Here is a 56342-nt window from a genome sequence, read left to right as displayed (position 1 = left end):
CTGTGCGAGCCGTGCTTCTTTCGCGTCGTGACCGGCCGCGGGCTTCGCGGTGGAATTGGCGACGTGCCGCGTGTAGCCCGGCGGTGGCGTGGGAACAATGGGGGCTGTGGGTGGGTTGGCCAACATATCCGCCGACATATCCGCCGAGGTATCGACCGGCGTATCGGCCAGCGTGGCGGTGAGATTCGGGTCAGGCGTACTCGCGTGGATCTGCCCGGACCACACGGCCGGGTTGGTGTCTTCGAAGCCGCCGTTCGCGCCGGCCGCTTCGAGCGCGACGTCTGGCGCGGCGGGCTGCCTGGCTGACGGCATGGCGAAGGGCGCGGCGGCCTCCTCCGGCGCGTGCGCGACGGCCACCGTCGGCACCCGGGCCGATGCCGATGAGCCGAGCGCCCGGCGCGCGCCCGCAATGGCATCCGCGTACGTCTGCTGATCCTGGTTGAACCAGACGCCGTAGGCGACGGTGCCCATCACACCGAAGGTCAGCGCGCCGGCCGCCGCGAGGCACAGGGCAAGGCGGCCGAAGCGCGGGGGCGGCACGCCCGATTCGTCAGGGCCGTCGGGTTCGAAGGAGGACCGGCCGTCCGTTGTGGAATGACGCAAGTCGATATCGTCGGGATCGGTAGCCATCGCAATACGCTCCGGGTATGCCACTTCTTGCAGACAAACTGGCGCGCTGACGAGCCGGCGCGTACACCGAACTCGCAGGCTGCCGCTGCACGCAATGCTCAATGAATGTAATCCTGTCGCGAACGGCCGACAACATAGCAGCGTTGCGTTTCCGCCTCGCTTCGGTGGTGCTCCAAACGACGCCGCCAGATGCCGTGTGGGTTGGCAAAAAAGCGTGCAAAGCCGGTAAAAACTCCAACCCGGCACAGAGCCCGACAGCCAGCAGTGCGCCTGCCGTGGGCCGCTACGCCCGATGCGACGCGGATTCTGCGAAACGCGCCAACGCGGTCGCCGTTTCGCATGCAACAACCGGGCCTGGCGGCGAACGCGCGCGCGACGCCGAAACCGCCGCTTGAAACCCGCGTTGGACTGCGCGCGCCGCGCGCCTCGAGCAGCATTCCGCGAACCTGCTGCCGTGCGAATTCCCGAAGCCGTCCGCTCCGGATGGTAAGGTCACGTGCGCGCATGTCGCGAACGCCGCGCCGTGCCAGGCCCAACAATGCCCGGCCCAACGTCATCGGTCAGCATAAAAATCATGTCGAACAGGTATCTGCACCAGCCACTTACGCCGTTGCGCCGCGCGCTCGCGCGCTTTTCTCTGTCGGAAACCGCCAAGTACGCGAAGCTGACGCTCGGCCTGTGGATCGGTTTCGGCATCCCATACCTGCTCGGCTTTCCCGACGCGGCCGTGCCGCTCGCCGGTTCGACGATGCTGACGCTGGCGCTCGGTAGCTCGATTTCGGCGGCTCGTAGCTACTTCTACAAGCGGGTGTTTTCGAACGTGGTGGCGATGCCGATCGGCACGCTGCTGATCTGGCTGACCGCGCCGCACCTGTGGATGGGCGCGGCGCTGCTGCCGGTCGTGATCTTCGGCATCGTCGCGCTGCGGCCGTCGCTGTTCCAGATGACCAGCATCACGGTGCCGATCACGCTCGTGCTCTATACCGGCGAACATCTTCCGCTGCTCGAACAGCGCCTGATTGGCGTGGTACTCGGCATGTTGCTCGGCTTCGTCATCCAGCAGATCGCGTTTCCGCCCGATCACGGCTACTGGGCGAACACGCTCGTCAACGACGGCAACGAACAGGCCACCGATGTCGTCGCGCAACTGGCCGCGGGACAGCTCGACAAAGCGCAGATCAAGCCGGCGGCCTCCAGGCTGCGCACGCTGAGCACGAACCTGAAGCAGGCGCACCTGCTGCTGAAGACCGACCTCGAGCAGGCGTGGGTGTCGCCACATCTGAAGCGCAACGCGGCACGGCTGCCAGTGTTCGCGAGCTATCAGGAGACCTTCGATTCGCTGGTCAATTTTCTTGAAACGATGGACACGTTTCACGATCAGTTCGCCGCGCTCGACGCCGCGTGGCGCGAAATGTTTCTCGCGCGGCTCGCGCGGCTCGTCAACGCGCACCGGCAACTGGCCGAGGCGGCGGACCTGCGCGTCGAGCGTCCGCCGCTCGACGCGCCGCCGCTGCATATGGAGGACCTGCGTCAGCTGACCGAGGACCTGCCCGCGTCGGACGTGTTTACGAGCGTGTACCTCGGGCATCTGACCGGCTATGGGATTCTGCTGTGCCGGTTGAGCGAGCTGCATACCGCGTGAGCGGCGTTCCGTACAGTCAGAACTACCAGGACCGCAACACGATGCACGATGGACAACTGAGGCAAATTGTTTTGCCGAGTACGAATTTGATTTGGAGCAATGCAACTTCGTACGAGCGATGACCCAAGACCCCCGTGCTTATGCCATGTGCAAACAGACGGCATTTCAAAATTACCAGAGCTGCAGAGGTTTCTGAGATGATAAAGCGCCAGCGTGCCACCGTGATTTTCTATAACGAGGATGCCTGTGAAATCCAGGTATGTACCGTGTCGCACGAGGAAGTCGAGGGGGCAATAGATCGGCAGATAGCGCGCGGAATGGCAATGACTGTGCCTCTGGGTTCGGACGATTGCCGCGCGCCGATCACGGACGAAACCTTGCGTCAAATCGGAGGCATGGCTGTTCTCAACCAGGCGTCTGTCCATCCCGAATTGCGCGATCGTCTGCAGATTTCGCTGCACCACCCCGTCGACTGGGGACAGGCCAAGCCGCCTACTGAATAACAGTGCTCGCGATCCAGGGTTGAGTTCGGAGCAAAATCCGAACTGCCCTTGCTGAGCAAGGGCTTGGCGGCAATTGGATCATTGCACGGTAATGGTCGCCTTCATGTTCGGATGGATGCCGCAAAAGATCTTGTACACGCCCGGTTTATCGAATTTGAACTGATAGGTGTCGTCCTGATCGAGCGCGGCCGAGCGGAACAGGCCCGCGTCGTTGACCACGCTGTGCGGCTCGCCGTCGAGATTCTTCCATGTGACCGTCGTGCCCGCCTTGATGGTCAGTTCCATCGGCGAGAACATGAAGTTCTTGATGACGATCGCGTTAGGCGTCGACGCGACGGTCTGTTTCTGCACCGGCATCGGCATCGTCGTTTGCGCAAAACCGGGCCCCGCCGACACCGCCAGAATCGCGACACTGCCGAGCAGAATCGCGAGCGCGCGGCCCATCATCCTGGTTAGCATCATTGATCTCCTCGAGCGTAAAAGTAGCGCGCGTCGTCAGGCGAGCGTCGTGTCGTCGAGCGTCGCCTTCAGCGGATGACGCGCGATGCTGACGCTCGTCACGCCGAGCATCTTCGGCAGCTGGTCGCTCGCGACCTTCAGCGGCCCAGGGCCATCGCCCTGGCCGGCGCTCGGCTGCGGATAGGCGGTCGAGCGCGCGGTATGGAACGTCACGTTGCCCTCGACCTTCGTCACGATCTGATGAATGTGGCCGTTCAACACCGTCACGGAACCGAAGCGCTTCAGATAGCTCATCGCCTGTCCCGCGTCGCCGGTGCCCCAGCCCCACGGCTCGTAGATGGTCCACATCGGCATGTGCGCGAACACCACGACCGGGGTGCTCGACGAGCGGCCTTTCAGATCGTTTTCGAGCCATTCGAGCTGCTCGTCGCCGAGACCGCCGAGGCCGTTCGGCTTGAAATGCATCACGTTGACGAGCCCGACGAAATGCACGCCCTGGTGATCGAAGCTGTAATAGCCGCGGTTATCCGAAGCCTTGCCGAAGCGGCTGAAGTACTCCGTGCCGGGGCCGTCGGTGACGTCATGCTCGCCGGGGACCGTGTGCAGCTCGGTGATCTTCAGTCCCGACATCAGCTGCGCGGCCAGATCGAATTCCGCGGGCTTCGACAGATGCGTGATGTCGCCGGTGTGAATCGCGAGCGGCGGACGCGCCGGCATCGCGTTGACGTAATCGATCGTCTGTTTCAGCGTGCCCGCGACGTCGGGATTCGCCTCCTTGTTGAAGCCGATATGCGTATCGCTGATCTGCAGGAAAAGCGGCGTGCCAGCCGTTGGCGTCGCGGTGTTCGCGTTGGCCGCGAGCGCGAGTTCGACCGGCGTCAGCACGCCGCCCGACAGCATGAACACGGTGCCGAGGCCACCGAACGCAAGACACTTCAGCGCGCCGCGACGCGCCGGATCGAATGAATGATGTGACGACATGATGACCTCACGATAAGGATTCGCCGAACCGAACCCGGTTCGTGAGGCATGACTGGCGTGTGGCGGGATTTATTCCCGTGTCGTGCGGCGTTTGTGGGAGGCGGCACCTGTATGCGAATAGCAAGCGGCAAGTAATCGCCGTGATGGATTGCGCACTGGATTGCGCATCAAGTCAGCCGCCGACCGCCGCGATGATCCGCGCGCGCATCGCGTCGTCGGGTAGCGGTCCCGATCCCGCGCGCACGTTGTCCGCCATGTATTGCGGCCGCCCGGTGCCCGGAATCACGACCGTCACCGCCGGCTGCGCGAGCACGAATTTCAACAGAATCTGCGCCCAGCTCGCGCAGCCGATTTCGCCGGCCCATGCGGGCAACGGCATTTTCATCACGCGCGCCAGCAAACCGCCGCCGCCGAACGGCTGATTGATCACGACGCCGATGCCGAGATCGGCCGCGAGCGGCAGGATGCGCTGCTCGGCCGCGCGATCGTCGGCGGCGTAGTTGATCTGCACGAAGTCGGGCTTCTCGCTGCGCATCACCGCCGCGACTTCGTCGAACGCGCTCGATGTGTAATGCGTGATGCCGAGATAGCGAATCCGGCCGCGCGCTTTCCAGTCGCGCAAGGTCGCGAGCTGCGTGCGCCAGTCGAGCAGATTGTGGATCTGCATCAGATCGACATGCGGCTGCTGAAAACGCCGCAGCGATTCCTCCATCTGCGCGATGCCGGCCTCGCGTCCCTCGGTCCAGACCTTGGTGGCGACGAACGCCTTGCGATGCGCGTCGAGCTGCGTGAGCAGCGCGCCCGCGACCGCTTCCGACGAACCGTACATCGGCGAGGAATCGATCACCGAGCCGCCCGCTTCGAACAGGATGCGCAGCACCTCGGCGAGTTGGGCGCGGGCGGCGGCATCGTCGCCGACGTCGAAGGTGCGCCACGTGCCGCAGCCGATCACCGGCAGCGCTTCGCCGGTGGACGGGATCGCGCGGCGGCTCATGCGGGGTAAGGCGGTGCCGGATTGCGCGTGCGCCTCGGTTTGCGCGGACGTGACGCGCGACAGCGCAAGCGCTGCCGGCAGCCCGAGCGCCGTTCGCAGAAAACGGCGGCGGTAATCGTGGTTCGACGAATGTGCCATAGCGTGTATGGTGCCCTCGTGCATGAAAGTTCGACCGTCATCGCAACTGCTATAACACACCGCGCCGCGCGAGTTCGATCGACAAGCTCGCCGCGTCGACGCACCGGAAGCCCTAAAAACCGGCCGCGAGCGCGCCGTCCACGCTAGCCTGGCTGTCGTCGATGAATAGCGTTGTCCGTTGCGGCCGCGCCGAGGCGTTCGACGCGCGCCGAATGCATAAAAAAGGTGGCATGAGCCGCCTTCGCTGTTAGTGATCGACGCTGCCTAGCGCGCTTTCTGCCGCAACGGCCTGAAGAACTTTCGAATCTCGGCCGCGAGCAACGTGGGCTTTTCCATCGCCGCGAAGTGCCCGCCGGCTGGCATTTCGCTCCACTGCGCGACGTTGAAGGTTCGTTCGAGCCAGCTTCGCGGCGGATGATTGATCTCCTTCGGAAACAGCGCGAAGCCGACTGGTGTGTCAATGCGCTCGCCGTCGGAGAAACGCATCGGCTGCAGGCGGTTTTCCCAATACATCTGCATCGCCGGGCCGATGCACTGCGTGAACCAGTACAGGGAGATATTGGTCAGCAGATCGTCTTTCGAGAACACGCTTTCCACCTCGCCGCCGCAATCGCTCCACGCCCGAAACTTCTCGCCGATCCATGCGGCGAGTCCCACCGGCGAATCGTTCAGCGACGCGGCGACCGTCAGCGGTTTGGTGCCGTGCTGATGCGCGTAACCGCCTTCGAGTGCGGCCCAGTCGTTCTTCTCGCGCAGATAGTCCTGCTCGGCCGGCGTCAGCTCCCGCTGCACCGCGCCGATCGCCGGCTCATAGGAACTCGGCAGGAAGTTCAGATGGATGCCGTCGACCACCCGCGGATGATGCGCGGCCAACGCGATCGACACGCCCGCGCCAAGATCGCCGCCCTGCGCGCCGAAGCGCTCGTAGCCGAGCCCGCGCATCAGTAACACCCACAGGTCCGCGACCTGGAACGCGGACATGCCGGTCTGCGCGGGCGCAGGCGAAAACGCGAAGCCCGGCAGCGACGGCGCGACGACGTCGAAGGCGTCGGCGGGATCGGCGCCGAACGCGACCGGATCGCACAACTGATCGAGCAGCGCGTGAAACTCGAAGAAGGAACCGGGCCAGCCGTGCGTGATCACCAGCGGATAAGCCTGAAAGCCGGGCGCGACACTGGCGGCGCGCCGACGCGCGAAGTGCACGGTCTGGCCGTTCACGTCGGCGAGAAATTGCGGCAGCTGGTTCAACCTGCGTTCGGCCGCGCGCCAGTCGAATTGCCCGGCCCAATAGGTCGCGAGTTCGCGCAGCCAGGCCGGGTCGGCGCCCTGCTGCCAGGCGGGCGCGGGCGTCGTGGGCGCCCAGCGGGTGGCGTGGATGCGGCGGCGCAGATCGTCGATGTCCTGATCGGCGATCGCAATCTCAAACGGGTCGATCTGCATGGGGGTCGTCCTGGGTCGTTGGCGGCTCATCGTCATCGTACGCGCGTCCGACGAAAGCCCGATAATGGGCGTCCCTTCCCTACGATTCATTCACCGAGCCACAGGAGATTGACGCGATGTCCGCTTACGAATCCAAGCTGCCGCGAGTGCTGCTGACGAACGACGACGGTATCGACGCGCCCGGCCTCGCCGTGCTCGAAGCCGTGGCCGCCGAGCTCGCGCACGAAGTCTGGGTGGTCGCGCCCGAGCACGACCAGAGCGGTACCTCGCATTCCATCAGCCTGCATTCGCCGCTGCGCGTGAGCCGCCAGGGCGAACGCCGTTTCGGCGTGACCGGCACGCCCGGCGATTGCGTCGTGATGGGCGTGCGTCATCTGATGCGCGAGGCGCCGCCGTCGCTGGTGCTGTCCGGCGTCAATCGCGGCGGCAACCTCGGCATCGAAACGATGTTCTCGGGCACGGTCGGCGCGGCGATGACGGGTCTGCTGCTCGGGCTGCCGTCGTTCGCGCTGAGCCAGGCGTTCAGCGATCGCGAGCGCGTGCGCTGGGACACCGCGCGCACGCTCGCACCCGGCGTGATCCGTCAATTGCTCGCGATCGACCATGCGGCACCAACCTGCCTGAACATCAACTTCCCCGACGTCGATGCCGCCGACGCAGGTCCGCTGACGCCGACGCGCCAGGGCGTCGGGCTCGTCAGGGACATCGAGGTGCTGCCGGAAGTCGATCCGCGCGGCATCGCGTATCACTGGCTGCGCTTCGATCGTGGCCCGCGCGAGAACCATGCCGACAGCGAAACGGCAACCGTCGCGGCGGGGCGCGTATCGGTCACGCTGCTTGCGTTCGATCGCACCGACGAAGCCACCTTCGCGCGGCTCGCCGCGTCGTTGATCTAACGGTTGCCGGGGACGCGGCGCGAGGCCCGCTTCAGTGCGCCCCAGGTCCCGATGGCTCGGGTCTGCCGAACGCGGGCATCGTACCGTTCTCACGCGCGCGCACGAGTTCGGCCTCTACTTCGGCGCGGGTTTTGGGGCCGTTGCTGGCGACCGCTTGAGTTGCGGACGGGCTGGTCAGCCCCGCGCGCGGCATCGACCATGGCGACTCGACGCCTTGCGTTGCATATTGCGGCAACGGCCGCGCCTCTGGCACGACGCTGGCCGCTTTCTTCCCAGACCGCTCAGCAGTAGAACTTTTCCGGTGGCTGCCGCCCCGCGCATGACTACCCGATGTCGTCGCAACACTTTGCGCTGAGCGAGGTTTCGTCGTGGTACCCGACGCAACGCGGCTATGGTGTGCGTGCCCGGTCTTTGCCGTGGGTGGCGCCTGGGTCCGGTTCGAAGTCACCGCAGGCTGCGGCGGCAAACTCGTCTGCTGCGGCTGCGGCTGCGGGTGCGGGAACTGCTGTTGCTGTTGCTGTTGCTGCGCCTTGTTCGACTCCCGCGCGAACTGTAGCGCCGCGATGGCCAGAGCGTCGCCCGCCTGCGCTCCAATCGACGCGGCCGGCTGAGCCCGCAAGGCGGCCACGTCGTCGCGCAGCGCATGGCGGCGCGTTGCCGGCGCGACCGTCACCGCGCCGGGCCGGCCTTCGCTCTGCCCCGCCGCCCCCGTCGCGCTGACACCCCGTTCGCCGTCGGCGACGAGACTCACGTCCCGACCGGACGACCAGTCGTTGTCCAGCTGCGACACATAGGCCCCAATCGTCACCGCGCCGAAGACGAGGCCCATCAACACGATCATTCTCGGTTCGCTATACAAGGCACGCTCCCCATTCCAACCGATCGACCGACCCATTAGTCAAAGTGTGGGCGATCCGAATGACAGTGTTTTCCTTTTTAGACCCAACAACTGACGAATCGGCGGATCTGGTCGGGGATGTGTCCGAAACCGACGGGTATTCTTCCGTTCAAACGCGCGCTTTAATCGCAGTCCCAAGCGGTTCTTCCGGCGCCGCCTTCGACCCTGTTTTCAGCGACGCAAGCGCAGCTCAGACGAGCGGCCCTTCCTCGGGCTTGCGGCGCATCGCGACGGCGATCGAACTGCCGACGATCAACGCGATACCGAGCATCGATATTCCGCCGATCGTCTCGCCCCACACCAGGTAGCCGAACAGCGCGGCCCACACGATGCTCGTGTAGTTGTACGGCGCGAGCGCGCCGGCATCGGCATCGCGGAACGCCATCGTCATCAGCAACTGGCCCGCCGTCGCAAGCGCACCGAGCAGCGCCATGATCGCGAGCGCATCGAACGACGGTGTGCGCCACGCGAAGACCAGCGACGCGCCCATGACGGCCGTGCCGACCAGCGTGAAGTACAGCACGGTCGTGCCCGAATCGTCGCTGGCTTTGATGCGCTTGATCTGGATGATCGACAGCGCGCCGCACAACGCACTCGCGATCAGCAGCGCAGGCCCGAGCCAGCTCGCATGCGAGCCGTCAGGGCGCACCACGAGCAGCATGCCGGCGAAACCGACCGCCGCGGCCAGCGCGTCGCGCGGCTTGAGCGTTTCGTGCAACAGCAGCGGCGCCAGCACGACGACGAGCAAGGTCTCCGAATAGACGATCGCGACCGCCTCGCTAAGCGGCATATACGGCAGCCCCGCAAAGAACAGACCCGATGCGCCGAGCAGCGTCAGCGCGCGCAGGGTCTGCCCGCGCACGTCCAGTTGCCGCAAGCGCGTGGCGAGCGGCTTGCCGCGCAGGCACATCGCGACGGCCGGGAACAGACCGAACAGCATGCGGAAGAACGTGACCTCGTTGGCCGGATAGGCGAGCGCAAGCGATTTCGCGAGGGCGTCGACGAGCGCGAAGCAGAACATCGACACGAGGATCAGCGCGACACTGCGCAACGGTACGGCGCTCGGGCGGACGGCGGCGACGGGCGGCATGGACGGTTCGGTGAGCGTGGGTGATGGAAAACAGGATTATGCCCGCGCTCAAGCTGCCGGTGCTGCAGGTCGCGTACTACAACGATCCGACCTTCAGCATGCATCTGCTGTGGTCGAACCCGGCTGCGAAAAGCCCTGGTGTGTTGAAGATCGTGCCGTCGGATTCGCTGGTGACGTCGAGCTGATAGGAATGGTCGTGGCGGGCGGCGCGGTGGGGTTGAAACCGCGCCGCCGCGCCGGCTTTTAGCAAGCCGAGTGTTAATCCTTCAAACTAAAAACCCGTTTTAATGCCGCTTTAACCCGCACAAATTTCCCGATTATCCGCAAGCGGCAAGAAGTTACCGGTCTTGCCATCGAGCGCAAGCATTTCACCGCTTTCGATATTGAAGATCCAGCCGTGCAGCCGCAGCGTCTTGTTCACGAGTCCGACCGCCACCGACGGATGCGTGCGGATGTTGCTGAGCTGCGCGATCACGTTGTCCTTGACCAGCGCCTCGAGACGCTCCGCATCCGAGCCGTAGTGGCGCGACGCGTTGATCGCCTTCGCCGCATCCGCGTGACGCAGCCAGCTCGCGACCGCCGGCATGTGCTCCAGATTCGTGCAGCACGAGATCGCCGTCATCGCGCCGCAGTTCGAATGGCCGCAGATCACGATGTCGGTCACGCCGAGCACGGCAATCGCATATTCGACGGTCGCCGACACGCCGCCCGGCTCCGGACCGTACGACGGCACGATGTTGCCCGCATTGCGGATCACGAACAGCGACCCCGGTTCGGTCTGCGTCAGCAGTTCCGGCACCACGCGGCTGTCCGAACACGTCACGAAGAGCGTGCTGGGATTCTGCGCGGTCGACAAACGCTTGAAGAGCGCGCTTTGCTGTGGAAAGACCTCGCGTTGAAAGCGGATCAGACCTTCGATGATTTCCTGCACGATATTCTCCAGAGAATCGAAGAGACGGATTTAAAGTTGCCGCGACTATACCGCAGCCTTTCAATCGTCGCGCGAATCACCGTGCTAATCGTCGCACGCTCGTGCGGCGAATTGCCAGCGAAATAATGGGCGTGCTCGCACGCGCCATAAAAAAAGACCCGGCTGCCGGCAGCCGGGTCCAACTCTCTCGCTCACACGCGTTAAGCGGTGTGTGCGTCGATACTGTAGCCCGCGCCGACATCGCGGATATAGTCGCCGCGATGGAAGAGTCCTTTCCACCGCGGCACGAATCGCTTGACCCAATACAAGCAAGCGGGTCGCTCAATCGAAGTCGCGCGTCTCGAGCTCCACGGACCGTCCCCCGTTGCGTTCGAGCACCCGCCGCGTAGCATTTTCAATGCGGGCGCGGTTCGCCTCGAACGCTCCCACCAGATCGTGAGCAGACGGGGCGCCGTTGCCGAGGCTGCCATTGCCGAAATGGTCATTGAGCGCGTCGAGCGAAACGCTGCACCATACGTCCTTCCCGTCCACATTGGCCTCGTAGGCGACGCGCGCAGCAGCCACCACTTCCCGGCGTCCGGTGAATTCGATCCTCATGATTGTCCTCCGTGTGTCAAAGGGAAATCCGAATACGCAACGGTCGTGCCCAATCCGGCCGGCTCGCCGGCTGCCCGGGCGCGAGCGCGCATTCTCCGCAAGGTGCATACTCCTGACCGGCCGCCACGCGCGGCCGCGCCGATGCGTCGCAGCAAGGCCTCCTCCGGGCCGTCGACGCATTCAACATATCGATACTACGCCCTTCATGTCCCGCAATACTCAATCTTCACGCCCGCTCGTGATCGCCGCCGTGATGGCCTCGATGGCGATGGTCGCGATCGAAGCGACCATCGTGTCGACCGCGATGCCGCAGATCGTCTCGCAACTCGGCGACCTGCATTTATACAGTTGGGTGTTCTCGTCGTTCCTGCTGACGCAGACCGCGATGACCGTGGTGTTCGGCAAGCTCGCTGACCTCTATGGGCGCAAGCCCGTGATCCTCGCGGGCATCGCGATCTTCCTCGTCGGCTCGGTGCTCGCCGGCTTCGCGTGGTCGATGCCGGCGATGATCGTGTTCCGCCTGATCCAGGGGATCGGCGCGGGCGCGATCCAGCCGGTCACGCTGACCGTCGTCGCCGATCTGTACCCGGCGCGCGAACGCGGCAAGGTACAGGGTTATCTCGCGAGCGTGTGGGCGATTTCGGCGGTCGTGGGTCCGATGGTCGGCGGCTTCATCATTCACAACCTGTCGTGGGCGTGGATCTTCTGGATGAACGTGCCGATCGGGCTCGCGTCGGCGGCGGGCTTCATCGCGTTCCTGCGCGAATCGGAACGGCACGCGCGGCCGTCCATCGACTTCGCCGGCGCCGCGCTGTTCATGGCCGCGATCGCAGCGCTGATGATGGCGCTGACCTACGCCGGCGACGACGCGTTGGCGCCAGCCTCGTTCGCAGGCGGCGTCTTCGTGCTGTGCATGCTGCTGTTCGTGCTGCAGGAGCGTCGCGCGGCCGAACCGATGATCTCGTTCGCGCTATGGAGCCGCCGCCCGATCGCCGCATGCAACAGCGCGACGGTGCTGGCCGGCATGATCCTGATGGGCGCGACCACGTTCCTGCCTATGTACGTGCAGGGCGTGCTGCATCGTTCGCCCGTGGTGGCCGGCCTCGCGCTGACGATGATGATGGTCGGCTGGCCCGCCGGCGCGACGTTCGCGGCGAAGTCGTTTCACCGGCTCGGTCTGCGGCGCATCCTGATCTGCGGCAGCGCGTTCGTGCCGCTCGGCGCGGTGCTGCTGCTGTTGCTGTCGCCGGGCGCGTCGCCGCTCGTCGCCGGGTTCGCGTCGCTGATCATGGGCTTTGGCATGGGGACGTCGAGCGTCAGTTCGCTCGTGCTGATCCAGGAGATCGTCAGGATGGACGAACGCGGCAGCGCGACCGCGTCGAACCTGTTTTCGCGCAATCTCGGCAGCACGCTCGGCGCGACGCTATTCGGCGCGGTGCTGAACTTCGGGCTCAGTCATTCGCAGGGCGTCGCGACGGTCACGTCGGATCAGCTGAAGGCGCTGCTGCAGAACCGCGCCGCCGATCTCGGCGACAGCGATCTGGTCCGGCTCGTGCTGCACCAGTCGCTGCATCTGACCTTCGTGTCGATGTTCGTGATCGCGCTATTCGTGGTCGTGCTGCTCGCGCTGGTGCCAACGATCCGATTCGGCGACGACCAGCCGGCACCACTCAAGGCCTTGTCGCCGCTCGAGGACTGAGTCGCGCGGCATCGCGAACCACGTGCGTTCGCGAGCACCAGAGGTGAAGCCCCGTCGCGCGTGCGCGGCTCCAGCGCGTTGTTACCCGGATTTATGATCGACAATCCACGCGGCTTCCTGACGCCAGAAAGGCTTTCACGGCCCCGTCAACTGCCCTTCGCATACAGCGTCGAATCGGCGAACCCTTCGGCGGCCAGCACCTGGCCGACCAGAATCAGCGCGGTGCGCTCGATCGCGCCGCCCTGCACCTTCGCGACGATATCGTCGAGCGTGCCGGTGATCTTTTCCTCGTCGGGCCAGCTCGCGCGATAGATCACCGCGACCGGACACGCGCCGCCGTAATGCGGCCGCAACTCATCGACGATGCGCGCGAGATGCCGCACGCCGAGGTGAATCGCCAGCGTCGCGCGATGCCGCGCGAGATCGCCCAGTTGCTCGCCTTCGGGCATCGACGTTTTGCTCGCGTAGCGCGTGAGGATCAGCGTCTGCGACACGCCGGGCAGCGTCAACTCGCAGCCGAGCGCCGCCGCGCATGCGGCCGTCGCGGTCACGCCGGGCACGATTTCGTAAGGAATGGCCAGCTCGCGCAAACGGCGGATCTGCTCGCCGATCGCACCGTACAGCGACGGATCGCCCGAATGCACGCGCGCGACATGCTGGCCCTTCGCGTGCGCCGCCGCGAGCAGCGCGACGATCTGGTCGAGATCGAGCTCCGCGGTGTTGATCACCTGTTGCGCGCTATGACCTTCGAGCACCGCGGCCGGCACCAGCGACCCCGCATACAGGATCACCGGACAACTGCGCACGAGACGCTGCCCTTTGACCGTGATCAGTTCCGGGTCGCCCGGACCCGCGCCGATAAAAAACACTGTCATTCAGTACTCCAATTATTTGCTCACTTACCCGAATCCGCATTCGCCTGCTCGGGCAACGCATCGAGAAAATCGGCAACGCTGGCGAACTCGCGATCGACCTCGGGCAACACCGGCCGTCGCAGCATGATCACCGGCAAGCCGCGTTCGCGCGCGACCTCGAGCTTCGCCTCGGTCGCGCCGCCGCCGCTGTTCTTGCTGACGACAACGTCGAACGCCTGCAGCGCGAACAGCGCGCGTTCGCCGTCGAGCGTGAATGGTCCGCGCGCCGCGAGGACGCGCGAGCGCGCCGTGTCCGGATGCGAATCGAGCACGCGCACGGTCCAGAATTGATGCGGCGCAATCTCGTCGAGATGCGCGAGCGGTTCGCGCCCGAGCGTGAAAAGCGGCCGCCTGAACGGCGCGAGCGTGTCGATCAGTTCGTTCCAGTCATCGACCATGCGCCAGTCGTCGCCGGCTTGCGGCTGCCACGCTGGACGCCGCAGCGCCCAGCACGGCACCTTCGCCACGCGGCACGCGTCTACGGCATTCGCGCTGATCCGCGCCGCGTATGGATGCGTCGCGTCGATCACGAGGCCGATCGCTTCGCTCGCGAGGTAACGCGCCAGACCCGCGCTGCCGCCGAAACCGCCGACGCGCACCGCGCACTTCAAGTCGTCGGGGACCTTGCCGAGTCCCGCGAGACTGTACACATGCGCGGGGCCGAGTTGGCGCGCAATCTTCAGCGCGTCGCCGGTGCCGCCGAGCAGCAGGATGCGCGTCATCGCGCGACTCCGACGATGTTGCCCTGCCGGTCGATCGCGAAGATTTCGACGTTGACCTGCGGCGGCACGATATCGCGAGCAACGGCCAACGCGTGCTGACAGACGATATCGCCGAGCGGCACCTGCCTCGCGTGAGCGAGCGCGAGCGCCTGCTGGCTCGTGTTGGCCGCGCGCATCGCCGCTTGCAGCGCGGCGTCGGCGCCATGCGCGGCAGCCCAGCCGGCGAGTTGTTCGAGATCGATACTGGAGTTGCGGCTATGCAGATCGAGATGGCCGGCCGCGAGCTTGCTGAGCTTGCCGAAGCCGCCGCAAATGCTCAGTCGCTCGACCGGCGCGCGCTTCACATGCTTGAGCACCGCGCCGACAAAATCGCCCATTTCGATCAGCGCGATGTCGGGCAGGCCGTAGTGCGCGCGCATCGCGTCCTCGCTCGCGTTGCCGGTGCAGGCGGCCACATGCGTATAGCCGTTCGCGCGCGCGACGTCGATGCCCTGATGGATCGACGCGATATACGCCGAGCACGAAAACGGCCGCACGATGCCGGTGGTGCCGAGGATCGACAGTCCACCGACAATCCCGAGTCGCGGGTTCATCGTTTTCAGCGCGAGCGCTTCGCCGCCTTCGACGCCGACCGTCACTTCGAAGCCGCCGCCATACGCATGGCGCGCGGCGAGTTCGACGAGGTGCTGCGTGATCATCTGGCGCGGGACCGGATTGATCGCCGGTTCGCCGACCGGCAGCGTGAGCCCCGCGCGCGTGACCGTGCCGACGCCCGGCCCCGCGCGAAAGATCACACCGGGCCCGGGCACGAGGCGCACGCGCGCGAACACGAGCGCGCCGTGGGTCACGTCGGGATCGTCGCCGGCGTCCTTGATCGTGCCGGCTTCGGCGATCCGCTCGCCGTCCGTCGCGGCAAGCCGGCAGAACGTGAGCCGCATCGGCACATGCTGGCCCTTCGGCAACACGATCTCCGCGACCTCGCTAACCTCGCCCGCCAGCAGTAGACGAGCGGCCGCGAGCGACGTCGCGGTCGCGCAACTGCCGGTCGTATAGCCGCTGCGCAGCGGCGCCGGCTGCTCGGGAGTCTCGTCGCGCATCACGAATCGGCCGATGGTTTGGCGGGTTTGGTCACGTCGAGCAGTGTGATCGGCAACGCCTGGCGCCACGTATCGAAGCCGCCGAGCGGTTGCGCGTGAGCGAGCCCGATGCGCGTCAGCGTACCGCCATGCCGCTCGCGCCATGCGGCGAGCACCGCCTCGCCTTGCAGCGTCACCGCGTTCGCGACGAGCCGGCCGCCCTCGCGCAGTTGTGTCCAACAGGTGTCGAGGACGTCAGGCTCCGTCACCCCACCGCCGATGAACACCGCGTGCGGCGCCGGCAGTCCCCGCAACGCGTCGGGCGCGCGGCCGGCCACGAGTTGCAGCCCGGGCACGCCCAAAGCATCGCGATTCTGTTCGATGAAGCCCTGCCGCGCTTCGTTCGCTTCGATCGCGATCGCGCGACACGTGGGATGCGCGCGCATCCATTCGATTCCGATCGAACCGCTGCCCGCGCCGACGTCCCACAGCAACTCGCCGGGCGCGGGCGCGAGGCGCGCGAGCGTGATGACGCGCACGTCGCGCTTGGTCAACTGGCCGTCGTGGATAAAGGCGTCGTCGGGCAAACCGCAGGTCAGCGGCAGACGCGGCGCATGCGCCGACGCGCGGCACTCGAGCGCGATCAGATTGAGCGCGGCCATCTCGCCGGCCGGCCATTGATCCGCGCGGCCATCGACACGCCGTTCGCGTGCGCCGCCCAGATGTTCGAGCACGGTCATGGCAGTCGTGCCGAAACCGCGCGCATCGAGCGAGGCCGCCAGTGCCGCGGGCGTGCGCCCGTCCGCGCTCAGCACGAACAGGCGCGCGCCGTCACGCAGATGCGCATTCAGCGCGGCAAGCGGTCGGCCGACCAGCGAGACGGTCGCGACATCCTGCAACGGCCAGCCGAGCCGTGCGGCCGCGAGCGACAACGACGACGGCGCCGGCAGCACGCTCAGCTCGCCGGCCGGCAACTGCCGCGCGAGCGTCGCGCCGACGCCGAACAGCATCGGGTCGCCGCTCGCGAGCACGCACACCGCGTGCGGACGCTCGGCGAGCAACGGCGCGAGATCGAACGGACGCGGCCACGCGGCGCGGCGCGCGGCGAGCCGCGCGGGCAGCATCGCCAGATGGCGCTCGCCGCCGTACACGACCGACGCGCCCAGCAACGCACGCCGCGCGGGCCGCCCCAAACCGGCGAAGCCGTCGTCGCCAATGCCCACTACGGTCAGCCATGCCGGCATGCATCCATCCTCATCAGTTGCGTCGATTCTTTAGCGATTGCACCGGCTCACGCATGCGGCTTTGCGCAGGCTCGGAGCGCGGGTTGCGAAAGTCCGCATGATACCGCCGCCATGCGGCCCGCGGCTTCGCGACGGAGCGCCATGCCGCCGGGATCACCGGCATCGCGCGATGGCCGGCAAACAGGCGCTGCGGCCACAGCGTAAAGATATAATGGCCGCTTTCATTGCCCACGGTCGGCCCGAAGCGCTTTTCGGCCGCACCGTTCACGCCGGCCCTCGTCGGGCAGCATGCAGCGAGGCCGCAGCCATGCCGTCGCGCGACGCTAAACCCGGTGCCCCTTTGAATCGAGCTTCGCCTCCCACCGTTTCGTCCCACGCGGTCACGACACCGCGGTCCTCGGCATGTCCGGGGTTGCTGCGCATCGTCCCCGCGCGCGACGGCGGCATCTGCCGCATCAAACTGCCGGGCGGCGTGCTGAGCGCGGCGCAGGCACGCGCGATCGCCGATGCCAGCACGCGGCACGCGAACGGCGTCGCCGAGCTGACCAATCGCGCGAATCTGCAACTGCGCGGCGTGCGTAACGGACACGAAGCGGCGTTGAGCGCGGCGCTGATCGGCGCGGGGCTTGGACCGGCCGGCGCGCTCAGTTCCGCCGACGACGTCCGCAACGTGATGATCAGCCCCGCCGCCGGCCGCGATCCGCACGCGCTGATCGACACGACGCCGCTGTGCGCAGAACTGCTGACGCTGCTGCAAGGCGATGCGCGCTTGGTAGCGTTGTCGCCGAAATTCGCGCTGCTGCTCGACGGCGGCGAACAGCTTGCGCGGGTCGATCATCCGCATGACGTGTGGCTCGCGGCGTCGGCTGACGAAGAAGGCGTGCGCTTCGTGTTCGGCCTCGCGGGGTGCCCGGCTCCGGCAGGCGAGAACTCGAACCCGCGCGACCATCGCGATTCCAACGGCACGGGCGCGCTCGCGGCGGTGCCGGCGTCGCGCGTGCCCGCGCTCCTGCGCGCGTTGCTGCACACGTTCCTCGACCTCGCCGCAGCCGACGCGACCCGCATGCGCGACCTGCTCGCTACGCATTGCGCCGAAGCGCTGCTGCGGCACGCGCAGCGCTACGTCGATTTCCCGCTCGCGCGCGACGCATCGCTGAGCCATTGGCAACGACACATCGCCGCCGACCCATCGCTGCGGCTCGGCGCGCACGCCCAGCGCGGCGAAGGCACGTCGCATGTCGGCGGCCAACCACCGCTCGGCCGGATCGATGCGGCCACGCTGCGCGCCCTGGCTGCGCTCGCGCAAAAACACGGCAACGGCAGGTTGCACGCGACGCCATGGCAAAGCGTGCTGCTGCCCGACATCGCGACGACGGCGGTGCCCGCCGTGCTCGCGAAGCTGATCGAACACGGTCTCGCGTGCGATCCCGCGCAGGCCATCACGCACGTGATCGCCTGCGCCGGTTCGGCCGGCTGCGCGAAGGGCCTCGCCGACACCAAGACCGACGCGCTGCAACTCGCCGAGCGCTTACCCGCCGGCGTCGACGTGCATCTGACGGGCTGTCCGCGCTCCTGCGCGGCCGCCCATCGCGCGCCCTACACGCTGCTCGCCGCCGCGCCCGGCCTCTACGACCTTTATCGACGCGACGGCCGCCCCGGCTTTGGCCAATGCGTTGCACCCCAACTGACGATCGACGAGGCCGCCGCGCTGCTCGCGCGCCTCGCCCGGAGTACTCCACATGCTTGATTACATTCGCGACGGTCAGGAGATCTATCGCCAATCGTTCGCGACGATCCGCGCGGAGGCCGACCTCGCGCGCATCCCCGCCGACCTCGAAAAGCTCGCGGTGCGCGTGATCCACGCGTGCGGCATGGTCGACGTGATCGACGACCTCGCGTTCTGCGACGGCGCCGGCAGCGCGGGCCGCCGCGCGCTCGCGCAAGGCGCGCCGATCCTGTGCGATGCGGGCATGGTCGCGCAAGGCATCACGCGCGCGCGGCTGGCCGCGAACAACGAAGTGATCTGCACGCTCACGCACCCGGACGTGCCCGCGCTCGCGCGCGAAATCGGCAACACGCGCTCGGCCGCCGCGCTCGAATTGTGGCGCCCGCATCTGGCGGGCAGCGTCGTCGTGATCGGCAATGCGCCGACCGCGCTGTTTCATCTGCTCGACATGCTCGATGCCGGCGCGCAGAAGCCGGCGCTGATTCTCGGCTTTCCGGTCGGCTTCGTCGGCGCGGCGGAATCGAAAGCGGCACTCGCGCAAAACAGCCGCGGCGTCCCCTATGTGGTCGTGCACGGACGGCGCGGCGGCAGCGCGATGGCCGCTGCCGCGGTCAACGCGCTTGCGACGGAGGTCGAATAAATGGCGAGCCAGCTAACGAGTCGCGGACGGCTGTACGGCATCGGCGTCGGTCCCGGTGACCCGGAATTGCTGACGTTGAAGGCGCTGCGGCTGCTCAAAGCGGCGCCGGTGGTCGCGTATTTCGTCGCGAAGGGCAAGAAGGGCAACGCGTTCGGCATCATCGAGGCATATCTGCACGACGCGCAGCAGCATCTGCCGCTCGTCTATCCGGTCACCACCGAAGCACTCGAACCGCCGCTGTCGTACGAAGCGATCATCGCGGACTTCTATGACACCGCCGCCGAAATCGTCGCGGGCCATCTCGACGCGGGCCGCGACGTCGCGGTGGTCTGCGAAGGCGATCCGTTCTTCTATGGCTCGTACATGTATCTGCACGACCGGCTCGCGGCGCGCTACGACAGTGAGGTAGTGCCCGGCGTGTGCTCGATGCTCGGCGGCGCGGCGGTGCTCGGCGCGCCGCTCGTGTATCGCAATCAGAGCTTGTCGGTGCTGTCGGGCGTGCTGCCCGAAGATGAATTGCGCCGCCGTCTGGCCGACGCCGACGCGGCGGTCATCATGAAACTCGGCCGCAATTTCGACAAGGTACGGCGCGTGCTCGACGAACTCGGACTCGCGCAGCGCGCGCTGTACGTCGAACGCGCGACGATGCGAAATCAGCGCATCGTGCCGCTCGCGGAAGTCGATCCGATGGCGTCGCCGTATTTCTCACTGCTGGTCGTGCCGGGGCAAAAATGGCAAGGATGAACGCGCCCGCCATCGTGATTCTCGGTACGGGCGCGCTTGCGACCGCGCGGCGGATTCAGGCGTCGTATGTCGAGCGTGGCGCGCATGCCGCGGCCGGCGTTGCCACGGACTGCCAGGTCCATGCGCTGCAGGGGCGCGTCGACGCCGACGTCTCGTACAGCGAACTCGGCGCGCATCTGCGCGAGCTGTATGCGCGCGGCACGCCGATCGTCGCGCTGTGCGCGGCCGGCATCGTGATTCGCTGCCTCGCGCCGCTGCTGTCGAACAAAGGCGCCGAGCCGCCGGTGCTCGCGGTCGCCGAGGACGGCAGCGCGGTCGTGCCGCTGCTCGGCGGCCTCGCGGGCGTCAACGTGATGGCGCGCGACATCGCCGCGGCGTTGGCCGTACAGCCCGCGATCACGACGAGCGGCGAGCTGCGCTTCGGCACCTGCGTGCTCAATCCGCCCGATGGCTATGCGCTCGCCGACCTGGGTCAGGGCAAGCGCTTCGTGTCGGATCTGCTCGCGGGCGAAAGCACGCGCATCGAAGGCGACGCGCCGTGGCTCGACGACGCGCAACTGCCGCGCTCGGCGTCGGCGCGTCTCGCGATTCGCGTGACGCCGCGCGCGTGGGATGGGCGTGAAGACGAGCTCGTGATTCATCCGCGCAGTGTGGTGGCGGCTGTCGCCAGCGACGATGCCGATGCCGCCGACGCGATCGTCGCACGCGTGCGCGCGGCACTGAACGCGCAGGGTCTCGCGATGCTTTCGCTTGCGGCCTTGCTCGCGCCATCGACGAGCATGGCCGACCCGGCGCTTGCGCAAGCGGCAAGGCTTCTCGAGGTGCCGCTGCGCTTCGCCGATGCCAGCGCCGAACCGGGCGAATCAAGTGCCGCAAGGTTGCTGCATACCGCGCTACGCGTCCCCCACGAAACGCTGCACGACGACGCACACCCCGGGGTCGCGCTCGCCCTCTCCCCGCTCGCCATCGACCCCGCGACGCTCGGCCGTGCCCGCGGCCGTCTGACCGTGATCGGCCTCGGTCCCGGCCGGGCCGAGCTGATGGTCCCGGCCGCGCGCACCGCGTTGAACGAAGCGACCGACATCCTTGGCTACGACACCTACGTGAAAATGGCCGGCCCGCTGCGCGCCGGTCAGCGCGTGCACGGCACCGACAATCGCGAGGAAATGCAGCGCGCGCGGCACGCGTTCGGGCTCGCGAGCGAAGGCCGCTCGGTCGTGATGGTGTCCTCGGGCGACCCCGGCGTGTTCGCGATGGCGGCCGCCGTGCTCGAAGCGCTCGAAGCTTCCCGGAACGACGCGTGGGCGGCCGTCGAACTATCGATCGTGCCGGGCGTGTCGGCCGCGCTCGCGACCGCCGCGCAGGCCGGCGCGCCGCTCGGCCACGACTTCTGCATGCTGTCGCTGTCCGACAACCTGAAGCCGTGGACGATCATCGAAACCCGCCTGCGCCATGCGGCGCAAGCCGATCTCGTGATGGCGTTCTACAACCCGATTTCGCGCGCGCGTCCCTGGCAACTCGACAAGGCACTCGACATCGTGCGGGAGTATCGCGTGCCATCGACCCAGGTGGTGCTGGGTCGCGATATCGGCCGGCCCGGCGGCACGCTGCGCACGCTGACGCTCGGCGAGCTTCGCTCGGCCGATGTGGATATGCGCACGATGGTGATCGTCGGGTCGTCGCTGACGAGAAGATTCGCTTGCGGTCATCACGGCGCGCAGTGGGTGTACACGCCGCGGTGGTACGAGTAAGCGGACCGGACCGGGTGGTACCGGCCCGCCCCGCTCACGCCACCTTCAGATCCTGCACCGCCCGCTGCCTGACGCCCAGGTCGTCCCACAACTCCGGATGGCACGTGAACACCAGAATCTGATGCCGCGTCGCCGCGTCGATCAACGCGCGTTTGAGCGCGTCGCGGCGCGCGGCATCGGTGTGTACCGCGGCATCGTCGAGCATCAGCAGAGTCGGCCGGCCTGAGGCCTGCAAGAGATCCGCGTACGCGAGCCGCGTCAGGATGCCGAGCTGTTCGCGCGTGCCGAAGCTGAGCGCATCGAGCAGTTCCGCGCGGCCGTCGCGATCGAGCATCGCCGGAATCAGATCGTCGCCGAGCGCGAGGCTCGACTGCGGAAAAAGCCGCTTCAGGTAGTGACCGACCCGCTCGGTCAACGGCGCACGCAGTTGGGCGAGCGCGGCATCGCGTTCGTCGACCAGCACTTCGTCGAGCAGACTCAGCGCGCTCGCGCGCAGGCGCAGTTCGTCCTTGCGACGCGTGGCCTGCTCGACCTGGGCTTCGAGCGCGGCAAGCCGTTCGCCGAGGCCCGATGCGCCCATCGTTTCGAGCTGGCTACGCAGCTCCGCGATCCGCAGTTGACGTTCGTGCTGCTCGTTGCGCGCGAGGTCCGCCGATGCGCGATAGCGCTTCGCCTCCGCCACGGGGTCGTCCAGACGCGCCGCATCGAGTTCGCGCTCGCGCTCGCCGCGCTGGTTCTTCAGCGCATCGACCTTGATGCGTTGCTCGACGATATGCGCCTGCCATTGCGCGCGGTTGCGCCGAAACGCCTCGTCGTGCAGCTGCGCTTCTTTGCGCTGCAACTGCGCCGTGAGCGAATCGGCCTTCGCAACGCCGCTGGATTGCGCACCCGCCGCCTGCGCGAGCACCTTGCGCGCGATCTCCAACGCGTCGCGCGCGATGTCGGCGTTGCGGCGCGCGTCGTCGAGCGGTGGCGCCGCGGACACGTCGGGCAGACTGGCAAGCCGCTCGCTCGACGCCTGCAAGCGCGCCGCCGTCGATGCCAGCGCCGCGCGCAACGCATCGATGCCTTGCGGCGCATGGACCTCGAGAATCCTCGCCTGGCTCTTTTGTTGCGCGACCAGCGTTTTCCATTGCTCGTGACGCGCCTGCGCATCGCCCACCGACGCGACGCCGAGCGAGCGCAGCAACTGCGCGTGCTTCGCCTCGAGCGACGCCAGCTCCGACAACCGCGCCGACAGATCGGACACGCCCGGAATCACGCGCAATTCGCCGAGCTTGCCGAGGCCGATGCGCTTTTCATCGTCGACATGCAGCACGCCCGTGCCGCTGATCGTCTGATCGCCGACGCTCAACTCGCCATTCAAGCTGTACTCGATGCGCGTCATCGCCGCTTCGGTCCGCGCGCGCAACACGGTCAGTTCGCCGTCGAGCGCGACGAGGCGCTTGAACTGCGCGTCGTCGAGTTCGAGCGCCGCCGCCTCGCGCGCGGCCTGCAACACCGCCGCGTTCGCCTTGTCCGCCTCGCCGATCGACGCTTCGAGCCGCTGGCCCTCCGCCCGATAGAAATCGACCTGGCTGCGCAGATCGGCGGCGGTCACGGCCGCGTTCGCGAGTTCGAGCGCGCGGTTCGCCTCGGCCGATGCCTGCTCGAATTGCGCCACACGGCTTTGCGCCTGTACATGCGCGGTTTGCGCGGCCGCGACCTCGACGCGCACCGCGTCGAGCTGCTCGCGTTCGCGCGCGATGGCCGCCTCCAGTTCGAGCGCGCCCTGCTCCTGCTGCACCGACAACGCGAGTTCGGCCTCGCCGATCTTCAGCGACTGCGCGAGCCCTTCGAGACCGCGTTCGAGTCGTTCGACCGCCGCGGCACGTTGCTGCGCGAGCGCGGCCTTCTGCTCGTGAAGTTCCCACGGACGCCTGCGCTCGGCGTCGTCGAAGGCCTGCTGTTGGGCGGCGAGGCGCGCGATGTTGTCGTCGAACTGCTGGCGCTGCTGTTGCAGCTCGTCGCGGCTCGCGATCAGCGAGGCGAGCTTCTGCTCCGCCTCGGCGAGCGGCCCGGTCGACTTCTGCGTGCGCGCGGTCAGCAGTTGCCGCAGTTCGCGCTGCACGGCCGCGATCAGCGCGTCCTCGCCGCCCGCTTCGCGGCCGCCCGACAGTTGCGTGAGCGCGTCGCGCAGATACTGCGCCGCGTGCCCGGTCGAATCGCGCATCTCCTGCGTGCCGCCTTGCTGCACCCACAACAGACCCGGCACGCCGGCGTTCTCGGCTTTCATCGGACCGCGCGCCGCGCGCGAGAAGCCGAGCAGCGCGGCGAGCTTGTCTTCGGCTTCGTCCTCGCTATACACGGCCTGGCCGATCCTCAGCTCGCAACGCTGACGCGACACGAACTGCTTCGACAGACGGCACGCCACACCATCGAGCTCGAAGCTGACCTCGACCGACGGCTGCCCGCTCGCGAGCCCCCACGGCAACAGGTCTTTCAGATGCGACGCCTTGTAGCGTTCGAGGAACACCGTGCGCACCGCCTCGGCAATCGTGCTTTTGCCGGCCTCGTTCGGGCCGATGAACAGATTGAGACCGGGCTGCAGATCGTCGATCACGATCTGCCCGCCGAACTGCCTGAATTCCTGAATCGCGATACGTTGCAGCTTCATGCGGGGGCTCCTTCACGCGGCGCTTCAGGTTGCTGCCGCTCGCGCGTCTGCGCGGGTGGTGCGGCCTGCGAATCGCGTTGCCGCTGGTCGCGCTGAAAACGCGCCAGCAGCAGCAACGCCTCGGCCGCGCGCCGCGCCTCTTGCGGATCGGCCTGCGCGTCTTCCTGCAGGCCGCGCAGCCGCGCCACCACCTTCGCGAGATAGCCGCTTTGCGCGCCGAGTTCGGCGAGATCGTCGGCGGTCGGCAGCACGTGCAGACTGCCCAGATCGGCACGCAACGCGCGCATGCGCGCGCGCGCCTGTTCGACCGCGACATGCAGCGCCTCGGCATCGGCGAGCGCCGCGGCGCCGCCGACCTCGATGCGCAGCACGTCATTCGCGCCGAGTTCGGCGAGGCGGGTTTTCAATGCATCGACATCGGTCGGCACCGAAATCGTCTCGTCCCAGCGATGCCACCGGTATTGCCCGACCCGCACCGCGTCGACCTGCGGCACCGCGCCGGGATCGCTGACGGTAACGTCGAGCACGAAGCCCGGCTCGTTCGCGCGGAAACGGTCCTGCTCGTGCGTGCCCGCGTACCACGTGCGTTCATCGACGCGCAGATGGCCGTGCCAGTCGCCGAGCGCCAGATAGTCGAGCCGCGCACTGGCGGCGCGCGTCGGCGCGATCGGATTCGACGAATCGATGCCGTCTTGCAGAATGCCGCCGACGCTGCCATGCGCGAGCCCCACGCGGTGATAGCCGGGCGGAGTATCGGTGGAATCGAAGAACGCGGTGGTGTCGTCGTAGGTGATGCGCTGCGTGAGCGGCGCGCACAGCAGCGCGCAACGGCACGCGTCGAGCAGCACGACGCCGGCTTCGAGCACGAGGCGCACGTTCGGCGGCACGCAATCGAGCCGCTGCGCGCGGGTCCACACGCTTTCGACGAGCGCCGCGTCGTGATTGCCCGGCAGCATGATCCACGCTCCGGAAAACGCTTGCAGCGCGGCGAACAAACGTCGGATCACGGTATCCGACACCGTCTGCAAATCGAACACGTCGCCCGCGACGAGCACCGCGTCGACGTTGCGCGCGGCCGCTTCTTCGGCGATGCGGCGCACCGTGTCGAAGCGCGCCTGGGCGAGATGCGTGGCCTCGTCCGGTTCGAACTGACCGAATTGCGTGCCGATCTGCCAGTCCGCGGTGTGCAGAAACCTGATCACTGTGCCTCCATTGCGATTGCGTTGCGTCCTCTTGCGTTGATTTCGCCGAGGAGCCCAATCGCGAATGTTACCTTGCCGAAGCGACGGCGCGTATTGCGCGCGCGCGTATCCAGGCTGGACGCGCGCGCGGGCCGTACCGCATCATTGCAACCGAACCGGCGGAGCCCGCCGACTTTACAGCCCCGCCCGACACGATCAACCGCGCCCGATGGACAAGACCACCGAACTGAAGAAGGCCAAGCGCACGCCTTTACTGCTGCTGCTCGCGGCCGCCTGCGTTTTCGTCGTCGCCGCATTCCTGCCGCGCGGCCTGTGGGTCGACGGCATCAAGGCCGTCGCCGAGGCCGCGATGGTCGGCGCGCTCGCCGACTGGTTCGCGGTCGCGGCGCTGTTTCGCCGCGTGCCGATTCCGCTCGTGTCCGCGCACACCGCGATCATCCCGCGCAACAAGCACAAGATCGCCGACAACCTCGCGCACTTCGTGCAGGACAAGTTTCTCGACGTGCCGTCGCTGGTCGGTCTGATCCGCCGGCATGATCCGGCGCAAACCATCACCGCGTGGCTCAGCGAATCGGCCAACTCCGCGCGCCTCGGCGACTACGTGGTGCGGCTCACCGGCGGCATCCTCGACGTGGCCGACGACGCGCGCATTCAGAACTTCATCAGGGACGGGTTGCGCGACGTGCTCGCGAAGGTCGATCTGTCGCAATCGCTCGGTGCGATTCTCGACACGCTGACGCGCGACGGCCGCCATCAGGAACTGCTCGACACCGCGATCGATCAGGTGATCGCGGTGCTGCGCGAGGCGCCGGCGCGCGAATTCATTGCCGCGCGCATCGTCGATTGGGTGAAAAGCGAGTATCCGACGATGGAGAAGTTTCTGCCGTCGGTATGGCTCGGCGACAAGGGGGCGGAGGCGATCGCGAGCGCCGCGAACCGTATGCTCGAACAGATCGCGGAGAACCCCACGCACGAGCTGCGCGACAAGTTCGACCACGCGGTGCAGAAGCTGATCGTGCGGCTGAAGACCGATCCCGTGTTCCTGCAGCAAGGCGAAGCACTGAAGCGCTATCTGGTCGAAGGCGAGGCTTTCGGCAGCTACGTGAAGGACATGTGGGGCGAGTTGCGCGCGTGGCTCAAGCGCGATCTGCAAAGCGCCGATTCGGCACTGCATGCGCGTGTCGCCGCGATGGGCGCGTGGGTCGGCCGCGAACTCGCGCGCGATCCAGCGCTGCGGCAATCGCTGAACGATCACCTCGAGGAAGCGGCGCGCGCGATGGCGCCGGACTTCGCGCGGTTCCTCACGCGCCATATCAGCGATACGGTGAAGAACTGGCCCGCGCACGAGATGTCGCACCAGGTCGAGATGAATATCGGCAAGGACCTGCAGTACATCCGCATCAATGGGACGATCGTCGGCGGATTTATCGGCTTGTTGCTGTACGTGAGTTCGCTGTTGCTGGAGATGCTGCGGGTGCATGTCGGCTGACGACTCGAGCGCATTGTGCGACTCAACGCGCAGCCACGCGTGAGCCCCCTCCCGCCAAACCACCTACAATTCGGGCATCTGTCTTGCTGACGACCAGTGCTCCGCTCGGTCGTCAACGCGTCCCAACCGGAATTCTGCTTACATGAAAATATCGCTACCGCCGCCGCAAGGGCGGCCCAACCGCGTTTACCCGCCGGGCACGCCGGGCCTGCATGGCCTCGTGTCGCTGATCACCGGCGTGGTGGTCGTGTGCGGGCTGTACTTCGGGCGGGAGGTACTGATTCCGATCACGTTGTCGGTGCTGCTGAGCTTCCTGCTCGCGCCGCTCGTGCAGATGCTGCGGCGTCTGCACATGGGCCAGTTGCCGTCGATCTTCATCGCGGTGCTGTTCGCTCTCGCCTCGCTGCTCGCGGTCGGCGCGCTGATCGGCGCGCAGCTCGTGCAGCTCGCGGACGCGCTGCCGCAGTACCAGGAAGCGATCGAGCAGAAGATCGAAACCGTGCAGGAAAAGACCGTGGGCCGCGCCGACGCCCTGATGAGCAGCGCTGCCAGCGCGCTGCAGCGCGTGGCGCCATCGCGCCCCGCGCCGCCACGCCCGACCGGCCGGGCCGCGCGCAACGCGCCGCAGGTGCCGCAACAGGTCGAGGTGCACGAGCCCGCGCCGACGCCGGTGCAACTCGCGCAGCGCGCGCTGACGCCGGCCATCGCGCCGATCGAGACGACCTTCATCGTGCTCGTCGTGACCATCTTCATCCTGTTGCAGCGCGAGGATTTGCGCGACCGTCTGATCAGCCTGTTCGGTTCGCGCGACCTGCACCGCACGACTACCGCGATCAACGACGCCGCCGGGCGCCTGTCACGCTATTTCGTCGCGCAGCTCGGCGTGAATCTGAGCGCGGGCGGCATCATCGCGATCGGGCTCGCGATCATCGGCGTACCGGGGGCGCTGCTGTTCGGCGTGATCGCCGCGCTGCTGCGCTTCGTGCCGTACATCGGCATCTGGATCGCGGCGATCCTCGCATTCTTTCTCGCGGCCGCGATCCAGCCGCAATGGACGATGGCGGTCCTCACGCTGATCCTGTTCATCGTCGTCGACGTGGTCGCCGGGCAGGTCGCCGAGCCGCTGCTGTACGGTCATCGCTCGGGCCTGTCGCCCCTCGCGGTGGTGGTCGCGGCGATTTTCTGGAGCTGGCTGTGGGGGCCGATCGGCCTCGTGCTGTCGACGCCGCTCACGCTGTGCGTCGTCACGCTCGGGCGCTACGCGGACCGGCTGAACTTCCTGACCGTGCTGCTCGGCGATCAGCCCGCGCTGACGCCCGCGCAGAACTTCTATCAGCGCCTGCTCGCCGACGATCCGCACGAGGCGATCGTGCAGGCCGAACGGCTGCTGCGCGAGATGTCGCTGATCGACTACTACGACAAGGTCGCGCTCGAAGGCCTGCGGCTCGCGCGCAACGACGCGCAGCGCGACGTGCTGATGCCCGACCAGTTGCAGCGGATCAACGACGCGCTCGTCGATATCGTCGAGAACCTCGATATCGCCGAAGGGCTGCGCGATTCGCTGTCGCCTGCCGAACCGGCGGACGCCGGTAACGCGCTGCTTGCCGGGACGCCGGATCTGGCGTCGCCGGGCGCGGGTGCCACGCAGCGATACCGCAGCGATCTGCTCACGCGCTCGCAACCGCCGGACGGAGCGGGCAAGGCCGCGGTGTTGTGCGTGCCCGGCCGCGGCGCGTTCGACGAAGTGACGACCGCGATCGCCGTGCAACTGCTGAACCGCCAGGGCTTCGCGCCGCTGATGGCGACGCACTCGGGCTATCGCAGCGCGCGCGCCGACGAGCCGAGCTTCAAGGACGCGTCGATCATCTGCATCGTGTCGCTCGACGCGCCCGAGTCGCCGCTGTACCTGCGCAACATGCTGCGGCGCACGCGCGAATGGCGGCCACGCGCGACGCTGGTGGTCGGCGTCGGCGTCGGCGTCGACGACGCGCCGGACGGCAGCGTCGAACTCGATGCGGGCGGGGAACTGCATGCGTCGCCGACGTTCCGCGCGATGATCGAGGCATGTCACGCGGCGACGGCTGGGCAGCCCATGCGGCAGCCGTCGCAGACGGCCAGCGCCGGCTGAGGCTGGGTGGGCTGACGCCGTGACCGCAGTGCTGAAAATCTGCGTCGTGATCGCCATTTGGCGGTCACTGCGCTCGACGCTGATAACCGCTCTTCAATGCGTCCACTACAAGCTCGACCGCCCGGGATGATTTGCGGCGACCAGGGTAATAGACGTGATGTCCGACGAACGTGGGACACCAGTCTTCCAGCACCCAATTCAGGCGCCCAGCCCGGACATGCGCCTCAGCCAGGTCTTTGGGCACGTACGCGAGCCCAAACCCGCCAAGCGCTGCGTCCATCATCTGGTAGACACTATTGAAGGTGAGCTGCCCTTCGACCCGCACCTGCAGTTCTCGCCGCCCCTTCCGTAGCTCCCACGGGAGCAGTGAATCTCGCGTTGGCAATCGAAGATTGATGCAGTTGTGCAGCGTTAGATCCTGCGGCGTCTTCGCCGGTGCGGTCGATTGCAGGTAGCCTGGAGAGCCCGCGATTGCCATCGTCATATCAGGCGCGATTCGCACCGCGATCATGTCTTTGGCCACCTGGTCGCCTAGCCGCACGCCGATGTCGTACCGATCCGCGACGATGTCGGCTAACCCGTAGTCATTGAGCAATTCAATCTTCAGATCCGGATACTGGCGCAGCAACGGTTGCAGACGCGGCCAAACGTACGAGTTTGCCGCGTAGTCGGTGGTCGTGATCCGGACAGTTCCGCCTGGGCGGCTCGTCATCGCGCGCAAAGAATCGACCTCCGCTTCGATTTCCTGAAAGCGCGGTGCAATCGCCGCCAGTAGCCGTTCGCCTGCCTCCGTCAACGAGACACTCCGGGTAGTGCGCATCAGTAACTGAAGGCCCATCCGCTTTTCAAGGCCGGCAACCGTCCGGCTCAAGGCCGACTGCGAGACTCCCAGTTGCGCGGCCGCCCGCGTGAAGTTGCGCTCACGCGCGACGTTCATGAAGCCGACCAGATCGTTGAAATCCTCTTTCAATTAATGCTCCACAGCATAAGGGCATCCCGATATTGCCATCTAGTCGCATCAATTACCAGGAGTTAGATTAGCTGCAGTGGCATATCGCCCTGACGATACCGACGAGGAACAGTCTTGGAACTGAAACGAGCGGGCTCCCAGCCCTCGAAGAAAGGCCCTGAAGAATGGTTTACGGGAACGGTGCGGCTCGACCCGCTGAACGCTCCGCCTCCGCCGACACGCGTTTCGTGCGCGAGCGTCACTTTTGAGCCGGGAGCGCGGACTAACTGGCATACCCACCCGCTCGGCCAGACTTTGATCGTTACGGCCGGCTGTGGCTGGACCCAGTGCGAAGGCGAGCCGCGCGTCGAAATCCGGGCTGGTGACGTGATCTGGTGCCCGCCTGGCCACACGCATTGGCATGGCGCAACTTCGACGACCGCGATGACACATATCGCCATTCAGGAAGCGCTCGACGGCAAGAACGTCGAATGGCTGGAGAAGGTCACGGACGAGCAGTACCTCGGCAGCAGCGAGCAGGTGTAATGCGGTTCTTCTCTGCCTGTACCTCAATGGAAAGGACTGGAAACATGCAAGATCCATTGTCACAAGTTGATCTCACTCTCGTTTCTCCGGCATTCGCGCGTTATACGAGCCAGACCGTGCTCGGCGGCCTCTGGAAGAGGCCGCGACTGTCACCGCGAGACCGGAGCATCGTGACGCTGTCGGTGCTCATCGCCCGCAACCAGACCATCGAGATGCCGTTCTATCTCCGGTTAGCGCTGGATAGCGGTGTGAAGCCTGCCGAGATTTCGGAAATGATCACGCACCTCGCCTTCTATTCCGGCTGGGGAAACGCGACCGCAGCCGCTGTCGTCACGAAGCGTATCTTCGATGAACGTGACATCGGTATCGATCAGGTCCCTCGGGCCGAGGTCGAGCCGCTACCACTGAACGAAGTCGCAGAGCAGCAGCGTGCGCAGGCGGTCGAGCAAAGCTTCGGCTCGGTCGCTCCCGGCGTTGTTCAGTACACGACCGATGTGCTGTTCCGCGACCTTTGGCTGCGTCCAGGACTCGCTCCACGCGACCGGAGCCTGGTCACGGTGAGCGCCCTGGTTGCCAGCGGTCAGGTCGCGCAGATTCCGTATCACCTCGGCCGTGCCATGGACAACGGTCTGACGAAGGACGAGGCGTCCGAAATGCTGACGCAGCTCGCCTTTTACGCAGGCTGGCCGAACGTCTTTTCGGCGATGCCCGTGTTCAAGGATGTATTCGCGAAGCGAGCGGCATAAACGTCGATGCCGGATCGTCCACCGGTTGGGAAGCCGCGTTTTTCCGACCGAGGTGGAAGCTCGTCGGCCCGGATGCTGCACTGGCAACGCGGAAGCTCGAACAAACATCAGTTAGGGACCGCGTCTTCACCTCATACCGGTTCTCGAACATATTCGCAGACATGCTGATTCTGCTTTCGCATCGACCTGAAATCACCCCTTTTCAGTTTGCGCCAGCCACTGGTCCAGGCTCACGCGGCCGATCCGCGCCTCGCCGAGCGGTACGAGCGACTGTTCCTCGACGCGGCCGCCGTAATAGCGCGCACCCTGATCCGTCACAACGGGGCGCGGGTCGCTGACGGACTTCAGATAACGTCTGATGATGGCGGCAAACGGTTCCCGGTCCGGGCCCGCGATATCGACTGTGCCGTTCAGTGGCGTGGCGAGAGCGACCTGCGCGAGGATCGCTGCGACGTCGTCCGCGGCTATCGGCTGGAACAGTCCGTCCCCAACGCGCACCGTCCCGCCTTCTGTGCCGGAATCAGCAATCGCGCCGATGAATTCCATGAACTGGGTCGCGCGCACGATCGTATAGGGCACGCCCGCCGCTTCAATCGCCTCTTCCTGCGCGACCTTGGCAACGAAATACGCATTTTCCGGCGTGCGGTCGCAGCCGACGATGGAAAGCGCGACGTGATGGCGTACCCCTGCAGCCACTTCGGCTTTGCCGAGGTTGCGCGTCGAGGTGCGGAAAAAGTCGAGCACCGCCTGAGGCTCCCAGGAAGGGGCGTTCGCCACATCCACTACGACGTCCGCGCCCGCTAGCGCGTTGCTCAGACCTTCCCCCGTCACGGCGTTCACACCGGTACGCGGCGACGCAGCAAGTGCCTCATGACCCGCCTCGCCGAGCAGCGTGACGAGGCGCGAGCCGATCAGGCCGGAACCACCGATTACGACGATCTTCATGGCACATTCTCCAGATGAGAGTCAGTTGACACGGGCAGGCGGCTGGCGGCCGTTGCATCGCGGGAAAGAACTCGCCGCCGTCGCATCGTGTGAGGCTATTGTGAGAAGATCATGAACTATCGAAAAGTGCCAAGAATTGTCGATCGGACCAGGACATCCTGATTCCGGTCTGCTTGCCGGCAAGACCGTGATGACCGTATCGCCTACCGCATTCACCGTCGATATCGATCGGCAGCTCCAGTTGCCGATCTACCTGCAGATCTGCGCGCGCTTCAGAACCGCGATCGCCGCAGGGCATCTGCGTGCAGGCGATCGCGTGCCCGCGCTGCGCAGCCTCGCTACGCAACTGAACACGGCGCGCGGCACGGTTGAACTGGCGTATACGGTCCTCGTCGACGAAGGCTACCTCCAGATGCACGGTGCGGCTGGCACGTTCGTGTCGCCCTCGCTGCCCGCTTCAGTGACGCGCTCGCGTACGCAAAGCACAAAGAGTTCGAACGGCACGCAGAGCGTTAAAGCGGCTGCCGCAGCTCAGACGCCAGCCGAATCGCACGGCGCTCGACCGGCGCCGCGCCAGCTTGCGATTGCCGCCGCCATGAGCGGCGAGCCCCGGCCGTTGCAACCCGGGCTGCCCGCGCTTGACGCGTTTCCGCTCAAGGTTTGGAATCGTCTCGTTTCGCATCGCGCGCGCAGCGGCGAGCGCGCGATGCTCGCGTACCCGGATCCTGCCGGCTACCGGCCGCTTCGCGAACACATCGCCACGTATCTTGGGCTGTCGCGCGGGGTGACCTGCCTGCCGGACCAGGTGTTCGTGACGGGCGGCTACCGTGCGACGCTCGAGCTCGTGTTGCGCAGTCTCGCCCGCCCGAACGACAGCGTGTGGTACGAAGATCCGGGCTATCTGCTCGCGCGCGGTTTTCTCGCCGAAACCGGCGTGCAGCTCGTCGCAGTGCCGGTGGACGAAGAAGGGATCGACGTCGAACACGGCACACGGCTGGATCCGCAGGCGCGCTTCGCGCTGGTCACGCCGTCGCACCAGAGCCCGCTCGGGCACACGTTATCGCTCCGCCGACGCATGGCGTTGCTGGGCTGGGCAGAGCAAGCGTCCAGCTGGATCGTCGAAGACGATTACGACAGCGAGTTCCGCTATCTGGGCCGGCCATTGCCGGCATTGAAGAGCCTCGATCGTCGCGATCACGTGATCTACTGCGGCACCTTCAGCAAGGTGATGTTTCCCGGCTTGCGGCTCGCGTATGCGGTGGTGCCGGAGCGGGCCGTCGAGCGCGTCGGGCGGGTGGCGCGCAGCATGAACGCCGGATCGCCAACCGTGTTGCAGGCCGCTTTGGCCGACTTCATCGAGCGGGGGCATTTTGCGCGACATCTGAAGCGCATGCGTGCGTTATACGCCGAGCGGCGCGTGCTGATCGTGCGCGCGTTGGAGCAGGCGTTCGGCGAACGGCTGATCGTCGAACTGCCGCCAGGGGGAATCCAGTTCGCGGCACAGTTCGTCGAGGGCCCTGATGGCCCGGTCGACGACGTCGCGGTTGCGGCGCGCGCCCGCGAAGCGGGGCTCGCCGTTCTGCCGCTCTCGGTCTGGTACGCGAATGGTCGCACGCGTAGCACGCCGCGTGGCGTTGTGATGGGCTTCGCAAACATCGCCAATGCAGGTGAAGCGGGCCACCTCGCGCGGAGCTTGCGCGCCTGTCTGGACGGCTAGCGAGCGGCGAAGGTCCAGGTCTCTACCACTCCTCACGCTCGCGCGCGACGTTGTACCCAAAATGAGGACAGCCGCGCGCGAACGCCGACGCATACTGCACCGATAACGCAAGCAAACTGGAGACACGCATGACCCGCCCGTTCAAGCCCTATCCGTTCGCCCCGCGCCGCTATCCGGCCGTGGTGCCGCCGCTCATCGACGGACGCGATCCACAAGCGCGCGCCGTCGCGATCGTCGGCGGCGGTCCGGTCGGCATGACGCTCGCGCTTGCGCTCGCGCGCCAGGGCGTGCGCTCGGTGCTGATCGAGGCGGACGACAGCGTGTGCACCGGCAGCCGCGCGATCTGCATCTCGCGACGCAGCCTCGAAATCTTCAAGCGGCTCGGCGTCGTCGACGGTTTTCTGCAAAAGGGGCTGGCGTGGACCGGCGGGCGCAGTTTCTATCGCGACACCGAGGTGTTCCGCTTCGCGATGCATCAGGACGACGAGCAGTCGCTGCCGCCGATGATCAATATCGCGCAGTATCAGATCGAGCAGTTGCTGCTCGACGAGATCGAACGGCACGCCGATCTGATCGACGTGCGCTGGCAAACGCGTGTGACGGGCCTCGAGCAACGGCCGCAGGGCGGCGCGACCTTGACCTTGCGCAGCGCCGATCCTGCCGATCCGCAAGGCAAAAGCTGGCTGATGGACGCTGCGTGGGTCGTCGCCTGCGACGGCGGACGCAGCACGATCCGCGACCTGCTCGGGCTGAAGCTCACAGGCACGACCTACGAAGGCCGCTACGTGATCGTCGATATCGAACTCGACAGCACGCGCGCGACCGAACGGCTCGCGTACTTCGATCCGCCGTCGAATCCGGGCTCGACGGTGCTCGTGCACAAGCAGCCTGACAACGTGTGGCGCATCGACTATCAGTTACGCGACGACGAAGACCCCGACGCCGCCGTGCTGCCCGGGAACGTGATACCGCGCGTGCAAAACTTGCTCGACTCGATGGGCGAAGCCGGCGCGTGGTCGCCGATCTGGATCACGATCTACAAGGCCAATGCGCTGACGCTCGAACGCTATCGGCATGGCAGCGTGCTATTCGCGGGCGACGCCGCGCATCTGGTGCCGATCTTCGGCGTGCGCGGCGCGAACTCCGGCATCGACGACGCCGACAATCTCGGCTGGAAGCTCGGCTGCGTGATCAACGGGAGCGCGTCGCCAGCGCTGCTCGATAGCTATAGCGACGAACGTGTGTACGCGGCGCGCGAGAACTTGAGCTACGGCATGAAAAGTACCGAGTTCATGGCGCCGCCGACCTTCGCGTTCGACTTGCTGCGCACGGCCGTGCTCGGGCTCGCCGAGCGGCATGCGGCGGTGCGGCCGCTGATCAATCCGCGCCAGACGCATGCAATCGCGTATCGGCAATCGCCGCTGAACTTCGCAGGCGACGGGGTCGATGCGTTCGATCGCGGCCCCACGCCGGGTACCGTGCTGCCCGAGGGCAGGCTGCTCAAACAATCGCAAGATGGCGCACGGCTCGGCATTCATCTAACCGATCTGCTCGGACCGTGCTTCACGGCGCTGCGCTTCGACGCAGACCACGCGAACGATGGTGACGCGTGGCGGCAACTGCAAAGCACGCTAGCCAGCCGGGGCATTCCGTTCAACGTGATCGATATCGTCACGGCCGAAGCGCAATCGGCAAACAGCCCTCGAGCGATCGACCCAACCGGCCGCCTGCACGACATGCTCGGCGCACGGCCCGGCACCGTCTATCTGATCCGCCCCGACGGCCACGTGCTCGCGCGCTGGCGCAACGGCAGCGCGGCGGCCGTTCTGCGCGCGCTCGATGCCACGCTGACACAGCAGAACTAACGCGCAAGGACCTTCGACATCATGACCGATTCCGATCTCGACCTCGTCTATACGACGCTGTGCAACACGCTGACCCACGAAGGCGAGGCGCAGGCGTCGCTGTATCTCGCGCGCCTCGCGCTCTTGTGCCTGACCGAACTCGACGACTCGCGGCGCGCGTTGTCGTTGATCGAAGCGGCGAAGCTGCCGGTTGCCGCCACGGCCTGGCGCGGGTAAAAGAAACCGCCTCCCTGGAGGCGGTAACGAGCGGATCATTCTGATTCGCGTCTGCGTCGTCAATCGCGGTACTCGTCAATCTCGATGGTCCCGCCGAGGGCTTCCATCATCGCGCGGATATCCTGTGGAATATCCGGCGCGCGATCTCCGCTTTGATTGCGCCAGTAGCAGAAAAAGCGAAGTCTCACGCCTTTTTCGGCGACGACTTTCGGAAGATCGCCGCGAGTAAGATTTAGTCTTTGGGTGAGATAGCGAAGATGCGGGCTGAGGTCGTCGCTGTGTACGTGCCGCTTGCTGCTCACGCCCCACAAGCCGACACGTCCGGGACCGCCAAGACGTCCTGATGGCGTCACAAAGGGCTCTCCTTTCGCTATGGCCGTGTCGGGCGACAAGCCAAAATACTCTGTCCAGAAAGTGGGCTCGACTGCATCGCCCATGACGTGAAACGTCGCGTATGCAAGAGGGAGATTTGTCATTGGCGTCAACGCGCGGCGTTTCTTCGTTCTTCGAACCGAGGGCTTAACGACAACCTCACTGCCTCGGATACAAGCCCAACGTACTCGCATGCAGCCGCGCGAGTCCGAGCAACGCATCCGTATAGGGCGTCGGCACGCGCGTCAGTTGCCCGAGTTCGCGCACCGCGCCGACCAGCGCATCGAGTTCGACCGCCTTGCCGGCCTGCACGTCCTGCAACATCGATGTCTTCATCGCGCCGAGTTTCAGCGTGACCGCGTGACGGTCGTCGGGCACCTGGTCGATCGGGATGCCGAAGCGCGCGCCGATTTCCTTCGCCTCCAGCATGATGTGCGTGACGAAACCGCGCACGAGTTCGTCGCCGAGGATCCGGTCGGTCGTTGCGCCGGTGATCGCGCTGACCGGGTTCATCGTCATGTTGCCCCACAGCTTGAACCACACGTCGCGCTGGATCTGCGCCGAAGCCGTTGCATGGAAGCCCGCCGCCTGCAACAGCGCGGCGAGCAGCTCGACACGCTCGCTCGGCTTGCCCGACGCCTCGCCGACGATCAGTCCGTTGCCCTGGTGATGCCGGATCACGCCGGGCGCGTCGATCAGGCAACTGGCATGCACGACGCAGCCGACCGTCTGCGCGGCCGGGATCGCGGCGGTGATCGCGCCGTCGGGATCGACCGTCTTCAGGCGCTGGCCGGCGAGTTCGCCGCCCAGGCCGTCGCAGAACCACCACGGCACGCCGTTCATCGCCGTCAGCACGATCGTCTCGGGGCCGAGCAGCGGTTTGATATGCGCGGCCACGGTCGCCATCGCCGGGCCCTTCACCGCTATCACGACGAGTTCCTGCACGCCGAGATCGGCCGGCTTGTCGCTCGCCTTCACCTGCTCGGCGTAGATCACGCCGCCTTCGATCAGCCGCAGACCATGCTGGCGCACCGCGTCGAGCGTCGCGCCGCGCGCGACCACGCTGACCCGATGGCCCGCCTGCGCGAGCTTCACTCCCATCCAGCCGCCGATCGAGCCGGCGCCGTAGATCGCTACTTTCATCGCCTGAATCCTTGCCTGTTGCTGTGATTATTGCAGCGTTGATTGTCGCGCTCGTTTACGCGTGGCTTCAATCATTGCCGGAAACTCGCATCGATCCGGTCGACCCGCCGCACCAGCGCATCGAACACGTCCTGTCCGGCGCCGTGGCGCGGATCGAACTGCAGCGCGTCGCGCGAGCAGCGAATCGCGACCTCCTCCGGCACCGGCCGAGCGCGGCCCATCGAGAACGTCGCCAGCTGGACCTCGCACGCGCGATTCAGCGTCCACAGAATCGCGAAGGTCTGCGGCAACGTCCGGCCCCACGATAGCAGACCGTGGTTGCGCAGGATCACCGCCTGTCTGTCGCCGATATGCGCGAGCAGCCGCGGCCCCTCTTCCGCATGAATCGTGATGCCTTCAAAGTCGTGATACGCGATCCGGTCGTGCAACTGCGCGCTATAGAAGTTGGTCTGCTGCAGGCCCTCTTCGAGACAGGCGACCGCGACGCCCGCCGTCGTATGCGTATGCATCACACAGTGCGCGTCGGGCAAGCCCTCGTGAATCGCCGCATGCACCACGAAGCCAGCCGGATTCACCGGATACGGCGAGCCGTCGAGCACACGCCCCTGCGCGTCGATCTTCACCAGATTGCTCGCGGTCACTTCGCTGTAGTGCAGCCCGAACGGATTGATCAGGAACTGGCGCTCCGGGCCGCTGACGCTTTCGGGCACGCGCAGCGTGATGTGGTTGTAGATCATCTCGGTCCAACCGAGCAGATCGAAAATCCGGTAGCACGCGGCAAGTTGCACGCGCGCCTGCCATTCGTCCGGGTGCATCGCGGCCGATCTGGGCGGGCTCGCCGGTTGCGCTTCGAGGGTCGTGGCCATCGCCGGTGTCTCCAAGATTGTCGTTGTGACGGCGCGCCCGTGCGCGCCGCCCATCATATTCACGCGTGCCGCAACAGCGGCCCGAGCGCCGAACCGCTTCAGGCGCCCGACACCACCGCCGCGATCGACGAAGCGACATAGTCCGCGTTGCGCGCGTTCAGCCCGGCGACGCACATGCGGCCCGAGCGCAGCACGTACACCGCGTATTCGTTGCGCAGACGCTCGACCTGGCTTTCGGACAGGCCCGTATACGTGAACATGCCGCGCTGCGCGACATAGCGCGCGCGCATCACTTCATCGACGCGTCCGTCGAGCCCGGCGTGAATCACGTTGCGCATCGCCAGAATGCGCTCGCGCATCGCGCCGAGCTCGGCTTCCCACGACGCGCGCAGCGTCGCATCGGCGAGCACGTTGGCGACGAGGCGCGCGCCGTGCGTCGGCGGATTGCTGTAGTTCGCGCGCACCGCCGACATCAGCTGGCCCGCCACGCGCGCCGCTTCGTCGGCGCTCTTGCAGACCACGCTCAACGCGCCGACGCGCTCGCCGTAAAGCGAGAAATTCTTCGAGAACGAGTTCGCGACGATCAGCGGCACGTTCGCGTCGGCGAGCAGGCGCACCGGCGCGGCGTCTTCTTCGAGGCCCGCGCCGAAACCCTGGTAGGCCATGTCGACGAATGCGATCAGCTTGCGGCGCTGCAAAACCGGCACCAGTTCCGCCCATTGCGACGGGCTCAGATCGACGCCCGTCGGGTTATGGCAGCACGCGTGCAGCAGCACGATGCTCTTTTCCGGCAGCGCGTCGATCGCGGCGAACATTTCGGCAAAGCGCAGGCCGCCCGTTTGCGCGTCGTAGTACGGATAGGTGTTGACCGTGAGGCCCGCGCCTTCGAACACCACGCGATGGTTTTCCCAGCTCGGATCGCTGATCCACATTTGCGAGCCGGGGAAATAGCGCTTCAGGAAATCGGCGCCGACCTTCAGCGCGCCCGAGCCGCCGAGCGTTTGCAGCGTCGCGATCCGGCCTTCGGCGCGCGCCGCGCTGTGGGCGCCGAACACGAGCGCCTGCGCGGTGTCGCGATAGAGCGGCAGACCGGCCATCGGCAGATACGAGCGCGGGCCGATCGCGTCGAGCAGCGCGGTTTCGGCGCGGCGCACCGCGTCGATCACCGGCAGCTTGCCGGCGTCGTCGAAATAGATGCCGATGCTGAGGTTGACCTTGTTCGGCCGGGGGTCCAGCTGAAAGTCTTCGTTCAGGCTCAGAATGGGGTCGCCCGGATAGGCGGGAATATGGTCGAACATGACGGGTCCTTGAAGACGGCCTCTGCAGGCCTGTTGTAGCGGTCGTCCGCGCGCCGCGGGACGACAGGGCAAACCTTGAGTCTAAGCGGGTTTGCCGGGCCAAGTCGACCCGCACGAGTGTCGGTCGTCGACGCGCCGCGCACAATCAATCGATTTTTCACGATTCGTAAGTTTTTTTTTAGAATCGATCGTATGCCTCTTACCCGCGTCGAGGCGCGCATCATTCCCGTCGATGTCGTCGACAACGTGACCACCGCGTTCGGCCTCGCCGCGCAAGGGCTGGCGGTCACGCTCGCGCCAGCCTATGTCGCACCGCTCGCGCGGACCTTCGGGCTCATGATGAAGCGCATCGTCGATCCTGAAACGATTCGCGAGGTGTGCGTGTATCGGTCGACCGAGCGTGCGCTGTCGCCATCGGCCGACGGCTTCGCGGATTTCGTGATGCCGTGGTTGAAGCGTTGGGATCGGGAGACGCAGGCCGAGGCGCGGGGTAAGCGGAGTTGAAGCGGACTCGAAGCGCGATGCGACGCGCGCTTCGGCGCGAGTTTCGACAGATGTGCAGCTAGGGCTGCATACACAGCGCGAACAGTTGCCGCTGATTTGAAATCCCGAGCCGCGCGTACGCGCGCTTCTGGTACGTGACGACGCTCGCCGGCTTCACGCCCATCTGCCCGGCGATCTCGGCCGCGCTCGCGCCATCGAGCGTGCCACGCAACACGTCGAGCTCGCGCGGCGTCAGCGTCGGACATGCGCGCCGCACGCGCGCGAGCATCGCCGCACCGGTGCCCTGCTGATGTTGCCCGTTCAGCGCGTATTGGCCCTTCGCCGCATGCGCGAACAGCGGCGCGACGCTTTCGATCCGCTCCAGTTCGCCCGGCGCGAACACGCCGTACGCGCGGTCGCGATACAGGTTGATCGACAGCCACACGCTATCCGCCGGCTGCACGAGCAACGACAGCCGGTCCGATACGTTCGGCTGCGCGTAGCAGGCCGCGCGGTACGCTTCGTTTTCGATTTCGTCGCCGCGCTGCTGATGCAGCACCAGCGCATCGCGCAAAGCGGTGCGCCGGCTGTGGTTCGATTGACCGATGATCGCGCGATTGCCGTCGAGCGCATAGAAATGCGCGGCGTAGCGTTCGGCGACGTCGCGCAGAAAATGCCCGCCCCGATGGTCGGCCGCCGACACCGTACGGGGCCGCGCGTCGAACTCATACGCGAAGATCGTGCACTGCGAGACGGGCAGCGACAACGTTTCGCCAACCGTCAGCAGAATGCTCGCGGCGAGCGCGTCGGCATCCGGATGGGAGATCGCCATGACGAGGTCGGTGGCGCGCGCGGTGCTGATCTGACCGCTGCGCTGCGGTGATGCGAGGCGCCAGGAACGCATGATGGGGATTCGTGCTTGCGCTGCGTGAATTGGGTTGCGGCAAGCGTAGCACAGCGGGCACGCGGTGGCCCACCGGCGTGATCGCCGGCCTGGCGATGCTTTATCGCCGGGTAAACGACCCCCGCTGCAACGCCACCGTCCTCGGCAATTCGATCGTAAAGGTCGTGCCGGATTCGTCCGTGGATACGACGCTGACGCCGCCGCCATGCATGCGCGCGATCTCCTGCACGATATGCAGACCGAGCCCGAGCCCTTCGCGCGAGCGCGCGCCGTTGCCGTTCGACACGAACGCCTTGAACAGATGCGGAAACACCTCCGCCGGAATCGTGCCGCGATTGGACACCTTCAGGCGCACGCAATCCTCGGCGTCGCCATCGACCTCCACGCCGATATCGCCCTCCGGCGCGCCATGATGCAGCGCGTTGCTGACGAGATTCGACACCGCCTGCCACACGAGATCGGTATCCCACGCGCCGGCCGTGTTGCCGGTGCAGGTGAACACGATCTGCTTGCCGCTCTTCTGCGATGCGAATTCGTCGATGACCGAGCGGCACAGCGTCGCGAGTTCGATCGAGCGCGGCTGCAACGGCAGACGTCCGCCTTGCAGGCGCGCGAGGTTCAGCAGCTGATCGACCATCCGCGCCATGCGCAGGGAGCTGTTCTTCACGCGCGCGGCCACGGTTGCGGCCTGCTCGTCGGCGGCCGTGCGCATCAGGTATTCCGCCGACGCCAGCACCGCGCCGAGCGGCGTGCGCAGATCGTGGCTGAGCACCGCCATCAGCATCTCGTTCGCTTCGAGCATCTGGCGTGTCGTCACCAGTTGCGCGGCGAGTTCGCGCTTCTGCTGCTCCAACTGCACGAACACGTCGGCCTTCGACTGCAGGATGCGCGGATCGAACGGCTTGTACAGGAAGTCGACCGCGCCCGCCTCATAGCCACGGAACGTGCGCGACGCGTCCTGCGCGGTCGCACTCAGGAAGATGATCGGCACGTGCGACGTGCGCGGGCTGCCGCGCATCAGCGCGGCCAGCTCGAAGCCGTTCATGCCGGGCATATTGACGTCGAGAATCGCCAGCGCGACTTCGTGCTTGAGCAGCAGATCGAGCGCGGCGGTGCCGCAGTCGGCGACCAGCACCGCGACGTCGGGCCGCGCGAGCAAGGCTTCCAGCGCGGTGATGTTGTGGACGATGTCGTCGACGATCAGGATGTTCACAGGTGAGTTCGTCATGGCACCGGTTCAGAGGGAAGTCGGCAGCGCGGCAAGGCGCTTCGCCAAGGTTTCGGGATTGTAGATCGCGTCGGCCGCGCCGCGCTCGATCGCCGCGCGCGGCATCTCCGGTGCACCGGCGCTGCCGGGGTCCTGCACCCACGCGGCGCCGCCGAGCGCGCGCACGCATTCGAGCCCCTGCGCGCCGTCGTCGTTGGCGCCGGACAGCAGGATCGCAAGCAGCCGCTCGCCGTACACCGCGGCGGCCGATTCGAACAGCACGTCGATCGACGGCCGCGAGAAGCGCACCGCCGCAGCGGTCGACAGCGCGACCGTGCGGTCCACTTCGACGAGCATGTGATAACCGGGCGGCGCGACGTACACCCGGCCCGGCAGGATCAGCTCCCCCGCATCGGGTTCGAGCACCGGCAGCGCGCAGCGATGCGCGATCGCCGGCACCAGATAGCTCGGCAAATCGGGCGGCAGATGCGCGACGATCATCACGGCTGCCGCGAAGCGCGCGGGCAGCGCGGCGAGCAGCACCTTGAGCACCTCGATGCCGCCTGCCGACCCGCCGATCACGACCAGTTGATAGCCGCGCCGCGCGTGTGTCCGCGCGGCGGTGCCGGCGTCGGCGGCCTGGGTGGGCGGGGGTTCACTGGTCGAGCGTGGCATCGCGACCTCGCTAACGCTTCTGATAGATGCGTTCGGCCGCGCGAAACTCGTCGAACGCCGGGTAGTGATGTGAAAACCGCAGGGTTTCCTTGCTGCCCAGGCCGAGAAAGCCGCGCCGCACCAGTGCGTTCTCGAACAGCCCCAACGCGCGATCCTGCAAGCCGCGATCGAAATAGATCAGCACGTTGCGGCACGACACCAGATGCGCTTCGAGGAACACTTCGTCGGTGGACAGGCTGTGATCGGCGAACACCACGCGCTCTTTGAGCGAGCCGGAAAAGCGCGCGCCGCCATACGCTGCATGATAGTAGTCCGACAGCGAACGCGTGCCGCCCGCCGCCAGATAGTTTTGCGTGAAGCCCTGGATGCGTTCGAGCGCGTAGATGCCCGCCTCCGCGCGCGCGAGCGCGTCGGGGTTGATGTCGGTCGCGTAGAACAGCGTGCGCTCGGTGAGACCCTCCTCGTCGAACAGGATCTTCAGCGACCACAACTCCTCGCCGGTGCTACATCCGGCGACCCACACCTTGATCGACGGGTAGGTGCGCAAATGCGGCAGCACGTGCTCGCGCAGCGCGAGGAAATACGACGGATCGCGAAACATGTCGCTGACCTGCACGGTCAGGTAGCGGAACAGCCGCGAAAACTCGTTGCCGTCGCGCATGATGCGGTCCTGCAATTGCGACAGCGTCTCCACGTTGAATTCATCGAGCGCCTGCGCGAGGCGGCGGCGCAGCGACGACATCGCGTAGTGGCGAAAGTCGTGCTGATACTTCAGATAGATCGCCTCGAGCAGCAGCCGCAGCTCGATGTCGAAATCGCTGATGCGGTGCGGTGCCTCAGATGCGGACGGTTTCATCGCGTTTCTCGCTTCCGTGCTAACGCTCGCGCCGTCAGCGCTGCCGCAGCCACACGCGGCACAGCGCGACGAGCTTGTCGACGTCGATCGGTTTCGACACGTAGTCGTCGGCACCTGCTTCGAGGCAGCGCGTGCGATCGTTCGCCATCGCCTTCGCGGTCAGCGCGATGATCGGCAGATGCGCGAAGCACGGATTGCGGCGAATCTCGCCCATCGCGGTCAGGCCGTCCATCTCGGGCATCATGATGTCCATCAGCACCAGATGCACTTCCGGCCCGTTCTCCAGTTCGTCGAGCGCCTCGCGGCCGTTGCGCGCGATCAGCAGTTTCGCGCCGAGCGGCTCCAGCACGTGCGACAGCGCGAAGATGTTGCGCACGTCGTCTTCGGCAAGCAGGATCGTACGGCCCTCGAACGCATTGTCGCGTTGCCGCACCGTGCGCAGCATGCGCTGCTGCTCCGGCGCGAGCGACGACTCGACGCTATGCAGAAACAGCGTGACTTCATCGAGCAGACGCTCCGGCGATTTCGCGCCCTTGATGATGATCGACTTCGAGTAGCGGCGCAGCCGGCGCTCCTCTTCGTCGGACAGCATGCGGCCCGTGTAGACGATCACCGGCAGCGATGCATGCGCGCTGTTCGCGGCGAGGCGTTCGAGCAGATCGTAGCCGGTGCCGTCCGGCAGCGCGAGATCGGTGACGACGCAGTCGAACGTCAGCGCCGACAGTTGCTCGAACGCCTCGGCGAGCGTCGCGACCGCGACGATCTCGGTGTTCTCGCTTTGCAGCAGCGCGCGGATGCTTTCGCGCATCGGCGCGTCGTCCTCGATCACCAGCACGCGCTTCAGGCGTTGTTGCAGCCGCGCTTCGAGGCGGCGGATCGCGGCCTCCATCGTCGAGCGCGCGGTCGGCTTCAGCGTGTAGCCGATCGCGCCGAGGTGCAGCGCCTTGTCGGCGTGATCGGTGGCCGACACGATATGGATCGGAATGTGGCGAGTCAGCGGATCGTTCTTCAGCCATTCGAGCACCGTGAGGCCCGAGCGGTCCGGCAGACCGACGTCGAGCAGCACCGCGGCCGGCCGCATGTCGCGCACCAGCGCGAGGCCGCTCGCGGCATCGCTCGCGTGCACGAAGTCGAAGTCGAGTTCGTGCACGAGATCGCGCAGAATCGCGGCGAACGGCGGATCGTCTTCGACCGCGACGATCAGACGGCCTGCGCGGGTGCGATTGTCGCGATCGTCAGCTATCGACGCGGCGGCGGGCTCGGCGGCGTCGGGCAGCAAGGCTTCGCGCGACGCGGTGGGCGGCGCCCGGCTTGCTAGACGATTCGCTGGCGAGATCACCGCAGCGGGTGCGGTGTCGAGCGGCGTGCGCAGCAACGGCGCTTGCGCCGTCGCCTGCGCGCCCATGCCCTCGTTCAGCGCGTTCAGCGTGGCGACGCTCGTCATCGCGCTGTCCGCGCTCACGCGCGCCTCGCGCGCATCGAGCGGCAGCCACAGCGAAAACACGCTGCCCTTGCCGACTTCGCTCGCCACCGTGATGCGCCCGCCCAGCAGCCGCGAGAACTCGCGCGAAATCGACAGCCCGAGGCCGCTGCCCCCATATTGACGGCTCGTCGAGCCATCGGCCTGCTGGAACGCCTCGAAGATCATGTCGAGCTTGTCGGCCGGAATACCGATGCCCGAATCGCGCACGTCGAAGCGCAGCACGTTGTCCTCGACCCTGGCGACCTCGAGCGTGACCACGCCGCGCTCGGTGAACTTCACCGCGTTCGACAGCAGGTTGCGCAGGATCTGCGTGAGCCGCTGGCCATCGGTGACGAACGTATCGGGCGTGCCCGGCAACGTGTCGAAGGCGAGACGCAAGTGCTTGGTCGCCGCGATCGGCCGAACCATTTCTTCGAGCGATTGCAGCGTCGCCTCGATCGACACCGTTTCGGGCTCGACCGTCAATTGACCCGCCTCGACCTTCGACAGGTCGAGAATGTCGTTGATCAGCACGAGCAGATCGCTGTTCGACGCGTGGATCGTCTCCGCGTAGCGCACCTGCTCGTCGGTCAGATTGCCGCTGCGATTCTGTTGCAGCAGGTTCGCGAGAATCAGCGAGCTGTTCAGCGGCGTGCGCAATTCGTGCGACATGTTCGCGAGGAACTCGGACTTGTAGCGGCTCGACTGTTCGAGGCGCTCCGCATTGGCCGCCAGATCGTTCTGCACGCGCAGCAGATCCGATTTTTGCCGCTCCAGCCGCAGCGCGTATTCCTCGAGCCGCACGTTGGTCTGTTCGAGCTCGGCCTGCTGCGCTTCGAGGCGCCGTTGCGATTCCAGCAGCGCGCGGCCGCGTTCCTCGAGCCCTTCGTTGGAGACCCGCAACTCCTCCTGCTGGACCTGCAACTCCTCGTTCAGCTGCTGCGTCTCGGCGAGCGCATCCTGCAGGCGTTCGCGGTACAGCGCCGCCTCGAGAAAATTGCCCATGCTGTGGCGGATCAGCTCCATGAACTCTTCGTCGCGCGGCGTCACCTCGCGCAGGAAGCCCATTTCGACGACGCCGTTGACCTGGCCGTCGTTGTCGATCGGCAGGATCAGCAGATTGCGCGGCGCGCCGCTGCCCGTCGCCGACACGACCCGCACGTAATCGGCCGGCACGTCGCGCAGCACCAGCGTGCGGCGCGAGCGCGCGGCCTGGCCGACCAGCGTTTCACCCTCCTCGAAACTCAGAGCGGCCGTCTGCTCGCTGTCACGGCTATAGCCGTACGCGGTGATGCGGCGCAGCGTGCCGCTCTGCCTGTCGCGCACGTACAGCGCGGCGACGACCGCATCGAGATATTGAGCGAGAAACTCGAGCATCGCGCGGCCGACGAGCGGCGCGCTCGTCTGGCCGGCGACCTTGTCCGCGAGCAGCCGCTGGCCCGAGCGCAACCAGACCTGCTGCTCGAGCAGCGCGGTCTGTTCGGCCTGACGGCGCAGCACGTCGTCATAGATCTCGGACAGGTCCAGCAGTTCGCGACGGCCTCGCCACGCGAGCAGGCCGCTGACGACGAGGCTGAACAGCAGAAACACGCCGACCAGCGTCGCCGTCACGTTGCGCGTCGCTTCGACGCGCTGCTGGCGCAAGCGCAATTCGACATCGAGAAAATCGCCGAATTCGCGGCGCGTTTCGTCGAATTCGAGCTTGCCGCGCCCCGCTGCGATCGCGCTCTCATAGTCCTGGTTGCGGCGGCGCGCGTCGATGATCTGTTCGGCGAAGCGGCTCCAACGCTCCTGCAAGGCCTCGATCTGCTTGAGCCGCTCGATTTGCGGCGGGTTGTCGGCGACCTGCTTTTTCAACGCTTCGAGCTGTGCCTTGAATTTCGGGCCGCCGTTTTCATACGGTGCGAGGAAACTCTCGTTACCGGTGATCAGAAAGCCGCGCATCGACGATTCGCGAGCCACCGCGAGCCGCAGCATTTCGTTGGCGTCGCCGATCACGCGCTCGGAGTGCTCGGCCCAGTTCATCGTCGACACGAGATACGCGATCAAGCCGACGAACAGCGCCATCGTGACGAGGCCGACGCCCAAAGGCAGCGCGATATTGCGGCGAAGGATGCGGCGGAAACGGAGTTGATCGACGGCCTGCGATGCGGTCATTTTTTCTGTAAGTGGCATGGCGAATCGAGTCGATGCAGAATATTTTTCGGGTCTGCGCACGGTGTCGAGTGCCGCGATGCGACCGCTGTCATCATACAAGGACGACCCGCACGCGCGCGACGCGGAATGCAAAAACAACCTGGCCGGCTAACACCGGCCAGATTCCTGCATCGACGCGTATCGACGCGCCGCGTTTCAGCAGCGCATCAGCGCAACCGGCTCGGCCCGCTCAGGCCGGCACCGATTCCGCCTGCGCCGCGCGCGACCACACGCGATGCTGTCCGGCGGCCTTGATGAACGCCTTCAACACATCGGCGGACTGCGAGTCCTCGCCGGTCGCGACGCCGTCCGGCTGCGCGGGCAACTGCGCGGCCGCGAGCAGGTCGCGCCCCGCGCCGAGCGCCGCGATCGCCTTCAGATGCTTGAACGCTTCGAGCACGAAGTGCCGCGCATCGCCCGATTGCGACAGTGCCTTCGCCCCTTTCTCGCCGCCGACGACGATCACCGCGTCGAACATCACCGATGGCAGCCCGGCGATCGTCGCGTCGGGCGCGAGGCCATCGATCTCGGCGAGCGTCGGCGCGATCAGCATCGGCGTCGCGCCTTCGCCCTTGAGCGCCTGCTGCAACTGTTTGATCGCCGCGCCATCGGAGCCGGGTGCGGCGAGCAGCGCGATCTTGCGGGTCTTGATGCCGGGCTTCACGCGATTGAGCAGACTCAACGCCGGCGACGTCTTCGGCCCGACGAGTTTCGCCGTGCCCTGTTTCGGCGCCGGCAAGCCGAGTCCTTCGGCGACCTTCGCGGCGAGATCGGCGTCGAAGTTCGCGAGAATCTCGTTGACCTGACGCGCGCGAATCTCGAGCTTCGTCACCTTGCCGAGCTCGAACTGATAGGCCGCCGCGATATGGTCTTTTTCCGGCTGCGACATGCTGTTGTAGAACAACGCGGCCTGCGAGAAATGATCGGCGAACGAGTCGCTGCGCACGCGAATCTTCGTGCTCTCGACGCGTTCCTGATAGCTGTCGAAGCCGCCATCTTCAGCGGCCGGATCGGTTTCCTTCGGCCAGCCGTCGTTCAGCGAGTTCGGCTCGTACGACGCCTGGCCGACATGGATCGCCTGCCGATGCATCGCATCGCGCTGATTGTTGACGGACGGACAGACCGGCCGGTTGATCGGAATCTCGTGAAAGTTCGGGCCGCCGAGGCGGCTGATCTGAGTGTCCGTGTACGAGAACAAACGCCCCTGCAGCAACGGATCGTTGGTGAAATCGATGCCCGGCACGATATGCCCCGGATGGAACGCGGCCTGTTCGGTCTCGGCGAAGAAGTTGTCCGGATTGCGATTGAGCGTCATCTTGCCGATGATTTTCACCGGCACCAGCTCTTCCGGAATCAGCTTGGTCGGATCGAGCAGGTCGAAATCGAACTTGTGCTCGTCGGCTTCCTCGACGATCTGCACCCCCAGTTCGTACTCCGGACAATCGCCGTGCTCGATCGCTTCCCATAGGTCGCGGCGGTGAAAGTCCGGGTCCTTGCCCGCGAGCTTCTGCGCTTCGTCCCACAGCAGCGAATACGAGCCGAGCACGGGACGCCAGTGGAACTTGACGAAACGAGCTTTGCCCTGCGCATTGACGAAGCGGAACGTGTGAACGCCGAAGCCTTCCATCGTCCGAAAGCTGCGCGGAATCGCGCGGTCCGACATCGTCCACAACACCATGTGCGCCGATTCGGGCACGAGCGAGACGAAGTCCCAGAACGCGTCGTGCGCGGACCCGCCGGTCGGCATTTCGTTCGGTGCTTCCGGTTTCACCGCGTGCACGAAGTCAGGAAACTTGATCGCGTCCTGGATGAAGAACACCGGCATGTTGTTGCCGACCAGATCGAAATTGCCTTCCTGCGTGTAGAACTTCGTCGCGAAACCGCGCACGTCGCGCACGGTGTCGGCAGAGCCGCGCGGACCTTGCACGGTCGAGAAACGCACATAGACCGGCGTTTCTGCGGCCGGGTCCTGCAAAAACGCGGCCTTGGTGTACTCGCGCATCGATTCGTAGACCTTGAAGACACCATGCGCGGCCGAGCCACGCGCATGCACGATCCGTTCGGGAATGCGCTCGTGGTCGAAGTGCGTGATCTTTTCACGCATGATGAAATCTTCGAGCAGCGATGGACCGCGCGGTCCCGCACGCAACGTGTTCTGGTTGTCGGCGATCTTGACGCCCTGATTGGTCCTCAGGGCCTCGCCTTGCGGCTTCACGCGATTGCGTTCGAGATCGTTCGATTTCGCGTCGTTCGGCTGCGCTGCCCCGTTTGCCTGGGCCGCGGCCTTCTGGGTATTCGCTTTACCTGCCATGGGGATCGACTCCTTGTGTTCGAGCGCGCGGCGACGGAGGCGTCGCGGCGCGCGATCACAGAGTCAGCAAGGGCTATACCCACCAAGTCACGGCGCAATGGCTGCGCGCCGGCGGTGCGTCAGAACCGGTAGTTGATCGACACGTCGGCGACGCCGGTCGCGCGGCTGCGCGTGATCGGACTATTGCCCGCGCTGCCGACGAGCTGCTCGAACGCGCCGTCGGCGGTCGCAAACCAGTGCTTGCTGAACAGCCAGATCGCGCTGATGCCGAAACCCACCGACTTGAAGCCCGCGCTCGCGTGATACTGCGGATACTGCGAGTGTGCGGCCTGCTCCTGATTGACGCCGAACCAGCTGTTCATGTAACTGGAGTCCGCGAGCACCACGTTCGGGCCGGCGAACCAGAAGAACTGCCTGGTGCTGCCGGGCATCGGCATATAGGCGCCGAGATCGCCGATCCAGCCGTTCGATCCGCCGAAATAGCGGCGGATATCGGCGCGCAGGACGAGCGGAAAATCCTTCGACACGACGTACTCGCCCGAAAGCTTCAGACCGGGCGCCGGGTTGATGTTGCCGAGCCCGTTGAGTTCCTGCGGATCGTCCTGGCCGCGTCGCCCGAGGTCGTAGACCGCGGCGAGACTCATGCGCCAGTTCTCGCCCTGCGCGAAATTCACGCCGAAACCTTCGCCGCTCGACAGAAAGAACAGATCCTTGTAGCGCACGTCGATGCTCGGGCCGGTCACCAGGTGATAGCGGTCCGATCCTTCGAAGCGCGGCTGGAACGATGTGGCCACGCCGAAACGCAGTTGCCAATCGGGAATGTTCGGCTGCCACATCTTCTGCAGCGGAATGCCCACTGAATATTGCCATTCGCCGAGCGGCGACGGCGTCTGCGCGAAGACCACACCCGGCACGCAGGCCATCGCGCCCAAGGTCGCGGCGACGAGCGAGCTCGCCGCGATGCCGGTTTGTTTATGGCGAGGCATGGCGCCCCGCTTCTTTCTACGGCTGTTGACCACCGGAAGCCTCCAATTTCGCTCGTCGCGATGAGGTTAGGTTTTCGCCCGGGGTCCAGCACGGACCCAAAAACGCGGACGACCGCCGCGCTGTTACTTACGGCGTGTAATTTTTCCAATCGATGAAGCGGGCAGCGCGATGCGCACGAGGCGCGGCGAGCCCGCATGACCCACGCGCTAGTATGGCCACTGCGCATAGTTCTTGCGCGCCGCGGTGACGCGGACAATGGCCAACGGAACATTGCTGCGCAAGATACGCGCCAACTCTGTGGAAGATTGATGACGAGCGCGACCCAAGGCGTAACCCGAAGACGGTCCGGCGCTGCGGCGGCGCCGCTGGCGCCGCCGTTCAGAGGGGTTATCGCCCTGCTTCGACGAGTACCGGCTTGTCGCGGTACAGGTTGGGGAACAGGCGTTTCAGGTTGGCGATTTTCGGCATGTCATTGAACACGATGTAGGCCGAATCGGGATGCAAGGTCAGATAGTTCTGGTGATACGACTCGGCCGGATAGAAGCCCTTGTACGGCTCCGTCTTCGTGACGATCGGCGCGGGGAACACGTGCGACTTGTCGAGCTGCGCAATGTAGCTTTGCGCGACGTGCCGTTGCGCGTCGTTCAGCGGAAAGATCGCGGAGCGGTATTGCGTGCCGCTGTCGGGCCCCTGACGATTCAGCTCGGTCGGGTCCTGAACCACCGAGAAATACACCTGCAGCAACTGGCCGTAGGTGACCTTGCCAGGATCGAACGTGACCTGCACCGATTCGGCGTGCCCCGTCTCGCCGCCGCTGACGGTCTCGTACTGCGCGGTGTCGCGTGAGCCGCCCGAGTAGCCGGACACCGCCCGCGTGACACCGCGCACATGCTGGAACACCCCTTGGACGCCCCAGAAGCAGCCACCCGCGAACACCGCGGTTTCCTCGTGCGCGGTGCTGGCCGGGATCGGTTCGTCGAGCGCGGGCGGCGCGATCACGACGGCACTCTCCGCCGCGAACGCGACGCGCTGCGCGAGCGGCAACGCGAGCGCGGCCGCGCCTAGCAGCAACGACAACACGGCCGCGCGTGTGCGTTTCGAGGTGCCGCCGAACGATGTAAGGAATTGCGGTCTGTTGCGAGTCATGATGGTCGCTCCGGAAAAGTGCCGGCGCCCGCCCGCGTTGGCACGGTGCTGCCACGGCCGCATGCGGGTGCGCCGAAGCTTGGTCGCGCGGGCGCGGCGTTTATGACAGCATGCGCGCTTTCGCCGGCCGGCGGCGCGGCCGCGCGGCTCACAGCGGAAATTTCGTGGTCGACAGGATTTCCTTCAGCACCATGAATGAGCGGATCTGCCGTACGCCCGGCAGATACAGCAACTGCTCGGCGTGCAGTCGATTGAAGCTGTCGCTGTCGCGCGTGCGGATCACCATGAAATAGTCGAACTCGCCGGTCACCACGTGGCACTCCATGCAGCCGGCCACTTTCTGCGCGGCCTTCTCGAACTCGGCGAACGACTCGGGCGTCGAGCGATCCAGTACCACGCCGATGATCACGAGCATGCCCGCGCCGGCCGCCTTTGGATCGAGCAGCGCGACCACGCCGCGAATCAGCCCCGATTCCTTCAAGCGTTCGACGCGCCGCAAACACGCCGGCGCGCTCAGCTTCACTTTCGCGGCGAGCGCCACGTTCGAAATCGACGCGTCGGTTTGCAACTGCCGCAGGATCGCGCGATCGATGCGATCGAGCGGGTGGTGAATCGCGCCGATGCCCGAAGGTGGCGCTCCAGCACGAACTTTCGTTGCGCTCATGACCATATGTACGAAGTTTTGTTAGGAAGCGGACATTCCTTGTTTTCGAAAAATACGTCTACGCGATTTTTTTCGCAAGCTCATTTCTGACGGTTTTTCCTAACATGAACTCATGGAAATCACCCCACCACGGAGCCGCGATGAACCTGCAACGATTCCCCCGCTACCCGCTCACCTTCGGACCGACGCCAATTCAACCGTTCAAGCGTCTGAGCGAGCATCTCGGCGGCAAGGTCGAGCTGTATGCCAAGCGCGAGGACTGCAATAGCGGCCTCGCGTTCGGCGGCAACAAGACCCGCAAGCTCGAGTATCTGATCCCCGACGCGCTCGCGCAGGGCTGCGACACGCTCGTGTCGATCGGCGGCATCCAGTCGAACCAGACGCGCCAGGTCGCGGCGGTTGCCGCGCATCTGGGCCTGAAGTGCGTGCTCGTGCAGGAGAACTGGGTCAACTACTCGGATGCGGTGTACGACCGCGTCGGCAACATCCAGATGTCGCGCATGATGGGCGCCGACGTGCGGCTCGTGCCGGACGGCTTCGACATCGGCTTTCGCAAGAGCTGGGAAGACGCGCTCGACAGCGTGCGCGCGGCCGGCGGCAAGCCGTACGCGATTCCGGCCGGCTGCTCGGACCATCCGCTCGGCGGCCTCGGCTTCGTCGGCTTTGCCGAAGAGGTGCGTCAGCAGGAAGCCGAACTAGGCTTCAAGTTCGACTACATCGTCGTGTGCTCGGTGACGGGCAGCACGCAGGCTGGCATGGTCGTCGGTTTCGCCGCCGACGGCCGTGCCGATCGGGTGATCGGCATCGACGCATCGGCAAAACCGGCGCAGACACGCGAGCAGATCACGCGCATCGCGAAGCGGACCGCCGAGAGCGTCGAACTTGGCCGCGACATCACCGCGAAGGACGTCGTCCTCGACGAGCGCTACGGCGGCCCGGAATACGGTCTGCCGAACGACGGCACGCTCGAGGCGATCCGTCTGTGCGCGCGGCTCGAAGGCATGCTGACCGATCCGGTGTACGAAGGTAAGTCGATGCACGGCATGATCGACAAGGTGTGTAACGGCGAATTTCCGGCCGGCTCGCGGGTACTTTATGCGCACCTGGGCGGCGTGCCGGCGTTGAGCGCGTACAGCTTTATCTTCCGCAACGGTTGATAGGGTTTAGGGGATTAGCCGACGGGCGTCCGCGGTTCGGTCGCGAGCTTCTTCCTCAGATGCCTGCGCAGAAACTCGACGAATGCCCGGATCGTGACCGAGCTTTGCCGATGCTGCGGATACACGGCATAGACGCCCGTCGCCGACGGCAGGAACGCTTCGAGCACGGGCACGAGTTGTCCGCTTGCGAGCGCATCGGCGACGATGAAATCCGGCAGCCGAACGATTCCAAGTCCCGCGACGGCCGCATCGCGAATCAGATCGCCGTTATTGGCGCGTAACGGCCCGCGCACCTCGACGCTCTTCACCACGCCCTCGACGCTGAAGTCCCAGCTCACCGCGCCGCCGTGGCCGTACAGCAGACATTCGTGGTTCGCGAGATCGCCAGGCACGGCCGGGCTGCCACGCCGGCGCAGATAACCGGGGCTGCAGCACGCGACCATCTTCACATCGATCAGCTTTTGCGCGATCAGCGACGAATCCGCCAGCGTGCCGATACGGATCGCCATGTCGAAGCCTTCGCCGACCACATCGACGGCGCGGTCGCTCAGTTCCATGTCGAAGCGCACGTCGCGATGCTCGCGCAGAAACGCCGCGACGAGCGGCGACAGATGCATCATGCCGAACGACATCGGCGCACTCACGCGTAGCAGCCCGCGCGGCCCGGCGCGGCGCAGCGACATGGCTTGCTCGGCGTCCTCGACCTCGCCGAGGATGCGCTTCGCGCGCTCGTAGAACTCCTGACCCAGATCGGTCACCGCCAGCTTGCGCGTGTTGCGGATCAGCAGTTGCACACCGAGTGCTTCCTCGAGCGCCATCACACGGCGGCTCACGAACTGTTTCGACAGTGACAGCCGGTTGGCCGCGGCGGTGAAATTGTGGGCGTCGACGGTCGCGACGAAGATGCGCATGTCATCGAGTTGCATCGTATTGTCCACTCCAATGCGACAGTGTTTCCGGTTTTATCATGATTATAGCCATCCGGATTGACCTACACTGTCGTTCATGGATCGCAGCCAAACATCTGGCCCGGATCGCACGACAAAACTCAAGGAGAAAGAGCATGCTCGAAATCAGACACGCCAACCAACGTGGCCGCGCGGAACACGGCTGGCTCAGCTCGCGTCATACGTTTTCGTTCGCGAACTATCACGATCCGAAGCAGAACGGCTTCTCCGACCTGCTCGTGATCAACGACGACCGTGTGGCGCCGGCGCAGGGCTTCGGCAAGCATCCGCATCGCGACATGGAGATCTTTTCGTACGTGCTCGAAGGCGCGCTCGAACACAAGGACACGATGGGCACGGGCTCGGTGATCGTGCCGGGCGACATCCAGTTGATGAGCGCGGGCACCGGTGTGGCGCACAGCGAATACAACCATTCGAAGAGCGATCCGGTGCACTTCCTGCAGATCTGGATCGCGCCGGCCCAGCAAGGCACGAAGCCGCGCTATCAGCAACAGCACTTCGGCGCGGCCGACAAGCGCGGTGTGCTGCGGCTCGTGCTGTCGCCGGACGGTGCGAACGGTTCGCTGCAGTTGCAACAGGATGCGCGCGTGTATGCTGGTCTGTTCAACGGCGAGGAAACCGCACGGCTCGAACTCGCGAAGGACCGCTATGCATATGTTCAGGTGGCGCGCGGCAGCGTTACGGTGAATGGCGTCGAGCTTGGCGAGGGTGACGGCGCGCGGGTGCGGGGTGAAGAAGCGCTGACGTTCACGCAGGGCCGCGATGCGGAAGTGCTCGTGTTCGACCTGCGTAATATCGAAACCTCGGCGTTGTGGGCATAAGCGCTCCGCTTGCGCCGCGATTGACTCAAACCTGAACGCGGCTCGCTGGACGACGATTTCCAGCGAGCTTCATCCCTCTACCCTATCGGGAAAAATCATGCGCTACACACTGTTTGAAAACCAGAAAGACGTCGTCGTTCTCGTCGCTCGAATCCTGCTGATGGTGCTGTTCGTGATGTTCGGCTGGTCGAAGCTGACCGGCTTTGCCGGCACCGTCGCTTATATGACGTCGACCGGCGCGCCCGTGCCGGCGTTGTCGGCTGTTATCGCGGTGGTGATGGAGCTTGTGGTGGGCATCGCGCTGTTAGTGGGATTTTTCACGCGACCGCTGGCGCTGCTGCTTGCGGTGTATACGCTCGCCACCGCAATCATCGGCCATCACTACTGGAACATGACGGGCGCGATGCAGTACGACAATATGATTCATTTCTACAAGAACATCGGCATCATCGGCGGGTTGCTGCTGTTGTGCGTGACCGGCCCCGGCAAGTATTCGTTCGACCGGCGGTGATACCGATTCCCGTGCTTCAATCGGCATAGGGGGCAGCCTGAGGCTGCGCCCCTGCCACACCACCCGGCATGCGGGTCCGCACCGGGCGGTTCGGGAAGTTGAGGTTAGGAGAGTCGGGGCACACCCAGCTGATCGAAGTAA

The 56342-nt window shown here is 66.0% G+C and carries 52 protein-coding genes and 1 pseudogene (1 of these 53 running past the window's edge); 21 read left to right on the top strand and 32 right to left on the bottom strand.

All coding sequences use genetic code 11. From position 1 onward, the window contains the following. A protein-coding gene (locus F6X39_RS30090; protein ID WP_187619255.1) for a hypothetical protein crosses the window boundary here: on the bottom strand, nt 1-630 show its 5' portion. The gene continues 129 nt to the left of window position 1, outside the view; 630 of the gene's 759 nt are visible here — the first part of the coding sequence; the start codon lies at nt 628-630; its stop codon lies beyond the left edge, outside the window. Nucleotides 631-731: 101 nt separating this feature from the next. On the opposite strand from F6X39_RS30090, the gene F6X39_RS30085 reads away from it, so the two are divergent. From F6X39_RS30085 to F6X39_RS30075, 3 genes are all read left to right on the top strand, one after another. Next, nucleotides 732-1025 (top strand): hypothetical protein, encoded by a 294-nt coding sequence (locus F6X39_RS30085; protein WP_187619254.1) that lies wholly within the window; start codon nt 732-734, stop codon nt 1023-1025. 179 nt (nt 1026-1204) lie between these two features. Beyond that, complete coding sequence (locus F6X39_RS30080) at nt 1205-2272, top strand: FUSC family protein (RefSeq protein ID WP_187619253.1); 1068 nt, start codon at nt 1205-1207, stop codon at nt 2270-2272. Between the two features lie 197 nt (nt 2273-2469). Beyond that, nucleotides 2470-2775 (top strand): hypothetical protein, encoded by a 306-nt coding sequence (locus F6X39_RS30075; protein WP_187619252.1) that lies wholly within the window; start codon nt 2470-2472, stop codon nt 2773-2775. Between the two features lie 78 nt (nt 2776-2853). On the opposite strand, the gene F6X39_RS30070 is transcribed toward F6X39_RS30075, so the two are convergent. The 4 genes from F6X39_RS30070 to F6X39_RS30055 form a co-directional block, all read right to left on the bottom strand. Next, complete coding sequence (locus F6X39_RS30070) at nt 2854-3234, bottom strand: cupredoxin family copper-binding protein (RefSeq protein ID WP_187619262.1); 381 nt, start codon at nt 3232-3234, stop codon at nt 2854-2856. A gap of 36 nt (nt 3235-3270) precedes the next feature. After that, nucleotides 3271-4215, bottom strand: a complete 945-nt coding sequence (locus F6X39_RS30065) for a metallophosphoesterase family protein (RefSeq protein WP_187619251.1) — start codon at nt 4213-4215, stop codon at nt 3271-3273. 172 nt (nt 4216-4387) lie between these two features. Further along, the gene (locus F6X39_RS30060; RefSeq protein WP_187619250.1) at nt 4388-5347 is read right to left on the bottom strand and encodes an aldo/keto reductase; all 960 of its coding nucleotides are present in this window, start codon (nt 5345-5347) and stop codon (nt 4388-4390) included. Nucleotides 5348-5611: 264 nt separating this feature from the next. Then, the gene (locus tag F6X39_RS30055) at nt 5612-6787 is read right to left on the bottom strand and encodes an epoxide hydrolase family protein (RefSeq protein WP_187619249.1); all 1176 of its coding nucleotides are present in this window, start codon (nt 6785-6787) and stop codon (nt 5612-5614) included. A gap of 116 nt (nt 6788-6903) precedes the next feature. Here F6X39_RS30055 and surE point away from each other — a divergent pair, with 116 nt between their 5' ends. Further along, nucleotides 6904-7683: a 5'/3'-nucleotidase SurE gene (surE, locus tag F6X39_RS30050; protein WP_187619248.1), complete on the top strand. Its 780-nt coding sequence runs from the start codon at nt 6904-6906 to the stop codon at nt 7681-7683. 31 nt (nt 7684-7714) lie between these two features. Here surE and F6X39_RS30045 read toward each other — a convergent pair whose 3' ends face one another. Together F6X39_RS30045 and F6X39_RS30040 are read right to left on the bottom strand one after the other, a co-directional pair. Beyond that, nucleotides 7715-8524, bottom strand: a complete 810-nt coding sequence (locus F6X39_RS30045) for a DUF4148 domain-containing protein (RefSeq protein WP_187619247.1) — start codon at nt 8522-8524, stop codon at nt 7715-7717. A gap of 247 nt (nt 8525-8771) precedes the next feature. Beyond that, nucleotides 8772-9671, bottom strand: a complete 900-nt coding sequence (locus F6X39_RS30040) for a DMT family transporter (RefSeq protein WP_187619246.1) — start codon at nt 9669-9671, stop codon at nt 8772-8774. Nucleotides 9672-9694: 23 nt separating this feature from the next. Between F6X39_RS30040 and F6X39_RS30035 the strand changes: the two genes are divergently transcribed. Beyond that, nucleotides 9695-9856 carry a hypothetical protein gene (locus tag F6X39_RS30035; protein WP_187619245.1) on the top strand — a complete coding sequence of 54 codons (162 nt, stop codon included), beginning with the start codon at nt 9695-9697 and terminating at the stop codon, nt 9854-9856. Between the two features lie 110 nt (nt 9857-9966). On the opposite strand, the gene F6X39_RS30030 is transcribed toward F6X39_RS30035, so the two are convergent. Together F6X39_RS30030 and F6X39_RS30025 are read right to left on the bottom strand one after the other, a co-directional pair. After that, on the bottom strand, nt 9967-10602 hold the full coding sequence (locus tag F6X39_RS30030) for a carbonic anhydrase (protein WP_184062347.1): 636 nt from the start codon (nt 10600-10602) through the stop codon (nt 9967-9969). A gap of 321 nt (nt 10603-10923) precedes the next feature. Further along, on the bottom strand, nt 10924-11199 hold the full coding sequence (locus tag F6X39_RS30025) for a DUF1488 domain-containing protein (RefSeq protein WP_008923225.1): 276 nt from the start codon (nt 11197-11199) through the stop codon (nt 10924-10926). Between F6X39_RS30025 and F6X39_RS30020 the strand changes: the two genes are divergently transcribed. After that, entirely contained in the window at nt 11198-12898 is a 1701-nt protein-coding gene (locus F6X39_RS30020) for an MDR family MFS transporter (RefSeq protein ID WP_262414858.1), read from the top strand. The two genes, F6X39_RS30025 and F6X39_RS30020, sit on opposite strands and share 2 nt — an antisense overlap. A 146-nt stretch (nt 12899-13044) precedes the next feature. Here the strand turns inward: F6X39_RS30020 and cobM are convergent, their stop codons facing one another. Genes cobM through F6X39_RS29995 form a run of 5 tightly spaced genes read right to left on the bottom strand, consistent with a single transcriptional unit; the run spans nt 13045 to nt 17122 of the window. After that, a complete protein-coding gene (gene cobM / locus F6X39_RS30015; protein ID WP_187619243.1) occupies nt 13045-13773 on the bottom strand; it encodes a precorrin-4 C(11)-methyltransferase in 729 nt (242 codons plus the stop codon). A gap of 20 nt (nt 13774-13793) precedes the next feature. Further along, a complete protein-coding gene (locus tag F6X39_RS30010) occupies nt 13794-14534 on the bottom strand; it encodes a cobalt-precorrin-6A reductase (RefSeq protein ID WP_187619242.1) in 741 nt (246 codons plus the stop codon). Next, nucleotides 14531-15631, bottom strand: a complete 1101-nt coding sequence (locus F6X39_RS30005; RefSeq protein WP_187619241.1) for a cobalt-precorrin-5B (C(1))-methyltransferase — start codon at nt 15629-15631, stop codon at nt 14531-14533. The genes F6X39_RS30010 and F6X39_RS30005 overlap by 4 nt, the downstream gene beginning before the upstream one ends. Continuing rightward, the gene (gene cbiE, locus F6X39_RS30000; protein WP_187619240.1) at nt 15631-16854 is read right to left on the bottom strand and encodes a precorrin-6y C5,15-methyltransferase (decarboxylating) subunit CbiE; all 1224 of its coding nucleotides are present in this window, start codon (nt 16852-16854) and stop codon (nt 15631-15633) included. Before cbiE ends, F6X39_RS30005 begins: the two co-directional genes overlap by 1 nt. A gap of 13 nt (nt 16855-16867) precedes the next feature. Further along, entirely contained in the window at nt 16868-17122 is a 255-nt protein-coding gene (locus tag F6X39_RS29995) for a hypothetical protein (RefSeq protein WP_187619239.1), read from the bottom strand. A 39-nt stretch (nt 17123-17161) separates the two neighbouring features. Here F6X39_RS29995 and cobG point away from each other — a divergent pair, with 39 nt between their 5' ends. From cobG to cobJ, 4 genes are read left to right on the top strand one after another with little or no spacing between them, the layout of a single operon-like run. Then, on the top strand, nt 17162-18601 hold the full coding sequence (gene cobG, locus F6X39_RS29990; protein ID WP_187619238.1) for a precorrin-3B synthase: 1440 nt from the start codon (nt 17162-17164) through the stop codon (nt 18599-18601). Next, nucleotides 18594-19220, top strand: a complete 627-nt coding sequence (locus F6X39_RS29985) for a precorrin-8X methylmutase (protein WP_187611425.1) — start codon at nt 18594-18596, stop codon at nt 19218-19220. The genes cobG and F6X39_RS29985 overlap by 8 nt, the downstream gene beginning before the upstream one ends. Beyond that, entirely contained in the window at nt 19221-19964 is a 744-nt protein-coding gene (locus F6X39_RS29980; protein ID WP_187619237.1) for a precorrin-2 C(20)-methyltransferase, read from the top strand. After that, on the top strand, nt 19961-21715 hold the full coding sequence (gene cobJ, locus F6X39_RS29975; protein ID WP_187619261.1) for a precorrin-3B C(17)-methyltransferase: 1755 nt from the start codon (nt 19961-19963) through the stop codon (nt 21713-21715). Before F6X39_RS29980 ends, cobJ begins: the two co-directional genes overlap by 4 nt. A gap of 34 nt (nt 21716-21749) precedes the next feature. On the opposite strand, the gene F6X39_RS29970 is transcribed toward cobJ, so the two are convergent. Then, entirely contained in the window at nt 21750-24371 is a 2622-nt protein-coding gene (locus F6X39_RS29970; RefSeq protein WP_187619236.1) for an AAA family ATPase, read from the bottom strand. Beyond that, nucleotides 24368-25573, bottom strand: coding sequence for an exonuclease SbcCD subunit D (locus F6X39_RS29965; protein ID WP_187619235.1), 1206 nt, complete (start codon nt 25571-25573; stop codon nt 24368-24370). Before F6X39_RS29965 ends, F6X39_RS29970 begins: the two co-directional genes overlap by 4 nt. A gap of 208 nt (nt 25574-25781) precedes the next feature. Between F6X39_RS29965 and F6X39_RS29960 the strand changes: the two genes are divergently transcribed. Together F6X39_RS29960 and F6X39_RS29955 are read left to right on the top strand one after the other, a co-directional pair. Continuing rightward, the gene (locus F6X39_RS29960) at nt 25782-27062 is read left to right on the top strand and encodes a DUF445 domain-containing protein (RefSeq protein WP_187619234.1); all 1281 of its coding nucleotides are present in this window, start codon (nt 25782-25784) and stop codon (nt 27060-27062) included. Nucleotides 27063-27204: 142 nt separating this feature from the next. Continuing rightward, a complete protein-coding gene (locus tag F6X39_RS29955) occupies nt 27205-29190 on the top strand; it encodes an AI-2E family transporter (RefSeq protein ID WP_187619233.1) in 1986 nt (661 codons plus the stop codon). Between the two features lie 64 nt (nt 29191-29254). On the opposite strand, the gene F6X39_RS29950 is transcribed toward F6X39_RS29955, so the two are convergent. Continuing rightward, entirely contained in the window at nt 29255-30160 is a 906-nt protein-coding gene (locus tag F6X39_RS29950; RefSeq protein WP_187619232.1) for a LysR family transcriptional regulator, read from the bottom strand. 114 nt (nt 30161-30274) lie between these two features. Between F6X39_RS29950 and F6X39_RS29945 the strand changes: the two genes are divergently transcribed. After that, nucleotides 30275-30685, top strand: coding sequence for a cupin domain-containing protein (locus F6X39_RS29945; RefSeq protein WP_187619231.1), 411 nt, complete (start codon nt 30275-30277; stop codon nt 30683-30685). A 44-nt stretch (nt 30686-30729) separates the two neighbouring features. Further along, entirely contained in the window at nt 30730-31431 is a 702-nt protein-coding gene (locus tag F6X39_RS29940; RefSeq protein ID WP_187619230.1) for a carboxymuconolactone decarboxylase family protein, read from the top strand. Nucleotides 31432-31623: 192 nt separating this feature from the next. Here F6X39_RS29940 and F6X39_RS29935 read toward each other — a convergent pair whose 3' ends face one another. Further along, nucleotides 31624-32376, bottom strand: a complete 753-nt coding sequence (locus tag F6X39_RS29935) for an SDR family oxidoreductase (protein WP_187619229.1) — start codon at nt 32374-32376, stop codon at nt 31624-31626. Nucleotides 32377-32566: 190 nt separating this feature from the next. Here F6X39_RS29935 and F6X39_RS29930 point away from each other — a divergent pair, with 190 nt between their 5' ends. The 3 genes from F6X39_RS29930 (at nt 32567) to F6X39_RS29920 (ending at nt 36174) form a co-directional block, all read left to right on the top strand. Further along, complete coding sequence (locus tag F6X39_RS29930; protein WP_187619260.1) at nt 32567-34093, top strand: PLP-dependent aminotransferase family protein; 1527 nt, start codon at nt 32567-32569, stop codon at nt 34091-34093. Nucleotides 34094-34221: 128 nt separating this feature from the next. Further along, nucleotides 34222-35958, top strand: coding sequence for an FAD-dependent oxidoreductase (locus F6X39_RS29925; protein WP_187619228.1), 1737 nt, complete (start codon nt 34222-34224; stop codon nt 35956-35958). Between the two features lie 21 nt (nt 35959-35979). Beyond that, nucleotides 35980-36174, top strand: coding sequence for a hypothetical protein (locus tag F6X39_RS29920; RefSeq protein WP_184060028.1), 195 nt, complete (start codon nt 35980-35982; stop codon nt 36172-36174). A gap of 59 nt (nt 36175-36233) precedes the next feature. Here the strand turns inward: F6X39_RS29920 and F6X39_RS29915 are convergent, their stop codons facing one another. From F6X39_RS29915 to F6X39_RS29900, 4 genes are all read right to left on the bottom strand, one after another. Next, nucleotides 36234-36611 carry a DUF4279 domain-containing protein gene (locus tag F6X39_RS29915; protein WP_262414856.1) on the bottom strand — a complete coding sequence of 126 codons (378 nt, stop codon included), beginning with the start codon at nt 36609-36611 and terminating at the stop codon, nt 36234-36236. Between the two features lie 94 nt (nt 36612-36705). Beyond that, on the bottom strand, nt 36706-37689 hold the full coding sequence (locus tag F6X39_RS29910) for a 2-dehydropantoate 2-reductase (RefSeq protein ID WP_187619226.1): 984 nt from the start codon (nt 37687-37689) through the stop codon (nt 36706-36708). A 71-nt stretch (nt 37690-37760) separates the two neighbouring features. Beyond that, nucleotides 37761-38555, bottom strand: a complete 795-nt coding sequence (locus F6X39_RS29905) for a class II aldolase/adducin family protein (RefSeq protein ID WP_187619225.1) — start codon at nt 38553-38555, stop codon at nt 37761-37763. 98 nt (nt 38556-38653) lie between these two features. After that, nucleotides 38654-39853: an aromatic amino acid transaminase gene (locus tag F6X39_RS29900; protein WP_187619224.1), complete on the bottom strand. Its 1200-nt coding sequence runs from the start codon at nt 39851-39853 to the stop codon at nt 38654-38656. A 207-nt stretch (nt 39854-40060) separates the two neighbouring features. Between F6X39_RS29900 and F6X39_RS29895 the strand changes: the two are divergent. Further along, a pseudogene (locus F6X39_RS29895) lies at nt 40061-40357 on the top strand (LysR substrate-binding domain-containing protein); the annotation flags it as partial. A gap of 58 nt (nt 40358-40415) precedes the next feature. Here F6X39_RS29895 and F6X39_RS29890 read toward each other — a convergent pair. The 9 genes from F6X39_RS29890 to F6X39_RS29850 all read right to left on the bottom strand — a co-directional run bounded on the left by F6X39_RS29890 (nt 40416) and on the right by F6X39_RS29850 (nt 52744). After that, on the bottom strand, nt 40416-41240 hold the full coding sequence (locus F6X39_RS29890) for a helix-turn-helix transcriptional regulator (RefSeq protein WP_184035467.1): 825 nt from the start codon (nt 41238-41240) through the stop codon (nt 40416-40418). A gap of 100 nt (nt 41241-41340) precedes the next feature. Then, nucleotides 41341-42468 (bottom strand): hybrid sensor histidine kinase/response regulator, encoded by a 1128-nt coding sequence (locus F6X39_RS29885; RefSeq protein ID WP_187619223.1) that lies wholly within the window; start codon nt 42466-42468, stop codon nt 41341-41343. A gap of 9 nt (nt 42469-42477) precedes the next feature. Continuing rightward, nucleotides 42478-43122: a chemotaxis protein CheB gene (locus tag F6X39_RS29880; RefSeq protein ID WP_187619222.1), complete on the bottom strand. Its 645-nt coding sequence runs from the start codon at nt 43120-43122 to the stop codon at nt 42478-42480. Nucleotides 43123-43132: 10 nt separating this feature from the next. Next, entirely contained in the window at nt 43133-43978 is an 846-nt protein-coding gene (locus F6X39_RS29875; protein ID WP_187619221.1) for a CheR family methyltransferase, read from the bottom strand. Between the two features lie 34 nt (nt 43979-44012). Further along, nucleotides 44013-47597 carry a response regulator gene (locus F6X39_RS29870; RefSeq protein WP_187619259.1) on the bottom strand — a complete coding sequence of 1195 codons (3585 nt, stop codon included), beginning with the start codon at nt 47595-47597 and terminating at the stop codon, nt 44013-44015. A gap of 229 nt (nt 47598-47826) precedes the next feature. Then, a complete protein-coding gene (gene katE / locus F6X39_RS29865) occupies nt 47827-49947 on the bottom strand; it encodes a catalase HPII (protein WP_187619220.1) in 2121 nt (706 codons plus the stop codon). Between the two features lie 119 nt (nt 49948-50066). Next, nucleotides 50067-50966 (bottom strand): MipA/OmpV family protein, encoded by a 900-nt coding sequence (locus tag F6X39_RS29860; RefSeq protein ID WP_187619219.1) that lies wholly within the window; start codon nt 50964-50966, stop codon nt 50067-50069. A gap of 355 nt (nt 50967-51321) precedes the next feature. Beyond that, nucleotides 51322-52080, bottom strand: coding sequence for a peptide-methionine (S)-S-oxide reductase MsrA (gene msrA, locus F6X39_RS29855; protein WP_187619218.1), 759 nt, complete (start codon nt 52078-52080; stop codon nt 51322-51324). Nucleotides 52081-52228: 148 nt separating this feature from the next. Next, entirely contained in the window at nt 52229-52744 is a 516-nt protein-coding gene (locus F6X39_RS29850) for an Lrp/AsnC family transcriptional regulator (protein ID WP_026226668.1), read from the bottom strand. A gap of 140 nt (nt 52745-52884) precedes the next feature. Between F6X39_RS29850 and F6X39_RS29845 the strand changes: the two genes are divergently transcribed. After that, nucleotides 52885-53901 carry a 1-aminocyclopropane-1-carboxylate deaminase gene (locus tag F6X39_RS29845; protein WP_187619217.1) on the top strand — a complete coding sequence of 339 codons (1017 nt, stop codon included), beginning with the start codon at nt 52885-52887 and terminating at the stop codon, nt 53899-53901. 14 nt (nt 53902-53915) lie between these two features. Here F6X39_RS29845 and F6X39_RS29840 read toward each other — a convergent pair whose 3' ends face one another. Beyond that, nucleotides 53916-54827: a LysR family transcriptional regulator gene (locus F6X39_RS29840; protein WP_184060001.1), complete on the bottom strand. Its 912-nt coding sequence runs from the start codon at nt 54825-54827 to the stop codon at nt 53916-53918. 137 nt (nt 54828-54964) lie between these two features. Here F6X39_RS29840 and F6X39_RS29835 point away from each other — a divergent pair, with 137 nt between their 5' ends. Together F6X39_RS29835 and F6X39_RS29830 are read left to right on the top strand one after the other, a co-directional pair. After that, complete coding sequence (locus F6X39_RS29835) at nt 54965-55690, top strand: pirin family protein (protein WP_187619216.1); 726 nt, start codon at nt 54965-54967, stop codon at nt 55688-55690. Nucleotides 55691-55787: 97 nt separating this feature from the next. After that, nucleotides 55788-56201, top strand: coding sequence for a DoxX family protein (locus tag F6X39_RS29830; protein WP_187619215.1), 414 nt, complete (start codon nt 55788-55790; stop codon nt 56199-56201). Nucleotides 56202-56342 lie beyond the last annotated feature (141 nt).

The organism is Paraburkholderia sp. UCT2 (genome assembly GCF_014397665.1).
GTDB classification, from domain to species: Bacteria; Pseudomonadota; Gammaproteobacteria; order Burkholderiales; family Burkholderiaceae; genus Paraburkholderia; species Paraburkholderia tuberum.
The sequence above is the reverse complement of the archived record's forward strand: the minus strand, read 5'-3'. Positions and strand labels throughout refer to the sequence as shown.

Excerpts from the sequence above, each read along its gene's own strand:
- F6X39_RS29925 (WP_187619228.1), top strand. The coding sequence starts at position 34,222 with ATGACCCGCCCGTTCAAGCCCTATCCGTTCGCCCCGCGCCGCTATCCG.
- F6X39_RS30075 (WP_187619252.1), top strand. The coding sequence starts at position 2,470 with ATGATAAAGCGCCAGCGTGCCACCGTGATTTTCTATAACGAGGATGCC.
- F6X39_RS29845 (WP_187619217.1), top strand. The coding sequence starts at position 52,885 with ATGAACCTGCAACGATTCCCCCGCTACCCGCTCACCTTCGGACCGACG.
- F6X39_RS29830 (WP_187619215.1), top strand. The coding sequence starts at position 55,788 with ATGCGCTACACACTGTTTGAAAACCAGAAAGACGTCGTCGTTCTCGTC.
- F6X39_RS29910 (WP_187619226.1), bottom strand. The coding sequence starts at position 37,689 with ATGAAAGTAGCGATCTACGGCGCCGGCTCGATCGGCGGCTGGATGGGA.
- F6X39_RS29900 (WP_187619224.1), bottom strand. The coding sequence starts at position 39,853 with ATGTTCGACCATATTCCCGCCTATCCGGGCGACCCCATTCTGAGCCTG.
- cobJ (WP_187619261.1), top strand. The coding sequence starts at position 19,961 with ATGAACGCGCCCGCCATCGTGATTCTCGGTACGGGCGCGCTTGCGACC.
- cbiE (WP_187619240.1), bottom strand. The coding sequence starts at position 16,854 with ATGCCGGCATGGCTGACCGTAGTGGGCATTGGCGACGACGGCTTCGCC.
- F6X39_RS29970 (WP_187619236.1), bottom strand. The coding sequence starts at position 24,371 with ATGAAGCTGCAACGTATCGCGATTCAGGAATTCAGGCAGTTCGGCGGG.
- F6X39_RS29890 (WP_184035467.1), bottom strand. The coding sequence starts at position 41,240 with ATGCGTTCCTGGCGCCTCGCATCACCGCAGCGCAGCGGTCAGATCAGC.
- F6X39_RS30060 (WP_187619250.1), bottom strand. The coding sequence starts at position 5,347 with ATGGCACATTCGTCGAACCACGATTACCGCCGCCGTTTTCTGCGAACG.
- F6X39_RS29960 (WP_187619234.1), top strand. The coding sequence starts at position 25,782 with ATGGACAAGACCACCGAACTGAAGAAGGCCAAGCGCACGCCTTTACTG.
- F6X39_RS30065 (WP_187619251.1), bottom strand. The coding sequence starts at position 4,215 with ATGTCGTCACATCATTCATTCGATCCGGCGCGTCGCGGCGCGCTGAAG.
- cobG (WP_187619238.1), top strand. The coding sequence starts at position 17,162 with ATGCCGTCGCGCGACGCTAAACCCGGTGCCCCTTTGAATCGAGCTTCG.
- F6X39_RS30035 (WP_187619245.1), top strand. The coding sequence starts at position 9,695 with ATGGAAAACAGGATTATGCCCGCGCTCAAGCTGCCGGTGCTGCAGGTC.
- katE (WP_187619220.1), bottom strand. The coding sequence starts at position 49,947 with ATGGCAGGTAAAGCGAATACCCAGAAGGCCGCGGCCCAGGCAAACGGG.
- F6X39_RS29935 (WP_187619229.1), bottom strand. The coding sequence starts at position 32,376 with ATGAAGATCGTCGTAATCGGTGGTTCCGGCCTGATCGGCTCGCGCCTC.
- F6X39_RS30040 (WP_187619246.1), bottom strand. The coding sequence starts at position 9,671 with ATGCCGCCCGTCGCCGCCGTCCGCCCGAGCGCCGTACCGTTGCGCAGT.
- F6X39_RS30070 (WP_187619262.1), bottom strand. The coding sequence starts at position 3,234 with ATGCTAACCAGGATGATGGGCCGCGCGCTCGCGATTCTGCTCGGCAGT.
- msrA (WP_187619218.1), bottom strand. The coding sequence starts at position 52,080 with ATGACTCGCAACAGACCGCAATTCCTTACATCGTTCGGCGGCACCTCG.
- cobM (WP_187619243.1), bottom strand. The coding sequence starts at position 13,773 with ATGACAGTGTTTTTTATCGGCGCGGGTCCGGGCGACCCGGAACTGATC.
- F6X39_RS30005 (WP_187619241.1), bottom strand. The coding sequence starts at position 15,631 with ATGCGCGACGAGACTCCCGAGCAGCCGGCGCCGCTGCGCAGCGGCTAT.
- F6X39_RS29850 (WP_026226668.1), bottom strand. The coding sequence starts at position 52,744 with ATGAGCGCAACGAAAGTTCGTGCTGGAGCGCCACCTTCGGGCATCGGC.
- F6X39_RS29880 (WP_187619222.1), bottom strand. The coding sequence starts at position 43,122 with ATGCCACGCTCGACCAGTGAACCCCCGCCCACCCAGGCCGCCGACGCC.
- F6X39_RS30010 (WP_187619242.1), bottom strand. The coding sequence starts at position 14,534 with ATGACGCGCATCCTGCTGCTCGGCGGCACCGGCGACGCGCTGAAGATT.
- F6X39_RS29920 (WP_184060028.1), top strand. The coding sequence starts at position 35,980 with ATGACCGATTCCGATCTCGACCTCGTCTATACGACGCTGTGCAACACG.
- F6X39_RS29905 (WP_187619225.1), bottom strand. The coding sequence starts at position 38,555 with ATGGCCACGACCCTCGAAGCGCAACCGGCGAGCCCGCCCAGATCGGCC.
- F6X39_RS29980 (WP_187619237.1), top strand. The coding sequence starts at position 19,221 with ATGGCGAGCCAGCTAACGAGTCGCGGACGGCTGTACGGCATCGGCGTC.
- F6X39_RS29840 (WP_184060001.1), bottom strand. The coding sequence starts at position 54,827 with ATGCAACTCGATGACATGCGCATCTTCGTCGCGACCGTCGACGCCCAC.
- F6X39_RS29875 (WP_187619221.1), bottom strand. The coding sequence starts at position 43,978 with ATGAAACCGTCCGCATCTGAGGCACCGCACCGCATCAGCGATTTCGAC.
- F6X39_RS30055 (WP_187619249.1), bottom strand. The coding sequence starts at position 6,787 with ATGCAGATCGACCCGTTTGAGATTGCGATCGCCGATCAGGACATCGAC.
- F6X39_RS30085 (WP_187619254.1), top strand. The coding sequence starts at position 732 with ATGAATGTAATCCTGTCGCGAACGGCCGACAACATAGCAGCGTTGCGT.
- F6X39_RS29930 (WP_187619260.1), top strand. The coding sequence starts at position 32,567 with ATGACCGTATCGCCTACCGCATTCACCGTCGATATCGATCGGCAGCTC.
- F6X39_RS30045 (WP_187619247.1), bottom strand. The coding sequence starts at position 8,524 with ATGATCGTGTTGATGGGCCTCGTCTTCGGCGCGGTGACGATTGGGGCC.
- F6X39_RS29915 (WP_262414856.1), bottom strand. The coding sequence starts at position 36,611 with ATGGGCGATGCAGTCGAGCCCACTTTCTGGACAGAGTATTTTGGCTTG.
- surE (WP_187619248.1), top strand. The coding sequence starts at position 6,904 with ATGTCCGCTTACGAATCCAAGCTGCCGCGAGTGCTGCTGACGAACGAC.
- F6X39_RS30020 (WP_262414858.1), top strand. The coding sequence starts at position 11,198 with ATGATTGTCCTCCGTGTGTCAAAGGGAAATCCGAATACGCAACGGTCG.
- F6X39_RS29885 (WP_187619223.1), bottom strand. The coding sequence starts at position 42,468 with ATGACGAACTCACCTGTGAACATCCTGATCGTCGACGACATCGTCCAC.
- F6X39_RS30080 (WP_187619253.1), top strand. The coding sequence starts at position 1,205 with ATGTCGAACAGGTATCTGCACCAGCCACTTACGCCGTTGCGCCGCGCG.
- F6X39_RS29940 (WP_187619230.1), top strand. The coding sequence starts at position 30,730 with ATGCAAGATCCATTGTCACAAGTTGATCTCACTCTCGTTTCTCCGGCA.
- F6X39_RS29985 (WP_187611425.1), top strand. The coding sequence starts at position 18,594 with ATGCTTGATTACATTCGCGACGGTCAGGAGATCTATCGCCAATCGTTC.
- F6X39_RS29955 (WP_187619233.1), top strand. The coding sequence starts at position 27,205 with ATGAAAATATCGCTACCGCCGCCGCAAGGGCGGCCCAACCGCGTTTAC.
- F6X39_RS29835 (WP_187619216.1), top strand. The coding sequence starts at position 54,965 with ATGCTCGAAATCAGACACGCCAACCAACGTGGCCGCGCGGAACACGGC.
- F6X39_RS29870 (WP_187619259.1), bottom strand. The coding sequence starts at position 47,597 with ATGACCGCATCGCAGGCCGTCGATCAACTCCGTTTCCGCCGCATCCTT.
- F6X39_RS30025 (WP_008923225.1), bottom strand. The coding sequence starts at position 11,199 with ATGAGGATCGAATTCACCGGACGCCGGGAAGTGGTGGCTGCTGCGCGC.